The organism is Streptomyces sp. BHT-5-2 (genome assembly GCF_019774615.1).
Taxonomy (GTDB): domain Bacteria; phylum Actinomycetota; class Actinomycetes; order Streptomycetales; family Streptomycetaceae; genus Streptomyces.
The window spans coordinates 803,855-859,878 of the sequence record NZ_CP081496.1 but is presented as its reverse complement, the minus strand read 5'-3'; the positions used below and the strand labels follow the sequence as shown (position 1 = coordinate 859,878).

General features: G+C 72.1%; 51 protein-coding genes, 1 tRNA gene and 2 pseudogenes (2 of these 54 running past the window's edge). 28 read left to right on the top strand and 26 right to left on the bottom strand.

Annotation, left to right across the window (positions count from 1 at the left end):
- Positions 1–388 carry the 5' portion of a GNAT family N-acetyltransferase gene (locus K2224_RS03590; RefSeq protein ID WP_221905215.1) on the bottom strand. Its footprint begins 104 nt before the window's first position, so the window shows 388 of its 492 coding nt (coding positions 1–388); its start codon is at positions 386–388; its stop codon lies beyond the left edge, outside the window.
- 88 nt (positions 389–476) lie between these two features.
- Complete coding sequence (locus tag K2224_RS03585; RefSeq protein ID WP_221905214.1) at positions 477–707, bottom strand: hypothetical protein; 231 nt, start codon at positions 705–707, stop codon at positions 477–479.
- A 179-nt stretch (positions 708–886) separates the two neighbouring features.
- On the opposite strand from K2224_RS03585, the gene K2224_RS03580 reads away from it, so the two are divergent.
- Positions 887–1,690 (top strand): exodeoxyribonuclease III, encoded by an 804-nt coding sequence (locus K2224_RS03580; RefSeq protein WP_221905213.1) that lies wholly within the window; start codon positions 887–889, stop codon positions 1,688–1,690.
- Positions 1,691–1,715: 25 nt separating this feature from the next.
- Here the strand turns inward: K2224_RS03580 and K2224_RS03575 are convergent, their stop codons facing one another.
- Positions 1,716–2,444, bottom strand: coding sequence for a MerR family transcriptional regulator (locus tag K2224_RS03575; RefSeq protein ID WP_221909409.1), 729 nt, complete (start codon positions 2,442–2,444; stop codon positions 1,716–1,718).
- Between the two features lie 290 nt (positions 2,445–2,734).
- Between K2224_RS03575 and K2224_RS03570 the strand changes: the two genes are divergently transcribed.
- From K2224_RS03570 to K2224_RS03555, 4 genes are all read left to right on the top strand, one after another.
- Positions 2,735–4,300, top strand: coding sequence for an NAD(P)/FAD-dependent oxidoreductase (locus tag K2224_RS03570; RefSeq protein WP_221905212.1), 1,566 nt, complete (start codon positions 2,735–2,737; stop codon positions 4,298–4,300).
- Positions 4,297–5,385, top strand: coding sequence for an alpha/beta fold hydrolase (locus K2224_RS03565; RefSeq protein WP_260692323.1), 1,089 nt, complete (start codon positions 4,297–4,299; stop codon positions 5,383–5,385). The genes K2224_RS03570 and K2224_RS03565 overlap by 4 nt, the downstream gene beginning before the upstream one ends.
- Positions 5,382–6,260 carry an SDR family oxidoreductase gene (locus tag K2224_RS03560; protein WP_221905211.1) on the top strand — a complete coding sequence of 293 codons (879 nt, stop codon included), beginning with the start codon at positions 5,382–5,384 and terminating at the stop codon, positions 6,258–6,260. The genes K2224_RS03565 and K2224_RS03560 overlap by 4 nt, the downstream gene beginning before the upstream one ends.
- Before the next feature lie 147 nt (positions 6,261–6,407).
- Complete coding sequence (locus K2224_RS03555) at positions 6,408–6,602, top strand: hypothetical protein (RefSeq protein WP_221905210.1); 195 nt, start codon at positions 6,408–6,410, stop codon at positions 6,600–6,602.
- Between the two features lie 165 nt (positions 6,603–6,767).
- On the opposite strand, the gene K2224_RS03550 is transcribed toward K2224_RS03555, so the two are convergent.
- On the bottom strand, positions 6,768–10,121 hold the full coding sequence (locus K2224_RS03550) for a S41 family peptidase (protein WP_221905209.1): 3,354 nt from the start codon (positions 10,119–10,121) through the stop codon (positions 6,768–6,770).
- Between the two features lie 321 nt (positions 10,122–10,442).
- On the opposite strand from K2224_RS03550, the gene K2224_RS03545 reads away from it, so the two are divergent.
- The 3 genes and pseudogenes from K2224_RS03545 to K2224_RS03535 form a co-directional block, all read left to right on the top strand.
- A complete protein-coding gene (locus tag K2224_RS03545) occupies positions 10,443–11,630 on the top strand; it encodes a serine hydrolase domain-containing protein (protein WP_221909408.1) in 1,188 nt (395 codons plus the stop codon).
- A gap of 279 nt (positions 11,631–11,909) precedes the next feature.
- Positions 11,910–12,140: a hypothetical protein gene (locus K2224_RS03540; RefSeq protein ID WP_221905208.1), complete on the top strand. Its 231-nt coding sequence runs from the start codon at positions 11,910–11,912 to the stop codon at positions 12,138–12,140.
- Positions 12,141–12,146: 6 nt separating this feature from the next.
- Positions 12,147–12,457: pseudogene (locus K2224_RS03535) on the top strand (SDR family NAD(P)-dependent oxidoreductase); the annotation flags it as partial.
- Positions 12,458–12,717: 260 nt separating this feature from the next.
- Here K2224_RS03535 and K2224_RS03530 read toward each other — a convergent pair.
- From K2224_RS03530 to K2224_RS03515, 4 genes are all read right to left on the bottom strand, one after another.
- A complete protein-coding gene (locus tag K2224_RS03530) occupies positions 12,718–13,599 on the bottom strand; it encodes a DMT family transporter (RefSeq protein WP_221905207.1) in 882 nt (293 codons plus the stop codon).
- Positions 13,596–14,111, bottom strand: coding sequence for a YbaK/EbsC family protein (locus K2224_RS03525; protein ID WP_221905206.1), 516 nt, complete (start codon positions 14,109–14,111; stop codon positions 13,596–13,598). The genes K2224_RS03530 and K2224_RS03525 overlap by 4 nt, the downstream gene beginning before the upstream one ends.
- Positions 14,112–14,207: 96 nt before the next feature.
- Entirely contained in the window at positions 14,208–15,863 is a 1,656-nt protein-coding gene (locus tag K2224_RS03520) for a penicillin-binding transpeptidase domain-containing protein (protein ID WP_221905205.1), read from the bottom strand.
- 180 nt (positions 15,864–16,043) lie between these two features.
- Entirely contained in the window at positions 16,044–17,783 is a 1,740-nt protein-coding gene (locus K2224_RS03515) for a dolichyl-phosphate-mannose--protein mannosyltransferase (protein WP_221905204.1), read from the bottom strand.
- A 107-nt stretch (positions 17,784–17,890) separates the two neighbouring features.
- Here K2224_RS03515 and rsmI point away from each other — a divergent pair, with 107 nt between their 5' ends.
- The 6 genes from rsmI (at position 17,891) to K2224_RS03485 (ending at position 23,578) form a co-directional block, all read left to right on the top strand.
- Positions 17,891–18,781 carry a 16S rRNA (cytidine(1402)-2'-O)-methyltransferase gene (gene rsmI / locus K2224_RS03510; protein WP_221905203.1) on the top strand — a complete coding sequence of 297 codons (891 nt, stop codon included), beginning with the start codon at positions 17,891–17,893 and terminating at the stop codon, positions 18,779–18,781.
- A gap of 258 nt (positions 18,782–19,039) precedes the next feature.
- Positions 19,040–19,483 carry a hypothetical protein gene (locus K2224_RS03505; RefSeq protein ID WP_221905202.1) on the top strand — a complete coding sequence of 148 codons (444 nt, stop codon included), beginning with the start codon at positions 19,040–19,042 and terminating at the stop codon, positions 19,481–19,483.
- Between the two features lie 33 nt (positions 19,484–19,516).
- A complete protein-coding gene (locus tag K2224_RS03500) occupies positions 19,517–20,392 on the top strand; it encodes a TatD family hydrolase (RefSeq protein ID WP_221905201.1) in 876 nt (291 codons plus the stop codon).
- Between the two features lie 120 nt (positions 20,393–20,512).
- Positions 20,513–21,673: a resuscitation-promoting factor gene (locus K2224_RS03495; protein ID WP_221905200.1), complete on the top strand. Its 1,161-nt coding sequence runs from the start codon at positions 20,513–20,515 to the stop codon at positions 21,671–21,673.
- Positions 21,674–21,752: 79 nt separating this feature from the next.
- Positions 21,753–22,646 (top strand): 16S rRNA (adenine(1518)-N(6)/adenine(1519)-N(6))-dimethyltransferase RsmA, encoded by an 894-nt coding sequence (gene rsmA, locus K2224_RS03490; protein WP_221905199.1) that lies wholly within the window; start codon positions 21,753–21,755, stop codon positions 22,644–22,646.
- Positions 22,643–23,578 carry a 4-(cytidine 5'-diphospho)-2-C-methyl-D-erythritol kinase gene (locus tag K2224_RS03485; protein WP_221905198.1) on the top strand — a complete coding sequence of 312 codons (936 nt, stop codon included), beginning with the start codon at positions 22,643–22,645 and terminating at the stop codon, positions 23,576–23,578. The genes rsmA and K2224_RS03485 overlap by 4 nt, the downstream gene beginning before the upstream one ends.
- Positions 23,579–23,596: 18 nt before the next feature.
- On the opposite strand, the gene K2224_RS03480 is transcribed toward K2224_RS03485, so the two are convergent.
- The 3 genes from K2224_RS03480 to K2224_RS03470 are packed head-to-tail and all read right to left on the bottom strand — an operon-like array spanning position 23,597 to position 25,188.
- Positions 23,597–24,013, bottom strand: coding sequence for a PIN domain-containing protein (locus K2224_RS03480; protein ID WP_221909407.1), 417 nt, complete (start codon positions 24,011–24,013; stop codon positions 23,597–23,599).
- Positions 24,014–24,015: 2 nt separating this feature from the next.
- Positions 24,016–24,267 carry a type II toxin-antitoxin system VapB family antitoxin gene (locus K2224_RS03475; protein WP_221905197.1) on the bottom strand — a complete coding sequence of 84 codons (252 nt, stop codon included), beginning with the start codon at positions 24,265–24,267 and terminating at the stop codon, positions 24,016–24,018.
- A gap of 33 nt (positions 24,268–24,300) precedes the next feature.
- Entirely contained in the window at positions 24,301–25,188 is an 888-nt protein-coding gene (locus tag K2224_RS03470; protein WP_221905196.1) for a helix-turn-helix domain-containing protein, read from the bottom strand.
- Positions 25,189–25,539: 351 nt separating this feature from the next.
- Between K2224_RS03470 and K2224_RS03465 the strand changes: the two genes are divergently transcribed.
- From K2224_RS03465 to K2224_RS03435, 7 genes and pseudogenes are all read left to right on the top strand, one after another.
- The gene (locus tag K2224_RS03465; RefSeq protein ID WP_221905195.1) at positions 25,540–25,851 is read left to right on the top strand and encodes a type VII secretion target; all 312 of its coding nucleotides are present in this window, start codon (positions 25,540–25,542) and stop codon (positions 25,849–25,851) included.
- A 3-nt stretch (positions 25,852–25,854) separates the two neighbouring features.
- On the top strand, positions 25,855–27,009 hold the full coding sequence (locus K2224_RS03460; RefSeq protein ID WP_221905194.1) for a WXG100 family type VII secretion target: 1,155 nt from the start codon (positions 25,855–25,857) through the stop codon (positions 27,007–27,009).
- 32 nt (positions 27,010–27,041) lie between these two features.
- On the top strand, positions 27,042–27,836 hold the full coding sequence (locus tag K2224_RS03455) for a hypothetical protein (protein ID WP_221905193.1): 795 nt from the start codon (positions 27,042–27,044) through the stop codon (positions 27,834–27,836).
- A 188-nt stretch (positions 27,837–28,024) separates the two neighbouring features.
- A pseudogene (locus tag K2224_RS03450) lies at positions 28,025–28,680 on the top strand (Scr1 family TA system antitoxin-like transcriptional regulator).
- Positions 28,652–28,858 (top strand): DUF397 domain-containing protein, encoded by a 207-nt coding sequence (locus K2224_RS03445; protein ID WP_221905192.1) that lies wholly within the window; start codon positions 28,652–28,654, stop codon positions 28,856–28,858. The pseudogene K2224_RS03450 and the gene K2224_RS03445 overlap by 29 nt, the downstream one beginning before the upstream one ends.
- 415 nt (positions 28,859–29,273) lie before the next feature.
- Positions 29,274–31,076 (top strand): ABC-F family ATP-binding cassette domain-containing protein, encoded by a 1,803-nt coding sequence (locus K2224_RS03440; RefSeq protein ID WP_221905191.1) that lies wholly within the window; start codon positions 29,274–29,276, stop codon positions 31,074–31,076.
- A gap of 151 nt (positions 31,077–31,227) precedes the next feature.
- Entirely contained in the window at positions 31,228–31,896 is a 669-nt protein-coding gene (locus tag K2224_RS03435) for a LuxR C-terminal-related transcriptional regulator (protein WP_221905190.1), read from the top strand.
- On the opposite strand, the gene K2224_RS03430 is transcribed toward K2224_RS03435, so the two are convergent.
- Both K2224_RS03430 and K2224_RS03425 read right to left on the bottom strand, forming a co-directional pair.
- The gene (locus K2224_RS03430; protein WP_221905189.1) at positions 31,893–32,222 is read right to left on the bottom strand and encodes a hypothetical protein; all 330 of its coding nucleotides are present in this window, start codon (positions 32,220–32,222) and stop codon (positions 31,893–31,895) included. The genes K2224_RS03435 and K2224_RS03430 overlap by 4 nt on opposite strands.
- Before the next feature lie 14 nt (positions 32,223–32,236).
- A complete protein-coding gene (locus tag K2224_RS03425) occupies positions 32,237–33,937 on the bottom strand; it encodes a sodium:solute symporter family protein (RefSeq protein ID WP_221905188.1) in 1,701 nt (566 codons plus the stop codon).
- Between the two features lie 266 nt (positions 33,938–34,203).
- Between K2224_RS03425 and galT the strand changes: the two genes are divergently transcribed.
- The 4 genes from galT (at position 34,204) to K2224_RS03405 (ending at position 38,515) form a co-directional block, all read left to right on the top strand.
- Positions 34,204–35,250, top strand: coding sequence for a galactose-1-phosphate uridylyltransferase (galT, locus tag K2224_RS03420; protein ID WP_221905187.1), 1,047 nt, complete (start codon positions 34,204–34,206; stop codon positions 35,248–35,250).
- Positions 35,247–36,203, top strand: coding sequence for a UDP-glucose 4-epimerase GalE (gene galE, locus K2224_RS03415; protein WP_221905186.1), 957 nt, complete (start codon positions 35,247–35,249; stop codon positions 36,201–36,203). Before galT ends, galE begins: the two co-directional genes overlap by 4 nt.
- A 119-nt stretch (positions 36,204–36,322) precedes the next feature.
- Positions 36,323–37,501 carry a galactokinase gene (gene galK / locus K2224_RS03410; protein WP_221905185.1) on the top strand — a complete coding sequence of 393 codons (1,179 nt, stop codon included), beginning with the start codon at positions 36,323–36,325 and terminating at the stop codon, positions 37,499–37,501.
- 201 nt (positions 37,502–37,702) lie between these two features.
- Positions 37,703–38,515, top strand: coding sequence for a LuxR C-terminal-related transcriptional regulator (locus tag K2224_RS03405; protein ID WP_398194378.1), 813 nt, complete (start codon positions 37,703–37,705; stop codon positions 38,513–38,515).
- Between the two features lie 30 nt (positions 38,516–38,545).
- Here the strand turns inward: K2224_RS03405 and K2224_RS03400 are convergent, their stop codons facing one another.
- The 3 genes from K2224_RS03400 to K2224_RS03390 all read right to left on the bottom strand — a co-directional run bounded on the left by K2224_RS03400 (position 38,546) and on the right by K2224_RS03390 (position 42,062).
- Positions 38,546–40,561, bottom strand: a complete 2,016-nt coding sequence (locus tag K2224_RS03400; protein WP_221905183.1) for a beta-galactosidase — start codon at positions 40,559–40,561, stop codon at positions 38,546–38,548.
- Positions 40,562–40,685: 124 nt separating this feature from the next.
- The gene (locus K2224_RS03395) at positions 40,686–41,498 is read right to left on the bottom strand and encodes an SDR family NAD(P)-dependent oxidoreductase (protein WP_260692322.1); all 813 of its coding nucleotides are present in this window, start codon (positions 41,496–41,498) and stop codon (positions 40,686–40,688) included.
- A 66-nt stretch (positions 41,499–41,564) separates the two neighbouring features.
- Entirely contained in the window at positions 41,565–42,062 is a 498-nt protein-coding gene (locus K2224_RS03390; RefSeq protein WP_016573281.1) for a MarR family winged helix-turn-helix transcriptional regulator, read from the bottom strand.
- 201 nt (positions 42,063–42,263) lie between these two features.
- Here K2224_RS03390 and K2224_RS03385 point away from each other — a divergent pair, with 201 nt between their 5' ends.
- Complete coding sequence (locus K2224_RS03385; protein ID WP_221905182.1) at positions 42,264–43,097, top strand: trans-aconitate 2-methyltransferase; 834 nt, start codon at positions 42,264–42,266, stop codon at positions 43,095–43,097.
- 236 nt (positions 43,098–43,333) lie between these two features.
- Here the strand turns inward: K2224_RS03385 and K2224_RS03380 are convergent, their stop codons facing one another.
- Both K2224_RS03380 and K2224_RS03375 read right to left on the bottom strand, forming a co-directional pair.
- Positions 43,334–44,065, bottom strand: a complete 732-nt coding sequence (locus K2224_RS03380) for a TetR/AcrR family transcriptional regulator (protein ID WP_221905181.1) — start codon at positions 44,063–44,065, stop codon at positions 43,334–43,336.
- A gap of 7 nt (positions 44,066–44,072) precedes the next feature.
- The gene (locus K2224_RS03375) at positions 44,073–45,095 is read right to left on the bottom strand and encodes a fatty acid desaturase (protein WP_221905180.1); all 1,023 of its coding nucleotides are present in this window, start codon (positions 45,093–45,095) and stop codon (positions 44,073–44,075) included.
- 274 nt (positions 45,096–45,369) lie between these two features.
- On the opposite strand from K2224_RS03375, the gene ppc reads away from it, so the two are divergent.
- The gene (gene ppc / locus K2224_RS03370) at positions 45,370–48,132 is read left to right on the top strand and encodes a phosphoenolpyruvate carboxylase (RefSeq protein ID WP_221905179.1); all 2,763 of its coding nucleotides are present in this window, start codon (positions 45,370–45,372) and stop codon (positions 48,130–48,132) included.
- A 73-nt stretch (positions 48,133–48,205) separates the two neighbouring features.
- On the opposite strand, the gene pth is transcribed toward ppc, so the two are convergent.
- From pth to K2224_RS03340, 6 genes are all read right to left on the bottom strand, one after another.
- The gene (gene pth, locus K2224_RS03365; protein ID WP_221905178.1) at positions 48,206–48,796 is read right to left on the bottom strand and encodes an aminoacyl-tRNA hydrolase; all 591 of its coding nucleotides are present in this window, start codon (positions 48,794–48,796) and stop codon (positions 48,206–48,208) included.
- Positions 48,797–48,897: 101 nt separating this feature from the next.
- Positions 48,898–49,482, bottom strand: a complete 585-nt coding sequence (locus K2224_RS03360) for a 50S ribosomal protein L25/general stress protein Ctc (RefSeq protein ID WP_221905177.1) — start codon at positions 49,480–49,482, stop codon at positions 48,898–48,900.
- Between the two features lie 185 nt (positions 49,483–49,667).
- Entirely contained in the window at positions 49,668–50,642 is a 975-nt protein-coding gene (locus tag K2224_RS03355; protein ID WP_221905176.1) for a ribose-phosphate diphosphokinase, read from the bottom strand.
- A 73-nt stretch (positions 50,643–50,715) separates the two neighbouring features.
- Positions 50,716–52,200, bottom strand: a complete 1,485-nt coding sequence (gene glmU, locus K2224_RS03350) for a bifunctional UDP-N-acetylglucosamine diphosphorylase/glucosamine-1-phosphate N-acetyltransferase GlmU (RefSeq protein ID WP_221905175.1) — start codon at positions 52,198–52,200, stop codon at positions 50,716–50,718.
- Between the two features lie 120 nt (positions 52,201–52,320).
- Positions 52,321–52,393, bottom strand: a tRNA-Gln gene (locus K2224_RS03345).
- 45 nt (positions 52,394–52,438) lie between these two features.
- Positions 52,439–53,290, bottom strand: coding sequence for a hypothetical protein (locus K2224_RS03340; protein WP_221905174.1), 852 nt, complete (start codon positions 53,288–53,290; stop codon positions 52,439–52,441).
- Between the two features lie 155 nt (positions 53,291–53,445).
- On the opposite strand from K2224_RS03340, the gene K2224_RS03335 reads away from it, so the two are divergent.
- Positions 53,446–54,882, top strand: coding sequence for a sensor histidine kinase (locus K2224_RS03335; RefSeq protein ID WP_260692321.1), 1,437 nt, complete (start codon positions 53,446–53,448; stop codon positions 54,880–54,882).
- A gap of 63 nt (positions 54,883–54,945) precedes the next feature.
- On the opposite strand, the gene K2224_RS03330 is transcribed toward K2224_RS03335, so the two are convergent.
- A complete protein-coding gene (locus K2224_RS03330) occupies positions 54,946–55,491 on the bottom strand; it encodes an SUKH-3 domain-containing protein (protein ID WP_221905172.1) in 546 nt (181 codons plus the stop codon).
- A gap of 8 nt (positions 55,492–55,499) precedes the next feature.
- A protein-coding gene (locus K2224_RS03325; RefSeq protein WP_221905171.1) for a YwqJ-related putative deaminase crosses the window boundary here: on the bottom strand, positions 55,500–56,024 show its 3' portion. 6 nt of this gene lie beyond the right edge of the window; only the last 525 of its 531 coding nucleotides appear in the window; its start codon lies beyond the right edge, outside the window; the stop codon is at positions 55,500–55,502.

Genomic DNA, 56,024 nt, shown 5'->3' with positions numbered 1-56,024 from the left:
CGTACAGGGAGAGCGCCTCGGGCTGCTCGGTGCCGGTCTCCAGCACCATCCGGGTGCGGCCCGCCGCCAGGGCGTCCGTCTCCAGCGCGGCCAGGATCCGCCGGGCCAGCCCGCGGCCGCGGGCCTGCGGCACCACGAACATCCGCTTGATCTCGGCGTCCCCGGTGGCGTACCCCTCCGCGAGGTCCTCCTGCACCCGCCAGCCGCCGGTGGCCAGCGGCACGCCGTCCTCGTACGCGATCAGGTACAGGCCGCACGGCGGCACGAACATCTCCGGCGCCAGCGGCGTCAGGTCGCCGTCGCCGTACCGCCGGACGTACTCCTGCTGCACCTGCTCGTCGAGCAGGGCCGCGTCGGGGTGGTCGTAGCGGACGGGACGTATCTCCATGACGCGAAGGGTACGGAAGGGCCGCCCGCGACCGAAGGGCAGGGCGGGCCCGGCGGGGGTGAGGTGGACCACCCCCGGATGGACCGCCTCACTTGCTGATGGAGTTGGAGCAGCCGATGATCGGGAGCAGGTTGGTGGACTGGAGGCCGCTGCCGACCCCGACGGCGCCGACGGCGTCGACGGGGAGGACCGTTCTGAGGCACGAACTGGACTGCCGGATGCCGAGCAGGTCGCTGTCGGCCTGGGCGGTGCCGGTGCCCAGGAGGGCGGCGCCGCACAGGAGGGCGGCGGCGGTGGTGGTCCTGCCGAGGTTGCGCATGTCGTCTCCAAGGGGTGCTTTGGTGCGCTCTGATGCCGGTTGACTCCGTAGAGTGACGAAAGGGTAATCGGAGGAGTGGCGGCTCGGCTGGTGACGCGCCGTGGGGCCGCCGCACGCCCGCCCGTCTCGTCGTATGCGGGGGTGGGCCCGGCCGACGGGTGCCGGGTTAGGGTGCCGGGATGCTGACCGTGACCTCTGTGAACGTGAACGGGCTGCGGGCCGCGGCCAAGAAGGGCTTCGTGCCGTGGCTGGCCGGGACCGACGCCGATGTGCTCTGCCTCCAGGAAGTGCGGGCCGAGACCGCCCAGCTGCCGGACGAGGTGCGGGAGCCGGCCGGCTGGCACACCGTGCACGCGCCGGCCGCCGCCAAGGGCCGGGCCGGGGTCGCGCTCTACACGCGGCGGGAGCCGGACCGGGTGCGGGTCGGCTTCGGGTCGGCGGAGTTCGACGACAGCGGGCGCTACGTCGAGGCGGACCTGCCCGGGGTGACGGTGGCCAGCCTCTACCTGCCGTCCGGCGAGGTCGGCACCGAGCGGCAGGACGAGAAGGAACGCTTCATGGCGGAGTTCCTGCCGTATCTGGTCGGGCTGCGCGAGCGCGCCGCGGCGGACGGCCGCGAGGTGGTGGTCTGCGGTGACTGGAACATCGCCCACCGGGAGGCCGACCTGAAGAACTGGAAGGCCAACCAGAAGAAGTCCGGCTTCCTGCCGGAGGAGCGGGCCTGGCTGTCCGGGGTGCTGGACGAGGAGCGGGGCGGCTATGTGGACGCCGTCCGCGCGCTGCACCCGGACGCCGAGGGGCCGTACTCGTGGTGGTCCTACCGCGGGCGGGCCTTCGACAACGACGCCGGGTGGCGCATCGACTACCACATGTGCACGCCCGGACTGGCGGCCCGGGCCGTCAAGGCGTACGTGGAGCGGGCGGCCTCCTACGACCAGCGGTGGAGCGACCATGCGCCGGTGACGGTGGTGTACGAGGCGTAGGCGTCCGCCGGTCCGCCGGGCCCGGTCAGTCGTCGGCTTCCGCTGCGCCGTCGGTGTCCTGGGGCGGTGCGGTCCGGCCGCCCAGCAGGCTCTCCAGTTCTGTGCGGATGCGGCGGTCCATCGCCATGGAGAGTTCGGCCTCGACGACGCCCTTGGCCAGGGGGCGGAGGTTCTCCACCGCCTCGGTGGCCCGGGGGAGGTCGTCGAGCGTGGTGACGAGGTGGCGGCGGACGAGGGTGGTGAAGAGGTCGGCGAGGGCGTCGGCGTGCGCGCGGACCCGGCCGCCGGCCTCCAGTACGGCGGCGAGCGGGACGCCTTGGGCGACCAGGCTGGTGGAGGCGTCCAGCAGGCGCCGGCTGATGTGCACGAACTCGTCGCCGTCCACGGCCAGATAGCCGAGCGCGAGCGAGGCGGTGAGGTTCGCCGGGGTGACCTCGCCGCTGAAGTGGTCGGCCAGTTCCTCGGGGGTGAGGCGGACCGGGGTCTCCTCGGACCAGGGGGTCAGCAGCGGGCTGGGGAGGCCGAGGAGTTCGCCGACGTCGCGGCCGGTCTCGAAGGCGGTGAGGAGTTCGGCTATCCCGCCGAGGGTGTGGCCGCGCTCCAGGAGGGCGGCGATGGTGCGCAGGCGGGCGAGGTGGTGCTCGTTGTACCAGGCGATCCGGCCCTCGCGGCGGGGCGGCGGGATGAGCTTGCGCTCGCGGTAGAAGCGCAGCGTGCGGACGGTGATGCCGGCTTCCCGGGCCAGGTCGGCCATCCTGAACTCGCGCTCCTTCGGGGCGCTTTGGGGGTGCGTGTCCCCTTGGGGGGTGCGGGTGTCCGCGTCCCGGGGGCCCTGGGGGGTCGGTGCTGCCGCCTGGTCTGCCACGGGGCCAGCCTATGCGGGGCGGTGCCGGAGGGCCTCGGGTGTGACCGGAAGTAACTTCCCCCCGTTCGACCCCTACCGCTCGGTACGGGACTGTCCTACGCTCCAACCGTGCCAATCGTGCCAGTGATTGCTGGCGCGATTGGGGACGGTGAAGCGTCGACTCGGGAGGTGGCGGCGGCATGGCCGACGACGGGCAGCGGCATGTGCGGGTGGCGGTGATCGGATCGGGGTTCGGCGGACTGGGGGCCGCCGTACGGCTGCGGCGCGCGGGGATCACCGACTTCGTGGTCCTGGAGCGGGCGGACGCGGTGGGCGGCACCTGGCGGGACAACAGCTATCCGGGGTGCGCCTGCGACGTGCCCTCGCACCTGTACTCGTTCTCGTTCGCGCCCAATCCGGAGTGGCCGCGCAACTTCAGCGGGCAGCCGCACATCCGGGCGTACCTGGAGCGGGTGACGGACACCTTCGGGCTGCGGCCGCACCTGCGCCTCGGCGCCGAGGTGCGCGCCATGCGCTGGAACGGCCGGGAGCTGTGGTGGGAGATCGACACCGCCCAGGGGCCGTACACCGCCGATGTGGTGGTGTCGGCCACCGGGCCGCTCTCCGACCCGCAGATCCCCGACATCCCGGGGCTGGCGGACTTCCCCGGCAGGGTCTTCCACTCGGCGCGCTGGGACCACGACTACGACTTGCGGGGCAAACGGGTCGCCGTGGTCGGCACCGGCGCCTCGGCGATCCAGATCGTGCCGGAGATCCAGCCCGAGGTCGGCCGGCTGACGGTGTTCCAGCGGACCCCGCCGTGGGTGATGCCGCGGGCCGACCGGCGGATCAGCGGGCCCGAGCGGTGGCTGCACACCAAGGTGCCGGCCACCCGCCGACTGCGCCGCCAACTCCTGTGGGCCATCCGGGAGATGCAGGTCGGCGCGTTCACCAAGCGGCCCGGCGAGCTGGGACTCCTGGAAAACCTCGCCAAGTCGCACATGCGCAAGGCGATCAAGGACCCGGCGCTGCGCGCCCGGCTGACCCCCGACTACCGCATCGGCTGCAAGCGGATCCTGCTGTCCAACACCTGGTACCCGGCGCTGACCCGGCCCAACGTGGACGTGGTGACCTCCGGGCTGCGCGAGATCCGGGGCAACGTCCTGGTCGCGGCGGACGGCACCGAGGCCGAGGCGGACGCGATCGTCTTCGGCACCGGCTTCCACGTCACGGACATGCCGATCGCCCAGCGGGTCACCGGGGCCCGCGGTACCACCCTCGCCGAGGAGTGGACGGACGGCATGGCGGCGCTGCGCGGCACCAGCGCGGCCGGCTTCCCCAACTTCCTCACCATCATCGGGCCCAACACCGGCCTGGGGAACAGCTCGATGATCCTGATGATCGAGTCGCAGCTGAACTACCTCGTCGACTTCCTGCGCCAACTGGACCTCCTCGGCGGCCGGATCGCGCTGGACGCCCGGCGGTCCGCGGTCGACGAGTGGACCCGCACCGTCCAGCAGCGGATGCGGCGCACGGTGTGGAACACCGGCGGCTGCGACAGCTGGTACCTGGACGCCAACGGGCGCAACACCACCGCCTGGCCGGGCACCACCGCCGAGTTCCGCCGGGCGACCCGGCAGGTGGACCTGGCCGAGTACGAGGTGATCCGGCCGTCGAAGGGGCGACCGGAGGACGAACCGCCGCCGGCCGCCGAGGGCCGGGCGGTCACCGTGGGCCGCCAGGCCGCCGAGGGGGTGGCGGCATGAGGCGGCCGGCACACCTCACCCGGGGCCGCCACGCCCCGCCGGTGCCCCGCAGGACGCTGGAGGTCACCTCCGCCGACGGGTCCCGGCTGCACGCCGAGGTCCACGGCCCCGAGGACGCCCCGGCGGTGGTCCTGGCGCACGGCTGGACCTGCTCGACCGCGTTCTGGGCGGCGGTCGTCCGGGAACTGGCCGGCGACCACAAGGTGATCCTCTACGACCAGCGGGGCCACGGGCGCAGCCCGGCCGTGCCACCCGCCGGGTACAGCACCCGCGCGCTCGCCGACGACCTCGTCGCCGTCCTGGAGCAGAGTCTCGCTCCTGGTGAACGGGCGGTCGTCGGCGGGCACTCCATGGGCGGGATGACGATCATGGCCGCCGCCGAGCGGCCGGAGCTGCGCGCACGGGCCGCGGCCGTCCTGCTGTGCAGCACCGGCTGCGCCGACCTGGCCGCCGAGTCGCGGGTGTTCCCGCTGCCGACCCCCGGCGGCCGCCGGCGGGCGCACCGGCTCCTGCTCGGCTCGCGCGCCCCGCTCGGCCCGGTCTCCCCGGTCGCCGGGCACGCCCTGCGGTACGCCACGATGGGCCCCGGGTCGAGCGCCGAGCAGATCGAGGCGTGCGCGCGCATCGTGCACGCCTGCCCGACCGGCGTCCGGGCCCGCTGGGGCATGGTGCTCTACCACCTCCAACTGACCCGTGGCGTCAGCCGGTTGGAGGTGCCGACCGCGGTCCTCGCGGGCACCGCGGACCGGCTCACCCCCTTCGTGCACGCCCGGCGGCTGGCCTCGGTCCTGCCGCAGTGCGTGGGGCTCACCGAGCTGCCCGGGCTCGGCCATATGACCCCCGTCGAGGACCCGGACGCGGTCGCCGGACGGTTGCGGGAGCTCGTCCGCGACCACCTGGCCGACGTCGCCGCCCCGCACGACGAGCGCCCGGCCGCAGAGCAGAAGACGGAGCAGCAGCAGGCGGAGCGGCAGAAGGCAGAGCAGCAGAAGGCAGGGCGGCAGCAGACGGAGCAGCAGAAGAACGATCGGCAGAAGAACGATCCGCAGAAGAACGATCCGCAGAAGAAGGAGAAGGCGGCGTGAACGGAAGCAGGCTCGACGGGCAGGTCGTGGTCGTCACCGGCGCGGCGCGCGGGGTCGGGGCGCTGCTGGCGCGCAAGCTGTCGGCGCGCGGCGCGACCCTGGCGCTGGTCGGCCTGGAACCCGACGAACTGCGCGCGGTCGCCGCCTCGTTGCACGGCCCGGCCCACCACTGGCACGCCGACGTCACCGACCACGAGGCGATGTCCCGGGTCGCCGAGGAGGTGCGGCTCCGCTTCGGGAAGATCGACGTGGTCGTGGCCAACGCCGGGGTGGCGACCGGCGGTCCGTTCGCGGACTCCGACCCGGTGGCCTGGCGGCGCGTCATCGAGGTCAACCTGATCGGGAGCGCGGTCACCGGCCGGGCGTTCCTGCCGGCGCTGGCCGCCTCCCGCGGCTACTTCCTCCAGATCGCCTCGCTCGCCGCGATCACGCCGGCGCCGATGCTGAGTGCGTACTGCGCCTCCAAGTCGGGCGTGGAGGCGTTCGCGCACAGCCTGCGGGCCGAGGTCGGCCACAGGGGCGTCCGGGTCGGGGTCGGCTATCTGAGCTGGACCGACACCGACATGGTGCGCGGCGCCGACCGCGAGGACCTGATGCGGGAGTTGCGCGCCCGGCTGCCCTGGCCGTCCAACAAGACCTATCCGCTGGGCCCGGCCGTGGACCGCCTGGTGGCCGGAATCGAGCGCCGCTCCGCGCACGTCTACGGGCAGTGGTGGCTGCGCGGGATGCAGTCGGTGCGCGGGTATCTGCCCGCCGTCATAGGCACGGTGGGGCAGCGCGAGATGCGGCGGTTCGGGGGCCGGCTCGACGGGTTCCGGCCCGGGCTCGTCGGCGCGGGCGGCGAGGCGGACGAGAAGGCCCGGACGAGCGGCTAGGAACGGCCGGGGGAGGCGGGTTCAGGGCCGGCGCAGGCCCGGGACCGGCCACGGAGAGTGCCCGATTGTGATCGAAATGCGACGGATGTCTGTTCGTGTCACGCTTGTCGAGCCCGATCCCCAACACCCCCTACAGGAGTGAACAGCATGGGCATCGAAGACCAGTTCAAGGACAAGGCGCAGCAGCTCAAGGACGAGGCCAAGCGACGGGCCCAGCAGGGCAGTGAGCGGGGCCGGCAGCAGGAGCAGGAGCGCGGCCGGCAGGCCCAGGAGCGCGGCCAGCAGTCCCGGGAGCGCGGTCAGCAGTCGCTGGACGACGTCGAGGACCGCTACGAGAGCTGACGCCTGGACGTCCGGAGTGACGGGCGTCTGACGTCCTGAACGAGGGTCGTTCGTCTCATGAAGGGGCGCATCCGTGATCCGGGTGCGCCCCTTCAGCGTGCCGCGTCGAGGCCGGAGGCGATCGGCCCGGTCAACTGGTCAACGTCAACGGGGCCTGGTCGACGGTCAGTCGTCGGCGCGCGGCGGGAGCGGGGGCCGGCGCCGGTCCGGGACGTCCGAGAGGTCCGGCGGGGTCGCCGAGGGGTGGCGCTCCAGCAGTTCCAGCGCGGTGCGCACCGCGACGCCGAGCTGCGGGTGCCGGCCCTCCGCCCAGTGCAGCGGCGAGCGCAGCGCCTCGATGTCCACCTCGACGCCGTGGTTCTCCACGCCCCAGCCGTAGAGGCGGAACCACGCGGCGTTCATCGGGACGGTGATCTCGGTGCCGTCCGCGAGCCGGTGCCGGCCGGTCATGCCGACCACCCCGCCCCAGGTCCGGGTCCCCACCACCGGCCCGATGCCCTGGAGTTTGAACGCCGCGGTGATCATGTCGCCGTCGGACGAGGTCATCTCGTCGGCGACCGCGACCACCGGACCGCGCGGCGCGTTGCTGGTGTACGACACCGGCTCGGCGTCCCGGGTCAGGTCCCAGCCCATGATGGCCCGGGTCAGCTTCTCGATGACCAGCTCGGAGATGTTGCCGCCGGCGTTGCCGCGGACGTCCACGATCAGCGCGGGCATCGCGACCTCCCGCCGCAGGTCCCGGTTGAACTGCGCCCAGCCGGAGCCGCCCATGTCGGGGATGTGCAGATAGCCGCACCGGCCGCCGCTCAACTCCCGTACCACGGCCCGGCGTTTGGCCACCCAGTCCTGGTAGCGCAGCGGGCGCTCGTCGATCAGCGGGACCACCGCGACCCGGCGGGCGTGGCCGTTGCCGTTGGCGTCCCCCTCCGGCGGCGAGAACGTCAGCTCCACGGTCGTGCCGCCGGCCGCGGCCAGCAGCGGGTACGGGCCGGTCACCGGGTCCACCGGCCGCCCGTCGACATGGGTGAGCGCGCTGCCCGCGCGGACACCCGTACCGGCCAGCGGCGAGCGGGCCTTGGAGTCGGAGGACTCGCCGGGCAGGATCCGCTTGAGCACCCACCGGCCGTCCCGGCACACGAAGTTGGCGCCGAGCAGGCCGATCGGGCGCTGGTAGTGCGGCGGCCCCTCGTTGCGCCGGGCACCGGCGACATAGGCGTGCGAGGTGCCCAGCTCGCCCAGCACCTCGCGCAGCAGATCGGCGAACTCGTCGGGGGCGGCGACCCGTTCCAGCAGCGGCCGGTACTGCGCCAGCACGCCCTCCCAGTCGATCCCGCACAGCTTCGGGTCCCAGAAGTACGCCCGGACGATCCGGCCCGCCTCGTCGAACGCCTGCCGCCACTCCGCGCCGGGATCGACGTCGTGCAGGATGCGCCGCAGGTCCAGGTAGACCGTGGTGTCGCCGTCCGCGGGCTCGGCCGCGGGCACCGCGCGCAGCTCGCCCTCGTCGTTGACGACCAGCCGGGTGCCGTCGCCGCTGAGCGCGAACCCGTCCAGGGAACTGGTGAGTTCGGTGCGCCGCGCCTTGGCCAGGTCGAAGTGCTCCAGGGTGGGCCGGCCCGAGGTGTCGGCCGGGTTGGCGAAGGTCTCGCCCAGCGCGCCGGAGATCGGCCAGCGCAGCCACACCAGCCCGCCGCCGCCGACCGGCCGCAGTGAGGAGTACTTGGACGCCGCGACCGGGAACGGTGTGACGCGGTTGGCCAGCCCCTCCACCTCCACCAGCACCGGGCCCTCGCCGCTCGGCGGAGGGTTCTCGTCCGGATCCAGCCCGCCGGCGGCCGGCCGCCCCTCCGGTGACAGTGCGAACGGGGACGGCGTCGCCGACGACAGCGGGACCAGGTAGGGGCGGCAGCCCAACGGGAACGACAGGTCGCCGGTGTGCACGTCGTAGACCGGGTCGAAGCCGCGCCAGGACAGGAACGCCAGATAGCGGCCGTCCCGGGTGAACACCGGCTGCTCGTCCTCGAAGCGGCCGTTGGTGACGTCGACGATGTGGCCGTCGGACAGCCGGGCCATGCTGATCCTGCGCAGCGAGCGGCCGATGCCCGGGTGCGACCAGGTCAGCCAGCGGGAGTCGGGGGAGAAGGCCAGATCGCGGACCGGGCCGTTGGCGGACCGGGTCAGCTCGGTGACCACCTGGCCGGGGCCACCGTCCGGCACGACGTCGGGCCCGCCGCCGGGGCCGCCCGCACCGCCCTCTTCCGCCTCCGCCGCCCCGGTCTCCACCAGCAGCAGCCGCCCGTCGTGGGAGGCCACCGCCAGCCGCTCGCCGTCCGGCGCCGGGACCAGCTCGTGCACCCGGCCCAGCGCCCCGGCCGCCAGCCGGCGCGGGGTGCCCGGACCGCTGGCCCGCGGCAGATCGGCGATCTCGACGGCGTCGTCGCCCTCGGCGTCCGTGACGTACGCGATCCGCCCGGTGGCGCCCAGCATCACCGGCAGCCGGACCCGGACGCCCGGGACGTCGTGGATCGTCCGGGCCGGGCCGTCGCGGTGGGTGAGCCAGTACAGGCTGCCGCGCACCCCGACCGCGCTGGCCCGCCCGGTGGCGTCCACCGCCAGGCCGGTGACGTGCGAGGCGGCCGGGACCTGGTAGACCCGGCGGCCGGCCCGCGGACCGCCCAGCCGCACCGCGAGCCGTCGCGGTGCCGCGTCCGGGGCCAGGTCGTCGACCAGCCACAGGTCGCCGGCGCACTGGTAGACGATCCGGGAACCGTCCGTCGAGGCGTGCCGGGCGTAGAAGTCCGCGTGGTCGCTGTGCCGGCGCAGATCGGTGCCGTCCGGCAGACAGGAGTAGACGTTGCCGACGCCCTCGTGGTCGGAGAGGAAGGCGATCCGCCCGCCGGTGAACATCACCGAGTCCAGGTGCCCGTGCAGATCCGGCAGTAGCCGGGTCCCGTGCAGCCACATCCGGCCCATCGCCCCGCCCCGGTAGCGCTTCCAGGACGCCGGCTCGTGCGGCGGTTTGCCGCTGAGCAGCAGGGTGCGGCGCTCCCCGCCGAGGTCGGCCATGGCGATGTCGGCGACCGGCCCCCACGGCAGCTGCCCGCCGGGGCTGCCGTCGGTGGCCAGGCAGTACGCCCAGGAGTAGTACGAGAACGGCTGGCCGTGCGAGGACACCGCCAGGATCTGCGTCCGGCCCTCGTGGTCCGGCGGCGTCCAGCCGCAGACCCGGGCGTCGGTACTGCCCCAGTACGTCAGCCGCCGGGCCGGGCCGCCCGCCACCGGCGCCAGGTGGATCTCCGGGTCGAGGCTGCGCCAGCTGGTGAACGCGATCAGGGTGCCGTCGGGGGAGAAGCGCGGCGGGCCCACCCGGGTGCGGTCCACGGTCAGCCGCCAGGCCCGGTCCGGCTCCGCGCCGGCCGGCGCGAGCGGCGCCAGCCACAGGTCGTCCTCGGCGGCGAAGCAGAGCAGATCGCCGTGGAGGTGCGGAAACCGCAGATACGCCTCGGGTGCATCGCTCACGCACCCATGGTTTCGGCGCCGCGGACGGGCGGCAACTCGGCCTGTCCGGACGGCGTGCGCCCCGCGCACCCCCGCCCCGGCCCCCTGCGGACCCCGTCCCGGTCGCCGCTCAGCCGCCGCTCAGCCGCGTCGGACGCGGTCACCGCCGGCCGCAGGAGGACAAGAGAGACCGCCGCCGGCGGCCCCGACGGGGCGGGCCGGACCCGATGTGAGGAACGCCACGCCCCCGGCCCCTGGCGGTCCCCCTGGTCATGAGCATGGATTCCGGCGTTGCACCATTGATGGGTCATCTAACGCGACGGAAGAGTGGGAAGCGAGTCAGTGGTGGACGTCCAGGGCACGGTGGAGGACGGCTTCGAGCCGGTCCGGGACGCCTTCGCAGCCAACTTCGCCCGCCGCGGCGACCGCGGCGCGGCGGTCGCCGTCTACAAGGACGGCCGCAAGGTCGTGGACCTCTGGGGCGGCACCAAGGACGGCGACGCCGCACCCGACGACGCCGCGGCCGCCCCCTGGGAGCCCGGCACCGCCCAGATCGTCCGCTCCGCCACCAAGGGCATCGCCGCCACCGTCCTGCTCCTGCTGCACCAGCGCAGCCTGCTCGACCTGGACGCCCCGGTCGGCACGTACTGGCCCGAGTTCAAGGCCGCCGGCAAGGACCGCGTCCTGGTCCGCCACCTCCTCGCGCACCGCGCCGGCCTGCCGGTGCTGGACACCCCACTCACCCCCGCCCAGGCCGTCGACGGCGTCAGCGGCCCGGCCGCGGTCGCCGCCCAGGCCCCCGCCTGGACTCCGGGCACCGACCACGGCTACCACGCCCAGACCTACAGCTGGCTGCTGGGCGAACTGGTGCTGCGGGTCACCGGCCGCACCCTCGGCGCCTGGGTCGCCGAGGAGATATCCGGGCCGCTCGGCCTCGACCTGTGGATCGGCCTCCCCGCCGAGGCCCGCCCCCGCGTCGGCCGCCTCGCCCCCGTCGAGGCCCCGGCCCGCCCCGCCTCCGCCGGCCTGCGGATCCGCCCCAAGCAGTCGGTCGCCGACGCGTACGCCGACCCGTCCTCCCTCACCAGCCGCGCCTTCGCCGCGATCTCCCCGGCCCCCGACGAGAACGACGACGCCTACCGCGCCGGCGAACTCCCCGCCTCCGCCGGCATCGCCACCGCCCCCGCGCTGGCCCGCGCCTACGCCGCGCTGATCGGCCCGGTCGACGGCCACCCCCGGCTCTTCGCCCCGGCCACCCTGACCCTCGCCCGCACCGAGGAGTCCGCCGGCCCCGACCGCACCCTCCTCGTCAACACCCGCTTCGGCCTGGGCTTCATGCTCCACGGCCCGGCGTCGCCGCTCCTCGGCCCCGGCTCGTTCGGCCACCCCGGCCGCGGCGGCGCGCTCGCCTTCGCCGACCCGGAGAGCGGGGTCGCCTTCGGCTACGTCACGAACGGCATGCAGCGGAACGTGACCGCGGATCCGCGGGCGCAGGCGTTGGTCCGAGCCGTAGCCGCCGTGGGCGGCTGAGCTTCCCCCGTTGTCGGGTGACCCGCCGTGGCCTGTTTTTCCGCCTTCGGCGGGAGGGGGTTGTGGGGCGGGGGCCCCGCGTCGTTTGTGGTGGCGGGGCCGGGAGCTCCGGGGCGGGTTGTCGGACTGCTGCGCTTTACGTCCGACAACCCGCCCCTCCGCCCCCGTCCCCTCCCGTAGGGGTCGGGCCCCCGCCCCGGTGGGGGTGAGCAAAAACCCGGACGGTGGCGGGTGTTGGGGCGGCAGCCGGCCGAATCGGCGCTCTGACACGATCTCCCCATGGCAAGTTCTTCGAACGCGCAATCGATGGCGTATGCGCATGTCGGCTCGGTCCTGAGCGGCCTCGGCATGGTTCCGGAGGAGAAGGTGCGCAGCGTCCTCGACGACTTCGCGGACTGCGCGTACGAGGAGTCGGACCCGTACGGGGCGGCCAGGGCGCTGGAGTCGTTCGGGGTGGCGACCACGAGGCGGCCTGCAACGCCATCGCCGAGACCGCCCTGGAGCGGCTGACGCCGCGCGTCCTGTGCGGCCCTGGCCAACCTGACCCGCACGCTCTCCGGCCACGCCGCCCCCCCCGCGGCGTCCGGGTCAACCTCGTCGCCCCGGGCACCGTCCACACCCCCAACTGGACCGGCCGCGAGGAGAACCTCCAACGCGCCGCATCCATCTACCCGTTGGGCCGAGTAGGCCGCCCCGAGGACATCGCCGCCGCCGTCGCCTACCTGGCCTCCCCCGACGCCTCCTGGGTCACCGGCATCACCCTCCCCGTGGACGGCGGCGTCCTCGTGGCCGACACCGCCCTCCACCAAGCCCTGCACGGCGTCTGAGCAGAGGCGCCGGGGCCACCTCTGCCCCCACCCGGCTCCTCTCCACCCCCACCGGGGCGGGGGCCCGACCCGTACGGGAGGGGACGGGGGCGGAGGGGCGGGTTGTCGGACGTAAAGCGCAGCAGTCCGACAACCCGCCCCGGAGCTCCCGGCCCCGCCACCACAAACGACGCGGGGCCCCCGCCCCACAACCCCCTCCCGCCGAAGGCGGAAAAACAGGCCACGGCGGGGCACCCGACAACGTGGGGAAAGCCCCGGCGTCAGCCGGCCAGCATGAGACCGATCCCCACCACCATCACCCCCGCCGCCGCCACCCGCGGAAACCCGAACCGTTCCTTGAAGAACAGTGCCCCGATCGCGGCCCCGACGATGATCGACGACTCGCGCAGTGCGGCGATGGGCGCCAGTGGGGCGCGGGTCTGGGCCCACAGCACCAGGCCGTAGGCGAACACCGACAGCACCCCGCCGGCCAGCCCGCGCAGCGCCAGCGGACGGAGTTCGGCAGCGAGTCGGCCGCGCCGGGTGGCCAGCGCGTAGACGGGGATCGCGAGCCCTTCGAGGATCATCAGCCAGGCGATGTAGCCGAGGGCGGTCCCGGAGGCGCGGACGCCCAGGCCGTCGACGGTGGTGTACGAGGCGATGGACAGGCCGGTGGCGACCGCCGCCGCTATCGCCGGCCAGTGCGGGCGGGAGCCCTCCCCCCTTGCCCTGACGGCATGGGAGGTGCCGCCGTCCCGGATGCCCCACAGGGCCATCCCCACCAGGCCGGCCGAGGCGAGCGTCACGCCGGCCAGCACCCAGCGGTCCGGCACCTCGTGCACGAAGACCGCGGCGAGGACGGTGACGACCAGCGGCGCGGTGCCGCGGGCGATCGGATACATCTGCCCGAAGTCGCCCAGCCGGAACGACTGCATCAGCAGGATCTGGTAGACGACGTGCAGCACCGCGGAGACCAGCAGATACGGCCAGGCGCCGGCCGCGGGCAGCGGGGTGAGGCCGGCCAGGGCGGCGCCGCAGAGCGCGCCGCCCCCGCCGACGAGGGTGAAGGCCAGCAGCTGGTCGCGTATGCCGTGGGCGAGGGCGTTCCAGCTGGCGTGGGTGACCGCGGCCAGCAGGACGGCCGCGACGACCAGCGGCGTCACGAGGTCTGCTCGCGGACGTCCACCAGCCGGGCCCCGGCGTGGGCGACCAGGGACTGCGGGTCGAGGGGGAAGACGGTGTGCGGGGTGCCCGCGGCGGCCCAGACGGTGGGGTGGGCGAGGATGCCGCGGTCGGCGAGGACGGGGGTGCGGGTGCGGTGGCCGAAGGGTGGGACGCCGCCGATGGCGTAGCCGGTGGTCTCCCGGACGAGATCGGCGTCGGCCCGCCGGACCCTGGTCGCGCCCAGCTCGGCCCGGACCCGCTCCACGTCGACCCGGGAGGCGCCGTCCATGAGCACCAGCACCGGCGCGCCATCGGCGGTGAAGATCAGCGACTTGACGATCTGGGCGAGGTCGCAGCCGACCGCGGCGGCGGCCTCCGCGGCGGTCCGGGTGGCCTCGGGGAACCGGCGGACCTCGACGCTCAGGCCGAGGCCGACGAGCGCCTCGGCGAAGCGCGGATGGGGCTGGGCGGTGGTGGCGGCAAGGGAGTTGTCGGTCACGGAATCGCTCATGGCCCGCACGCTAGCGAAAGCTGTACGGGCCATGCGAACGGCTTCCGGCCGGTGGACACCCCACGTCGACGGGGTGCCCGCGGGCGGCCGGGGCGGCTACTCGGCGGTGAGGATGGCGCGGACCAACGGGCCGGCGTTGGTGCCGCCGTGACCGCTGGCGGGCACGACCGCGGCGGCCGCCAGGTCGTTGCGGTAGGCGGCGAACCAGGCGTTGGGCTTGTCCTGGTTGTCGACCTCGGCGGAACCGGTCTTGGCGCCGACGTCCCCGCTGATCCCCTGCATCGCCTCGGCGCCCGTGCCGGACGTCGCGGTCAGCTTCATCAGCGCCTTGAGGTTGGCGGCGGTGTCCGGCTTCATGCTGCCGGCGGCCTTGGCGAACGTCCGGTTGTCCAGCGACGCGGCGACGATGTACGGCTGGCGGAAGGAGCCGGACTGGGCGGTGGCGGCGATCGAGGCGACGTTCAGCGGGTTCATCCGGACCCCGCCCTGACCGATCAGCGAGGCCGCCATCTGGGCGTCGTGCTGCACGGGGACGGCGCCGTCGAAGGTGGGGATGCCGGTCGCCCAGTTCAGCCCGATGCCGAAGACGTCCCGGGCCTCCTTCGTCAGGTCGTCGTCGGCGAGGTCCTTGGCGTGCCCGATGAAGGCGTTGTTGCAGGACGCCGCGAAGCTCTGCGCGAAGGTGCCGTCCGGGATCTCGGACTTGTTGAGGTTCTGGAACTTCCAGCCGCCGACGGTGACGAACTTCGGGCACGGGTTCTTCTTGTCCGGCGCCGTCAGGCCCTTGTCCATCAGCAGCGCGGAGGTGACGATCTTCATCGTCGAACCGGGCGCCAGCGACCCCTGGGTGGCGAGGTTGAAGCCGCCCGCGGGGGCGTAGGCGAGCGCCAGGATCTCCCCGGTGCTGGGCTTGACGGCGGCCGCGGCCGCGGTCTTCTTGCCCTTGACCGCGTTCTCGGCGGCCGCCTGCAGCTTGGCGTCCAGCGTCGTGTGCAGCGTGCCGGGGGTGCCCTTGGAGAGCACCTTCAGGGTCTTGTCGGGCTGCTGCTGGTTGCTGTCGGCGGACTTGGCGCGGTGGATGTACAGCTCCGCGCCCGGCTTGCCGTCGGTCTTGTTGCCGTACTTGGTGCGCAGGCTGTCCAGCACCCCGGCGAGCGACGGGTAGTCCTTGGCGGTCAGCTCGGTGCCGTTGCGGTCCACCGCCTTGATCGGGGGCGCCTCGGCCTCGCCGGTGCGCAGCTCGTCGCCCTTGGCCAGGCCCGGGTAGAGCGCCGACGGCTGCCAGGCGACCTGCGGCTTCCCGGTGGTCCTGTCGCGCTTGAGGGTCACCGCGCCGCCGTACGAGAACGGGGCCTTCACGGACTTGTAGGCGATCTCGGTGGTGGCCGTGTACGGCACCTTGTCGCCGGCCGGGGTGCCCGGCTTCAGCGCCACCTTGGTGAACTTCGCCTGCTGGGCGAAGGAGGTGAGCCCGGTGCGGGCGGCGTCCGGGTCGTCGGTCACCGAGGCGGCCTTCTGGATGTCGCCGGACTGCCAGGCGGTCAGGAAGGTCTGCGCGGTGGTGTCGATCTCCTTGGCCGTCAGCGGGCCGGTGGGCACCGAGGGACCGCCGTCGCCCGGTTTGGCGTCGGCCGCCCTGACGGCCTGGGGCGACGACCCGTCGGAGCCGCCGAACAGCGTGAAGCCGCCGACGACCCCGGCCACCAGGGCCGCCGAACCGCCGATCAGTCCGTATTTCACCTCGCGGCGCATGCCACCGATCCCCTCCCAGGAGCCCGAGTCCTTGAGTACGCACCCAAGAACGCCCATCGCACTCTAAGGGACACGGGCAGGCGCTGAGTCTCGATCGGGGCACGGTCCGGTGACACGCTGTCGCACCGTCGTGACGCTTGCGTCGCATCCCGCAGTTCGGGGCCCGTACGCGCAAGTGCCCTAGACCCAGCTGTCGAACCACATCCGGTTCTGCCATGCGCTCCGGGGAATCGGCAGGCCGGTGTAGAGCGGATAGAAGTAGACGAAATTCCACACGATCAGCAGAACGAGGACACCCGCGCCGACCGCTCCGACGGTGCGCCGCCGCTCGTCCGCCCGCGGCGGCCCGACGATCGCGCCGATCATCATCGCCAGCGCCAGGCACAGGAACGGCACGAAGACCACCGCGTAGAAGAGGAAGATGGTCCGCTCCTGGTAGAGGAACCACGGCAGATAGCCGGCCGCGACGCCGCAGGCGATCGCCCCGGCCCGCCAGTCCCGCCGGAACAGCCACCGCCACAGCACGTACAGCAGCGCGAAGCAGGCCGCCCACCACAGCAGCGGGGTGCCCAGCGCCAGCACCTCGCGGGCGCAGCCCTCGGCGGCCGTGCAGCCGTCCTGCCCGGCCTTGGGGTCCTCGTAGAAATACGAGACCGGGCGGCCCAGCACCAGCCAGCTCCACGGGTTGGACTGGTAGGTGTGCGGTGTGGTCAGGCCGGTGTGGAAGGCGTAGACCTCGGTCTGGTAGTGCCACAGGCTGCGCAGCCAGTCCGGCAGCCATGTGAAGGAGCTGTGCTGCCCCTCGGGGGAGGTGGCCCAGTCGCGGTAGTAGCCGCCCTTGGTGACGATCCAGCCCGTCCACGACGCCAGGTACGTGGCGAGCGCGACGACGACGGTGGAGACGAACGCGGGCAGCGCGTCGCGCCGCAGCACCGACCGGAACGGGCGCCGGGCGCCGGCCGTGCGCCGCGCCCCCATGTCCCACAGCACCGACATCAGCGCGAACGCCGCCAGGAAGTACAGGCCGTTCCACTTCGTCGCCGCCGACAGGCCCAGGCACAGCCCGGCCGCCAGCCGCCACGGGCGCCAGCCCAGCCGCAGCCGGTCGCCGACCTCGCCGTCCGGCCGGACCGTGCCCTCGGGGCCGGTGGGCAGCGCCGCCGCAAGCCGGGCCCGGGTGCGGTCCCGGTCCACCAGCAGGCAGCCGAAGCCGGCCAGCACCCAGAACATCACGATCAGGTCGAGCAGCGCGGTGCGGCTCATCACGAAGTGCAGCCCGTCCACCGCCAGCAGCGCGCCGGCCAGGCAGCCCAGCGCCGTCGAGCGCAGCAGCCGCCGCCCGATCCGGCAGACCAGCAGCACCGACAGGGTGCCCAGCAGCGCGGTCATGAACCGCCAGCCGAAGGGGTTCATCCCGAACGCCCACTCGCCCAGCGCGATCAACCACTTGCCCATCGGCGGATGGACGACGTACGAGTGCTCCGGCGAGAGCAGGATCTGCGGCGGGTGGGCCAGCAGCGCGTCGTTGGCGTTCTTCGCCCAGGTGCCCTCGTAGCCGTACTGAAGCAGCGACCAGGCGTCCTTGGGGTAGTACGTCTCGTCGAATATGACCTTGCGCGGGCTGCCGAGGTTCCAGAACGTCAGCACGCCCGCGCACAGCGTCACCAGCAGCGGGCCGAGCCAGCCCGCCCAGCGGGCCAGCCGCTGCGTCAGGCGCGGGCCGGCACCGAGCAGCGCCCACACCCGCCCGTCCGGTTCGGGGAACGGCGCCACCAGCCGCGTCCGGACGTCGGCCGTGGGCCGCCCGGCGTACCCGAAGCGGCGCAGCCGCCGCTGCCACACGGGCGGCCGGTCGGTCGGCTCCGGGGTGCGCGGGGCGGCCGCGTGCGTCGCGGTGGTGTCACTCGTCACCCGGCCCATCGTAGGGAAGCGGTCTGTGCGGCGGCGGCCCGCGCCGCCGGGCGGTGCCGCGCGTCACCGGCACGGTCCCGGCCCGGGGCGCGGCGCGGGGCTGGGAGGATGGGAGGGTGACTGGAACGCTGGTACTTGCAGGGACGCCCATCGGCGAGGTCGCGGACGCCCCGCCGCGGCTCGCCGCCGAACTGGCCGCCGCCGACGTGATCGCCGCCGAGGACACCCGCCGGCTGCGCCGGCTCACCCAGGCGCTGGACGTGACGCCCGCCGGCCGGATCGTGTCGTACTTCGAGGGCAACGAGGCGGCCCGGACACCGGAGTTGGCGGACGCGCTGGCCGGCGGGGCGCGGGTGCTGCTGGTCACCGACGCCGGCATGCCGTCGGTCTCCGACCCCGGCTACCGCCTGGTCGCGGCGGCCGTCGAGCGCGGCGTCAAGGTCACCGCCGTGCCCGGCCCGAGCGCGGTGCTCACCGCGCTCGCGGTCTCCGGGCTGCCGGTGGACCGCTTCTGCTTCGAGGGCTTCCTGCCCCGCAAGGCGGGGGAGCGGCTCTCCCGGCTCCGCGAGGTCGAGGGCGAGCGCCGCACCCTGGTCTACTTCGAGGCGCCGCACCGCCTGGACGACACCCTCGCCGCGATGACCGAGGTCTTCGGCGCGGACCGCCGCGCCGCGGTCTGCCGGGAGCTGACCAAGACCTACGAGGAGGTCCGGCGCGGCGGGCTGGCCGAGCTGGCGGAGTGGGCCGCCGAGGGCGTCCGCGGGGAGATCACGATCGTGGTCGAGGGGGCCCCGGAGAGCGGTCCGGCGGAACTGGACGCCGACGAGCTGGTGCGCCGGGTGCGGATCCGCGAGGAGGCCGGGGAGCGGCGCAAGGAGGCGATCGCGGCGGTGGCGGCGGACGCCGGGCTGCCCAAGCGGGAGGTCTTCGACGCGGTCGTGGCGGCCAAGAACGCCGAACCGGCCGCCGCGCGGGAGGCCGGGCGGGGTGCGGCCGGCCCGCGGTAAAGGCCCGCCCCGCTGAGCGTGGGCGCGCTCGGTAGAGCGTAAAAGCCCAGGCCACAGGCCCGAACCGACCCACAGGGAGGTAAATGGCGGGCATCGAAGGTAAAGCGATCGACCGCCTAGTGGTGCGTTTTTCCTACGACCTGCCAAATCTGGGCCAACAGGTAGCAGCATGGCTGCGCTCGGGCCGCGAAAGGCGTTCCCTGGGAACCGGGACGTCCGGTCCCCGGAGAGCTTGTCCTGCGGACAAGAGGAGCGCACATGAGCGACATCACGAAGACCACCGCCGGCATCACCGGTGCGGCCCCCGCCAGCCCCCTCCCGCCCCGCCCCCGACCGTCCGAGCCCGCCGCCCGGGAGGCGTACGCGTTCTGCTGCATGAGCTGCGGCCACGGCTGGGAGCAGGCGTACGAGATCGAGCACCAGGTCGATGCCAAGGGCGTCACGCACGCCGTCTACTACGCGGACGGCGAGCGCGTCCCGTCTCCGCTGACCCATCCCACGTGCCGCAGCTGCGGCGGCAACGTCGTCCGCATCATGCGCTCCGGACAGGTCTCGATGGTCTCCGACGCGATCGCGAACATGCACCAGCCGCACCACCGCAAGAACTCCCGCCACGCGGACGGCGGCAGCACCGCCGAACCGCGGCGGCACCACTGGCACCTCTCCGACCTGCTGCACCCCTTCCAGCACCACCGCAAGTGAGCCGCCGGCCGCGGTCCTCGTAGGATCGCGGCCATGGCCAAGCAGGACAAGGACACCCCGCCGCCGCTGCCCGAACCGCTCCGGGTACCGGTCGCGGACTCGCACACCCACCTGGACATGCAGGGTGCCACCGTCGAAGAGGCGCTGGCCACGGCCGCCTCGGTCGGCGTCACCACCCTCGTCCAAGTGGGCTGCGACCTCAGCGGCTCCCGCTGGGCCGCGGACACCGCCGCCGCCCACGACGCCGTGCACGCCACCGTCGCCCTCCACCCCAACGAGGCCCCGCGGATCGTCCTCGGCGATCCTGACGGCTGGTCCCGGCAAGGTGCCCGCCGGGCCGGCGGCGACGCCGCGCTGGACGAGGCGCTCGCCGAGATCGACCGGCTCGCCGCCCTGCCCCAGGTCCGCGGCGTCGGCGAGACCGGCCTGGACTACTTCCGCACCGGCCCCGACGGCGTCGCCGCCCAGGAACGGTCCTTCCGCGCCCACATCGAGATCGCCAAACGGCACGGCAAGGCCCTGGTCATCCACGACCGCGAGGCCCACGACGACGTGCTGCGCATCCTGCGCGAGGAGGGCGCGCCCGACCGCGTCGTCTTCCACTGCTACTCCGGCGACGCCGCGATGGCCGAGGTCTGCGCCGCCGCCGGCTACTTCATGTCCTTCGCCGGCAACGTCACCTTCAAGAACGCCCGGCCGCTGCGCGAGGCCCTCGCCGTCGCCCCGCCCGAACTCCTCCTCGTCGAGACCGACGCCCCCTTCCTCACCCCCGCGCCGTACCGCGGACGGGCCAACGCCCCCTACCTCATCCCGCTCACGCTGCGTGCCATGGCCGATGTCAAGGACATGGCCGAGGACGCCCTGGCCTCGGCCGTCGCCGCCAACACCGCCCGCGCGTTCGACTACTGACGGTCATCCGGGCCCGCCCGGCGTACCCGCCCCGCCGTAAGGCGAGTTGGGTCCGCCGCCCACCCTCCGCTACATTCCGCGGTTGACCGGTTACCGGACGACACCCGTGGCAGGTGCAGTGTGAGTCCTCCAACCAGTGGCCGCCGAGCGGGCCGCGGCCGCGGCCGCCGCCGGCGCGCCCCCGAGACCCCCGCACAGCTGCGCCGGCTGCTGCCCCGCGCCCTGGTCGTCGCCTTCCTCGCCGGCGGCACCACCGCCTTCGTCGCACACGACAAGGCCGTCAAGCTCAGCGTCGACGGCGACCCCCGCACGCTGCACACCTTCGCCGACGACGTCGACGGGCTGCTGGCCGACCAGGACCTCGCCGTCGGCGACCACGACATCGTCGCCCCCGCCCCCGGCACCGGCCTCACCAGCGGCGACGAGGTGGTGGTCCGGCACGGCCGGCCGGTCATGCTCACCCTGGACGGGCAGCGCCGCCAGGTGTGGACCACCGCCGACACCGTCGCCGGTGCCCTGCACCAGCTCGGCGTCCGCGCCGAGGGCGCCTACCTCTCCACCGCCCGCTCCCAGCCCATCGGCCGGCACGGCCTGGAGCTGGCGGTCCGCACCGAACGCGCGCTGGTCTTCGTCGCCGACGGCCGCGAGTACCACGTCCGCACCAACGCCGCCACGGTCCGCGAGGCCCTCGCCGAGGCCGGCCTGGCGCTGCGCGACCACGACACCACCTCGGTGCCGCCGGACAGCTTCCCCCGCGAGGGCCAGACCGTCTCCGTACTGCGGATCAGCGGCACCACCGAGGTCCGCGAGGAGACCGTCCCGTTCCGCACCGTCAAGCGGCCCGACCCGCAACTGACGGTCGGCACCGAGGCCGTCGTCCGGCCCGGCGTCCCCGGCGTACGGCGCGTCACCTACCGCCTGGAGACCGTCAACGGCGTCCGCCGCAAACCACGCAAGATCGCCGTCGAGACCGTCCGCCGCCCCCGCCCGCAGATCGTCCACGTCGGCACCCGGGCCCTGCCCACCTCCGTCCGCGGCGCCGACCAGCTCGCCTGGGAGGCGCTCGCCCAGTGCGAGGCCGGCGGCCGGCCGGACGCCGTCGACGCCTCCGGCACCTACGGCGGGCTCTACCAGTTCGACGTCGGCACCTGGCAACACCTCGGCGGCTCAGGCCGCCCCCAGGACGCCCCCGCCGACGAGCAGACCTACCGGGCCAAGAAGCTCTACCTCACCCGGGGCGCGAGCCCCTGGCCCGTATGCGGCCGTAAGCTTCACGGGTGAGAGTGAACGAGCGCAGCGAGCGAACCACTAAAAGGTGCGCACCGTGCGCATGCACGGCCGAGCTCTGCGAGGCTTTGGCATGAGCAAGACCACTGACGAAACCGGCCCCCTGCTGGGCCCCGCCGATGTCCGGGAACTGGCCGCAGCGCTGGGCGTACGCCCCACCAAGCAGCGCGGCCAGAACTTCGTCATCGACGCCAACACCGTCCGCCGGATCGTCCGGACCGCCGAGGTCCGCCCCGACGACGTGGTCGTCGAGGTCGGCCCCGGACTGGGCTCGCTGACCCTGGCCCTGCTGGAGGTCGCCGACCGCGTCACCGCCGTCGAGATCGACGACGTGCTCGCCGCGGCACTGCCCGCCACCGTCGCCGCCCGCCTGCCCGAACGCGCCGACCGCTTCGCGCTCGTCCACCGCGACGCCCTGCACGTCACCGAGCTGCCCGGCCCGGCCCCCACCGCCCTGGTCGCCAACCTCCCGTACAACGTCGCCGTCCCCGTGCTCCTGCACATGCTGGAGCGGTTCCCGACCATCGAGCGGACCCTGGTCATGGTCCAGGCCGAGGTCGCCGACCGGCTCGCCGCCCGCCCCGGCAACAAGGTCTACGGCGTCCCCTCCGTCAAGGCCAACTGGTACGCCGAGGTCAAGCGGGCCGGCGCCATCGGCCGCAACGTCTTCTGGCCCGCGCCCAACGTCGAGTCCGGCCTGGTCTCCCTCGTCCGCCGCGCCGAACCGCTCCCCTCCCGGGTCTCCCGCCAGGAGGTCTTCGCCGTCGTCGACGCGGCCTTCGCCCAGCGCCGCAAGACCCTGCGGGCCGCCCTCGCCGGCTGGGCGGGCTCGGCCGCCGCGGCCGAGGCGGCCCTGGTCGCGGCCGGCGTCTCCCCCCAGGCCCGCGGCGAGTCGCTGACCGTCGAGTCCTTCATCGCCATCGCCGAGAACAAGGCCGCGGCCGCGGACCAGGAGGCCACCCGATGACCCGCGCCACCTCCGTCACCGTCCGCGTCCCCGCCAAGGTCAACGTCCAGCTCGCCGTCGGCGGCCGCCGTCCCGACGGCTTCCACGACCTGGCCAACGTCTTCCTCGCCGTCGGCCTGTACGACGAGGTGACGGCGACCCCCGCCGACCGCCTCACCCTCACCTGCACCGGCCCCGACGCCGACCAGGTCCCCCTCGACGACACCAACCTCGCCGCCCGCGCCGCCCGCGCACTGGCCGCCCGCCACGGCCTGGACCCCCACGTCCACCTGCACATCGCCAAGGACATCCCGGTCGCCGGCGGCATGGCCGGCGGCAGCGCGGACGCCGCCGGCGCCCTGCTGGCCTGCGACACCCTCTGGGGCACCGGCGCCACCCAGGACGAACTGCTCGCCATCTGCGCCGAGTTGGGCAGCGACGTACCCTTCAGCCTGGTCGGCGGCGCCGCGCTGGGCCGCGGCCGCGGCGAACTGCTGGAGCCCCTCGCCGTCGGCGGCACCTTCCACTGGGTCTTCGCGGTCGCCGACGGCGGCCTGTCCACCCCCGCCGTCTACAAGGAGTGCGACCGCCTGCGGGACACCACGGGCCGCGGCGCCACCACCGCCGACATCCCCGACCCCGAGCCGTCCCCGGCCCTCCTGGAGGCCCTGCGCACCGGCGACGCCACCGCCCTGGCCGCGTCGATGAGCAACGACCTCCAGGCCGCCGCGGTCTCCCTCCGCCCGTCGCTGGCCGCCACCCTCGCCGCCGGCACCGACGCCGGGGCGCCGGCCGCCCTGGTCTCCGGCTCCGGCCCGACCACGGCGTTCCTGGCAGCGGACGCCGAGGACGCCGAACGGGTCGCGGCAGCGCTACGCGCCTCGGGCACCTGCCGCACGGCCCGTGCCACGGTCGGCCCGGCGCCGGGCGCGACGGTTTTGAGCGACGGGTGACGGTCCGCCCGGCTGCCGTTATCCGGGAAGCGTGTGGACGCTGCGTTCCGCCACATCGGACAGGTGGCGTCCGGCGGTCCGGAAGTCGTTGTCGTCGTGGAGGATGACGAGTCCGTGGTGAACGGCCGTTGCGCACACCAGCCAGTCGACTGCTGACAGGCTCTGGTGCTGTCCTCGCTGGGCCAACCGGTACTGAGCGGTCTCGACCCAGCGCCAGGCGGTCTTCGGTACGGAGACGTCCGGGTACAGGTCGGTGAACATCTCGGTCATCTGGTCGTACTCGTCAAGGCTGCGGGCTGATTGCCGGAACTCCACCCGCTGCACTGCGCACGAGCCGATCACCCCGTCGTCCAGCTCATGTCCCCACGCGTCGTTCAGCTTGCGGTCGCGCTGAAGCCGCCAGACGGCCGTGGAATCGGCGAGGTAGCGAATCACGGTCACGCGGCTCCCGGCTGCTGCATGCCTCGCGCGTGCCGCGCGGCCTTCTCTGCCGCGTGACGCTGCTGGAACCCTTCTTCGTCCCAGCCCTGCGCATTCTCCAGGTGCTTCAGTCGCTGCTCCGTGCGTCGGCGCCGCTCGGCGTACTCACGCAGCGCGATGTTGACCATCTCCTTCTTGGTCCTGGCGCCGGACAGTCTCATGGCTTCCGCCAGTGCGTCGTCGTCGATGTCGATCTGAGTGGCGGACATCGCACACCTCCGTCTCGTATGCCTCATACAAAGCTACCCGATAGTGCATACATGGAGGCAGTCACGGCACAGTCCCGGTTGCGGGGCGCGGAAGGCGCGTTCGCAGCCGTCGCAGTTCTGGAGGGGGTCCGGGCGTGCGGAGGCCGGGGCGGCGGCCGGGAGCGGTGGGGGAAGCGACGCCGTGAGGCGGTGGGCGAGGAAGGCCGCCGGTGTGTGGAGGTCGCTCGGCAGGTTGGCCGTGAGGGTGCGGCGTACGGCGTCGGGCGGTGCGGCGCGTTCGAGCCAGGCGCTCACGGCCGGGGCGAGGCGGGCCACGTCCGCCTCGGAGAGCAGCAGGCGGGGGTCGTCACGCCGCAGCTCCACGAGGATGCGGTGGGCCAGGCGCGCCCCGTCCGGACTGGGGCGACGCGGCGCGGGAAGCGGCGCACGTGCCGGTTTCGGAGCCGGTTTCGGTGCCGGTTCGGGTTTCGGCGTCGACCTCGGTGTCGGCTTCGCCTCGTGTTCCCGTTCGGGCCTCGGGGTCCGTTGGGCGGGACGGGCCACGGGGCAGGGGGCCGCGCCCGGCTGGTTGTACGACACCGTGCGCGTCACCACCCGCCCGCTCGGCAGCCGCTCCCGCGTGCGCTTCAGGTACCCGGCCACCTCCAACTCCCTTAGTGCGGAGGCGATACGGGCCTCGCTCTCGGGGAAACGGGCGGTCAGACACTTGATGCCGATGCGCGCCCCGGCGGGCAGCGACTGGATGTGCAAGGCGAGCCCGATCGCGACGAGCGACAGCTCGCGGTGTTGGGCGAGGTGATTGCCCACCACAGTGAAGTGGCTGGTGTGACGGGAGTTGGCGTGAATGACGCCGGACGAGGGAGTCGGCGCGGGAACGCGGGACACGGGGCGCGCGGGCGCGCTAGGGTTTTGGAGAGCCATAGGGAAGGTGTGTCTTCCTGGTTGGTCAGGCCCTCGTTCGGGATGGCAGTCCCGGCCGGGGGCCGAAGCATGTGTGCGGTCGTGCACTCGTGCACTTGTCGCGGCGAGCATATGCCGCTCAACCCGCCTTAATCACAACGCAGTTGGCATATGTCACCCATGTGGGTGGCCGGGTGGCGGGCTGGTGGGCTGATGGGGGCTTGGGCAGCGTAAGGGTTCCGTCAGAGCCCCGTCATGATCGACAAGGCTCGGCCGCCTCCCCCGAGAGCGCCTCGTAGCGTCTTGCCCGTTGCCTGCACTCCGAACGATTGTGCGGGCGAAGATGATGGCGTATCGATGGGGGAACGGCGCATGGCCGCGCGGCAATTCCAGGCGCATCCGGACGGGTTACGGGAACTGGCAACGGAATTCCAGTCCGCCGCCGATGAACTCGCCGGGGGCATAGAGGGATTCGTGGGAAACGTCTTCGAAATCGGGGAGGCGTTCGGGGTGATAGCCGCGTGCCAAGGGATCACCGATCAGTACGCAGAGATGGTCAACCACACTGCCGAGGGCCTCGCCGAACTCGCCCAATTACTCCGCTCCAACAGTGCGGGACTCAACCAGTCCGCCGCCAACTACGACGGTGTCGACGAGCACGCCAGCCAAACGCTGGGGGCCTGACCGGTGAGCATCAACAGCTACCTGGTCGACAAGGTCGTCCCGGTCCTGGAAATGCTGGAAATCCCCTGGCCGGGCGGCGACCCGACGACCCTGCGGGAAATCGCCCACCGCTGGGGGAGTTTCGGGCAGGACCTCCAGGAAACCGCCGAGCGCCTGAACAAGCGGGTGGACGCCACGGTGGGCGTCACCTGGCACGGCGACGCGGCCGACGGCTTCAAGAAGCACTGGAAGCAGCAGCACGAAGCCTTCCAGGCCACTGCCAAGAACTTCGCCGCCGTACAGAAGCAGCTCGATGACTATGCGGACGAGGCCGAGGCGATCGTCAAGGAGATCGTCGAGATCGCCCTGGAGATCGCCGAGACGGAACTCGCCGGTGTCCTGCTGACGGCGGTCACGGCGGGTATTTCGGACGTGGTGGCGAACGCGGCCGCCGGGGCCCGGGCCATGAAAATCATTGGTCTCGTGGAGCGGTTCGCGAAGCTTGCGGAGAAAGCCAGGAAATCCGTCTACGAATTCCTCAAGGGCTCCAGGACATTGACGCGTCTGGTCAAGGCGCTGTCCAAGCTGGTCCAGGACGGCCTCAAGAACACCGCGATGAACCTCGTGGGAACGGGCGTCAGCAAGGAACTCACCGGTCAGGGCGGCCTCACCGCACAGGACTGGCAGAACGCCGCCATCGCAGGCGGTGTGGCCGCGGCGCCGGGAGCCCTTGGCAAGGGCCTGGGCTCACTGGGGCAACACGGCGCACCCAACGCCTTCGACAAGGTACTGGCCGGCGATGGCCTGGAGGGGCGCGCCAAGACGGCCCAGAGCGTCATCTCCGGTGGGTTGAACAGCGCGGCAGGCACGTTCGTGTCGGAGCAGTTCGACCCGACGGCGACGACCGTCGGCCTCGATACCGCGACCAGCCTCGTCACCGGCGCTGAGGGCGCTCGCCACGCGGGTCGGTTGAAGCAAGGAGATCTACCGGACGCAGTGTGGCCGGCCTTTCGTGACGCCCATGAGATCGGCGCGAACGGGACCATCTACACCGGTGGCGGTGTTGTCGACGACACGATCAAACATCACCACCTGCCGAACGCGGGGTCCGCGGTTACGGACCAGGACGGCGCGGTGCAACTTCCCCGTGAAGAGCACGAGGGGAACCCTTTTGGATAGTGCGGGGTTCACCGGGCCGGCTTGGGGAGGGGATGCTGGCCGTGTGGCCTTTCAGCGGTAAGAAGTGGCAGGGAACGGGTCGCCGGAGGCGGCCAGCCGGGGAGCCCAATCCCCATCCGGTAAAGCCCTGGTGGTTCCAGTGGGACGCATGGGAAGCTGCCCGTCCGGACTGGCGCCTGCTGTTGAAACACAAGGATCGGTTCGCCGCCACGGCGCCTTTTCGCGGCCAGCCGATGGGCGGATACCCCTGGCACGTCTCCGCCGGTGAGCTGCCTGATCCGGCCGGCACCGGCGAGAGCGTCGAGGCGCTGCTCTGGGAGATGAGGCAGACGATCCACCGAGGCACCTCCTCCACCGAACTCGTGTCATCCGGGGTGGCCCTGACCTTTCCCTGGCCACTCCCCCCGTTCGGCTTCTACCCCCAGAGCGATCACTGGCGTGCGACGCGGGGGGATTTCTTCTACACCACCCCCGAGCGTCTTCTGTGCGAGTACGACGCACTTGCGGCGCTCGGTCCGGCGCATGGGCAAACGAGGGTGCTGGTCGCCGACGACCGGGTCTTCTCCGCACTCGTCAGGCCGGAGGTACTCCAACGTCCCCAGCTGTCCGGCAGGCATGTGCGCCTCGACGGTAACCACGCGGTCGCCTGGGCAAAAGGGTATGCCTCTCCCGCAATGCTCGAAGAGTGCGCCACAGAGCTGTACGAGCTGGTCAACCTGCTTCCCCGTTCCTGGGGGAGTGAGCATGTCGACCGCGTTCGCGCCCTCGTCGTGGCGGGTGATCTCAAGGGTTTGGAGAGGTGGAGGTTCCGTTCCTTAAAGCCTTGACGTCGGGCCGGGCCGGGACGCGGCCCACCGGGTCGCGGAAACCCACGACCCGGTGACCACCCTTCCGTGCACATTGGGACGAATCGCGCCCGCGGCGGCGCCGGGCGCGCGTAACGTGCCGAGGAATCGCGTTGTAACGGGCAACCAGCAACCAGCAACCAGCAACCAGCAAGCAGCGGTGGTGAGTTATGCCCCCTCGTAAGGACGCCGATCCCTCGGCCAGTGTCCCGTGCTTCTACGGTGCCGAGCTGCGCTTCCTCCGGGAGCAGGCCGGTCTCACGCTGGAACAGCTGTCGGAGGGCAGCTATCGCGGCATCCCGTTGCTCAGCCGCATCGAACGCGGTGAGTGCGGAATGCCGATGGATCTGGCCATCCACATCGACAAGAGGCTCGACACGAACGGCTTCTTCGAGCGCCGCTGCGAGGCGTTGGCAAAGGCCCGCCGGGCGGGTCATGCGGAGTACTTCGCGGACGTGCTGGAGATGGAGCAGCGGGCGGAGACGATCGACGAGTGGGCGCCGATGCTCGTTCCCGGTCTGCTCCAGACGCCGGCGTATACGCGGGCGGTCGTGCGGGCGGCCATGCCAAGAGCGGCAGACGGTGCCGTCGAGGAGAAGGTCACAGCCCGGATGTCCCGGGCAATGATCTTCGACACGGAGGCGCCGCCGAAGCTCTGGGTGATCCTGGACGAGTCGCTGATCCGCTATCCGCCGCTCGTGAAGCAGTACCGGGAGTCGTACGATCTGCTCAGGCCGCCGCACTGCCGCCCGCGGCGTCTCTGTCCGTGATCGAGACAGCGGCAGGGGACTACCGAAATGGCAAGCAGAGCGCTCGACTTGAGTAATGCATCGTGGCGTAAGAGCAGCTACAGCAACGGCACCGGAGGCAACTGCGTCGAGGTCGCCGACGGCCTCCCCGGCATCGTCCCCGTCCGGGACAGCAAGGTTCCGCAGGGGCCCGCGCTGGTCTTCTCCGCCGCCGGGTGGGCGTCGTTCGTGTCGGCCCTCAAGGGCGACGCCTAGAGCTCGTCGATGGCGGTCAGGTCGATGTCGATGGGGTAGGGCACGCTGAGCTTGACGCGGTCGTGGTAAATGCCGGTCAGTGCATACGTGCCAGTGGCCTTGCCGAGCTCGTGGACCTGGACGACCGGGTGGTCGTCCGGGCCCGCGCCGTGGGAGATCCGGCAGCGTGAACAGGTCGTCCACCGTGTACCCGTCCACCGGGGGCCTTGGCCAGTGTCGTTCCATGGGTGGGATTCTTCGGTCTGTTCGTTTCGTTCATGTAGCGGCCGTATCGGCGCGCGTCCTCACAAAGAGTGACCGAGCCGGCGCGTCCCACGGCAGCCGCCCCCGTCCTCCCCCGAAGCGCCCCACCCCGCGCCGACTACGCTTGGAGACCGACCGAGCCCCGTCCGGGGACGCACAGAGCAGGAGTGAGATGGCCGCCAACCTCGTCAATCTGGAAGCCGTCGACAAGGTGTACGGGACGCGTGCGCTGCTCGACGGTGTGTCCCTCGGCGTCAACGAGGGCGACCGGATCGGCGTCGTGGGTCGTAACGGCGACGGCAAGACCACGCTGATCCGGATCCTCGCCAAGCTGGAGTCCGCCGACGCCGGCCGGGTCACGCACGCCGGTGACCTGCGGCTGGGCGTGCTGACCCAGCACGATTCGCTGGACCCGGCCGCAACCATCCGGCACGAGGTGATCGGTGATCTCGCCGATCACGAGTGGGCCGGGAACGCCAAGATCAGGGACGTGCTGACGGGGCTGTTCGGGGATCTGCACCTCCCCGGCTTCACCGACGGCCTGGACACCGTCATCGGGCCGCTGTCCGGTGGCGAGCGGCGGCGGATCGCGCTGGCCAAGCTGCTGATCGCCGAGCAGGACCTGATCGTGCTGGACGAGCCGACCAACCACCTCGATGTGGAGGGGATCTCCTGGCTGGCACGGCATCTGGCGGCGCGGCGCTCCGCGCTCGTCGTCGTCACCCACGACCGGTGGTTCCTGGACCAGGTGGCGACGCGGATGTGGGACGTGCAGCGCGGCACCGTCCACGAGTACGAGGGCGGGTACAGCGACTATGTCTTCGCCCGGGCGGAGCGGGAGCGGATCGCGGCCTCCGAGGAGGCCAAGCGGCAGAACCTGATGCGCAAGGAGCTGGCGTGGCTGCGGCGCGGGGCGCCGGCGCGCACCAGCAAGCCGCGGTTCCGGATCGAGGCGGCCAACGAGCTGATCGCGGACGTGCCGCCGCCGCGGGACAACGCAGAGCTGATGAAGTTCGCCAGCTCGCGGCTGGGCAAGACCGTCTTCGAGCTGGCGGGCGTGACCGTCCAGGCCGGGCCGAAGGTGCTGCTCAAGCACCTGACGTGGCAGCTGGGCCCGGGCGACCGGATCGGTCTGGTGGGTGTCAACGGCGCGGGCAAGACCTCGCTGCTGCGGACGCTGGAGGCGGCCGCCCGCAGCGGTGGCGAGCAGCAGCCGGCGGCGGGCAAGGTCGTGGTCGGCAAGACCGTCAAGCTGGCCTACCTCTCGCAGGAGGTCGCCGAGCTCAACCCCGCGCTGCGGGTGCTGGAGGCCGTCCAGCAGGTCCGCGACCGGGTCGACCTCGGCAAGGGCCGGGAGATGACGGCGGGGCAGCTGTGCGAGAAGTTCGGGTTCACGAAGGAGAAGCAGTGGACGCCGGTGGGGGACCTCTCCGGCGGTGAGCGGCGGCGGCTGCAGATCCTGCGGCTGCTGATGGACGAGCCGAACGTCCTCTTCCTGGACGAGCCGACCAACGACCTCGACATCGAGACGCTGACCCAGCTGGAGGACCTGCTGGACGGCTGGCCGGGCTCGATGATCGTCATCAGCCACGACCGGTACTTCGTGGAGCGCACGACGGACCGGGTCTTCGCGCTGCTGGGCGACGCGGCACTGCGGATGCTGCCGCGCGGCCTGGACGAGTATCTGGAGCGCCGGCAGAAGGTGATCGAGGCGGCGACGCCGGCGCCCGCCCAGCCGGCCGCCGCGGCCCCGAAGAAGCCGGCCGCCGTGAACCGCGCCGCGCAGAAGGAACTCCAGCGGATCGAGCGCCAGCTGGACAAGATCGGCGAGAAGGAGTCGGCGCTGCACGCGCAGATGGCCGAGCACGCCACCGACTTCGAGAAGATCGCCGGTCTCGACGCGGAGCTGCGCGAACTGGGCTCGCAGCGCGAGGAGTTGGAGCTGCGCTGGCTGGAGCTGGCCGAGGACGCGTAGGTACCGGGCGCGGGGGCGGCAACCGGCCCCGAATGGCCTGGATTCCCGCGTTCCGGTGGTCTTCTCCTGCCTAGGGGGCGCGCATCGGCGGCCGAGCGTGTAGCTTCCCGGGGACACCCAGCGGGGTAGGGGAGTGGAGGGGGTTCGCTCGATGGGCGTGCGGCTCATGGTGGTCGACGATCATCGCCTGCTCGCCGAGGCGCTCGCCTCGGCCCTGAAGCTGCGCGGGCACCGCGTTCTGGCCGCCGCCGCGCCCAGTGCCGGGGCGGCGGAGCTGGTGGTGAGCCGGGCGCCGGAGGTGTGCCTGCTGGGCACGGCGGGCCCGGCCGAGCCGGGGGCGTTCGACCCGGTCGCCCGGATCAAGAAGGAGCGGCCGCAGATCGCCGTGGTGGTGCTCGGGCCGGTGCCCAGCCCGCGCGGGATCGCCGCCGCCTTCGCCGCCGGGGCCTCCGGCTACGTCCGCAACGACGAGCGCATCGAGGGCGTCGAACGGGCGATGTTGAAGGCGCGGGCGGGCGAGGCGGCGGTCGCCCCGCAACTGCTCCAGCAGGCGTTCGGCGAGCTGCTGCACCCCGCCGCCCAGCCCGACGACGAGGGGGCGCGGCTGCTGCAACTGCTCACCCCGCGCGAGGTGGAGGTGCTGATCCGGGTCGCCGACGGCGAGGACACCCGGGTGATCGCGGCGGGCATGGACATCGCCCCGAGCACCGCCCGCACCCACGTCCAGCGGGTGCTGATGAAGCTGGAGGTGGGCTCCCGGCTGGAGGCGGCCGCGCTGGCCGCCCGCACCGGCCTGCTGGAGCGCGTCCAGCGGGCTTAGCGGGTGTCCGCCCTGCCGCGCTCCTCCTGAACGCCTGCCCCGTCCCCGTCCCCGGCGTCCGGCGCGGGCGGTGGGACGGTGGGCCGCAGCTTCAGCCAGACCAGGAAGAACGCGCCGAGCGCGAGCATGCCCAGGCCCGTCCACAGGTTGATGTTGATGCCCTGTGCCTTGCGCAGGTCCGCGTCGGAGGCGGCGAGCCCCGCGATGGTGACGATCACGCCGTAGACGGCGAACAGGCCGCCGATGACGCGCCGGATGTCGAAGAGCCGGGCGGCGGTGGCCGAGGAGCGCTCCAACTCGCTGACTTCTTGTTGCAGTTCGGACATGGCGGGGCCTCCGGTCAGAGCGAGTAGGGCAGGTAGCACAGCGCGGCGAGGACCACGGCGCCCCAGCCGAGCAGCGCGGGCTTGCGGTACCAGGCGTCGTCGCCCTCGGCGGAAGGCTCCGCGGGCTCCGGCGCGGCCGCCCCGTCGCCGCCGGCCCGTCCTGTGCGGCCGGACTCCCAGACCAGCCCGGCGAGTTCGGCCGCCGGCCTGGGCTCGGTGAAGAGCGTGACGACGACCATGACGACCGCGCCGGCGACGAAGCCGACGATCGCGGAGACGAAGTTGGCGCCCTGGTCGGTCGGGATGGAGATCACGTGCTGCTTGTAGATCCAGAAGTAGTTGACCATCGCGGCGGTGGTGCCGGCCAGCAGGCCCCAGACACCGGACTTCATCGAGGCCCGCTTCCAGAACATGCCGATGATGAACACCACGAACATCGGCACGTTGAAGAAGGAGAACAGGGTCTGGAGGTAGCCCATGATGTTGGAGAACGACGAGGCGATGAACGCGGTGCCGATCGAGGCCAGCACCCCGATCGCGGTGATCAGCCGGCCGAACCGCAGGTAGTACCCGTCGGGCCGGTCCCGCTTCACGTACTTGGCCCAGATGTCGTACGTGAAGACGGTGTTGAAGGACGAGACGTTGGCGGCCATGCCGGCCATGAAGGCGGCCAGCAGCCCGGTGACGGCGATGCCCAGCACGCCGTTGGGCAGCAGTTCCTGCATCAGGTAGGGGATCGCGTCGTTGTACGGGAGGCCGCCCGGGGCGCCGATCTTCGGGACGAGGACGGCGGCGACCAGGCCCGGGATCATCACCAGGAAGACGATGAACATCTTCGGGAAGGCGCCGATGAGCGGGGTGCGCCGGGCGGCGGAGAGGTTCTTCGCGGACAGTGCGCGCTGCACCTCGGCGAAGTTGGTGGTCCAGTAGCCGAAGGAGAGCACGAAGCCCAGACCGAGGACGATGGTCAGCCAGTTGGCGCCCAGCGGGTTGGCCTGGCCGATGCCGGTGCCGCCCCAGGCGGTCAGGAAGTCGTGGCCGTGCGAGGCCGTCAGCGAGTGGGACAGCCCGCTCCAGCCGCCGACCCGCTTGAGGCCGAGGACGGCCAGCGGGATCAGCGCGGCGAGGATGACGAAGAACTGGAGCACCTCGTTGTAGATCGCCGAGGAGAGCCCGCCGATGGTGATGTAGGCGAGGACGAACAGCCCGGCGACGACGATGGCGACCCACTGGGGCCAGCCGAGCAGCGCCTCGACGACGATTGACAGGGCGTAGAGGTTCACGCCGGCGATCAGGACGGCGGCGAAGGCGAACAGCACCGAGCTGAGCAGGTGGGCCGACCGGTCGAAGCGCTGGAGCAGGAACTCCGGCACGGAGCGGACCTTGGAGCGGTAGTAGAAGGGCATCATGACCAGGCCGAGGAAGACCATGGCCGGGATGGCGCCGATCCAGTACCAGTGGACGACCGCGACGCCGTACTGCGCGCCGGTCGCCGCCATGCCGAGGATCTCGGTGGCGCCGAGGTTGGCGGCGACGAAGGCGAGCCCGGTGACCCAGGCGGGCAGCGACCGCCCGGAGAGGAAGAAGTCCAGGCTCGTCCGCACGCTGCGCCGGGCGGCGAAGCCGATGCCGAGGACGACGACGAAGTAGAGGGCCAGGATCGTGTAGTCGAGCCCGTTGGTCGGGAGGCGTAGCCCTTCGGCAAGAGTGATCATGGAGGACTCTTTTCGGGGAGCACAGCGGTGTGCGAAGTGAACGCACAAAAACGTACGCAGGCCCGACCGAAAACTGAATAGTTTTGTTTGATTCAGTTGTTGGATCATGAGCGATGGTCGTCGAACGTGCTGGCATTTATCCGCTATGTCCGCTCTGTGAGCCCAACGGGGCGGGTGTGGCCCCGCGTTGACGACTCTGTTCGGTTGTGCTTCATTGTGTTTGTTTGTGTTTGGCTGGCGTGGTCGCCATGGTGAGGAGCTCCCCGGTGAAGAAGACGACGACGCGGCTCGCGGACGGCCGGGAGCTGATCTACTACGACGCGTCCGACACCACCGACCGCACCGCCGCCGACCCCCGGCCCCTCGACCCGGTCGCCACCGCCTCCGAGATCCGCGCCGACCCCCTCCTCGGCGACACCGTCGCCATCGCCTCCCACCGCCAGGGCCGCACCTATCACCCGCCGGCCGACGAGTGCCCGCTGTGCCCCTCCCGCGACGGCCGGCACACCGAGATCCCCGCCGCCGACTACGACGTCGCCGTCTTCGAGAACCGCTTCCCCTCCCTGGCCGGCCCCCACGGCCGCTGCGAAGTGGTCTGCTTCACCCCCGACCACGACGCCTCGTTCGCCGACCTCACCGACGACCAGGCCGCCCTCGTCCTCGACGCCTGGACCGACCGCACCGCCGCCCTGACCCGACTCCCCGGCGTCGCCCAGGTCTTCTGCTTCGAGAACCGCGGCGCCGAGATCGGCGTCACCCTCGGCCACCCGCACGGCCAGATCTACGCCTACCCCTTCGTCACCCCGCGCACCGAGCGGATGCTGGCCTCCCTGGCCGCCCACCACGAGAAGACCGGCCGCAACCTCTTCGACGACGTCGTCGCCCGCGAACGCGCCGACGGCCGCCGCATCGTCCTCGACGGCGAACACTGGACCGCCTTCGTCCCCTACGCCGCCCACTGGCCCTACGAAGTGCATCTCTACCCCAAGCGCCGGGTCCCCGACCTGCTCGCCCTCGACGGCGCCGCCCGCACAGAATTCCCACAGATCTACCTGGAAGTCTTGCGCCGGTTCGACCGGCTCTTCGGCCCGGAAGCACCCCCGACGCCGTACATCTCCGCCTGGCACCAGGCACCCGTACACGCCGCGGAGCGCTCCCGGTTCGCGCTCCACCTAGAGCTCTTCACCGTCCGCAGGACTCCCGGCAAGCTGAAGTTCCTCGCGGGTTCCGAGTCCGGCATGAACGTGTTCATCAACGACGTGCCGCCGGAGACCGCGGCCGACCGACTGCGAGAGGCAGCGAGCAAGCCATGAGCACATACCTGGTGACCGGCGGCGCGGGCTACGTGGGCAGCGTGGTGGCCCGACACCTGCTGGAGGCCGGACACACCGTCACCGTCCTGGACAACCTCTCCACCGGCTTCCGCGCCGCCGTCCCGGCCGGCGCCGACTTCGTCGAGGGCGACATCCACGACGCCCACCGCTGGCTGGACCGTTCCTACGACGCCGTCCTCCACTTCGCCGCCTACTCCCAGGTCGGCGAGTCCGTCGCCAAGCCCGAGAAGTACTGGCACAACAACGTCGGCGGCAGCATGGCACTGCTCGCCGCGATGCGCACCGCCGGCGTGCGCACCCTCGTCTTCTCCTCCACCGCCGCCACCTACGGCGAGCCCGTCGGCACCCCGATCACCGAGACCGACCCGACGGCCCCCACCTCCCCCTACGGCGCGAGCAAGCTCGCCGTCGACCACATGATCACCGGCGAGGCGGCCGCCCACGGCCTGGCCGCGGTCTCCCTGCGCTACTTCAACGTCGCCGGCGCGTACGGCGCCAGCGGCGAACGCCACGACCCCGAATCGCACCTGATCCCGCTCGTCCTCCAGGTCGCCCAGGGCCGCCGCGAGGCCATCTCCGTCTACGGCGACGACTACCCCACCCCCGACGGCACCTGCGTCCGCGACTACATCCACGTCGCCGACCTCGCCGAGGCCCATCTGCTGGCCCTGAAGGCCGCGCGGCCCGGCGAACACCTCATCTGCAACCTCGGCAACGGCAACGGCTTCTCCGTCCGCGAGGTCGTCGAGACCGCCCGCGAGGTCACCGGCCACCCCATCCCCGAGATCGCCGCCCCTCGCCGCCCCGGCGACCCCGCCGTCCTCGTCGCCTCCGCCCACACCGCCACCACCCGGCTCGGCTGGCGCCCCACCCGCCCCGACCTCACCGAAATCATCACCGACGCCTGGAAGTTCGCGAACTCCGGGCAGTAGACCCAGCCCGGCAAAACCCAGCCCGGCAAAACCCAGCGCGGCAAAATCCAGCCGTCTGGCGTTTGAGGACCGGGGTCCGGGGCGGCGCCCCGAGCGAGCCCACCGCACGAAGGAACCACGTGAGAGACACGTCGCACGGCGCACACGAAACGGCGGCGACCTTCCACGCCGTCTACGGCACACAGCCCACCGGACTATGGGCCGCCCCCGGCCGCGTCAATCTCATCGGTGAACACACCGACTACAACGACGGCTTCGTGATGCCACTGGCCCTCCCGCACACCACCCTCGCCGCCGCCGCACCCCGCACCGACGGGGTCCTGCGGCTGCACTCCGCCGGCGCCGACGGCGGCATCGTCGAACTGCGCCTGGACGACCTCCGCCCGCCGGCCGCCGCCGGCGGCGACTGGGCCGCCTACCCCGCTGGCGTGGCCTGGGCGATGCGGGAGGCCGGCCTGCCCGTCGGCGGCGCCGACCTGCACTACACCAGCACCGTCCCGCTCGGCGCCGGCCTCTCCTCCTCCGCCGCCCTGGAGGTCGCCACCGCCCTCGCCCTCGACGACCTGCACGGCCTCGGCCTGCCCCGCGACGAACTGGCCCGGCTCGCCCAGCGCGCCGAGAACGCCTTCGTCGGCGTGCCCTGCGGAATCATGGACCAGACCGCCGCCGCCTGCTGCACCGCCGGCCACGCCCTCTTCCTCGACACCCGCGACCTCACCCGCCGCCACGTCCCGTTCGACCTGGCCGCCGCGGGCCTGCGCCTCCTCGTCGTCGACACCCGCGTCCGGCACCGCCTCGGCGACGGCGCATACGCCGAACGGCGCGCCGGATGCGAACGCGGCGCGCGGGCGCTCGGCGTGCACGCGCTGCGCGACATCCCCCACGCACATCTGCCCGCCGCCCTCGAAGAACTCGCCGGCGACCCCGTCGTCCAGGCCCTGGTGCGCCACATCGTCACCGAGAACCACCGCGTGGAACAGGCCGTCACCCACCTCGAAGCCGGCCGCCCCCGCGCCATCGGCCCCCTGCTCACCGCCGGCCACGCCTCCCTCCGCGACGACTTCAAGATCTCCTGCCCCGAACTCGACCTCGCCGTCGACACCGCCGGCGCCGCCGGAGCCCTCGGCGCCCGGATGACCGGCGGCGGCTTCGGCGGCTCCGCCCTCGTCCTCGTCGAGGAGGCCGCCGCCCCGGACGTCACCGACGCCCTGCACACCGCGTTCGCCACCGCCGGCCACACCGCCCCGCGGATCTTCCCCGCCGTCCCCGGCCCCGGCGCCCACCGCCTGGACACATAGCGCCCGCGGACCCCGCCCCGCCACTTTCGTCAACCGCCCTCCCGCCCCGCCCCCCGTCCGTACGCTGTCACCAGCGCCGGTGGGGGCCGGCGCCGATCAGGGGGCGAGACCGTGCCGGTGCCGCGCCCCGGGCAGGGGGGCCGGCTCCGCGGCGACGTCCGCGCGACGGAGGCGATCTTCAATCCGGGCGCCGTGCCCGCTATGGTCCGTTCACCGAGACAGGGGGTCTCTGTGCAACGAATCCGGGTTCTGGTGGTAGACGACCACCGCATCTTCGCCGAATCCCTGGCGGCCGCACTGGCCGCGGAGGTGGACGTGGACGTCGCAGCGGCGGGCAGCGCCCCGGCGGCGCTGCGCACACTCGACCGGGCCGCATCCGACGGCCGCCGCTTCGATGTCCTGCTCGCCGACGCCGACCTGGCCGCACCACTGCTCGCGGTGCCGCCCCAGGGCTCCGCCCGCGACGGCACCGCCCGCGAGAGCCCGCCCCGCGGCGCCCCACCGGACGGCATCGCACTCGTCTCCGGCCTGCGCACCAGCCACCCGTACCTGCGGACCGTGGTCCTCGCCGACCGCGACGACCCGCGCCGGGCCGCCGCCGCCCTCCAGGCCGGCGCCTCCGGCTGGGTCGCCAAGGACTCCTCGCTCTCCCGGCTCCTCGCCGTCATCCGCGGCGTCCTGCGCGACGAGACGCACCTGCCGCCCGCCCTCCTCACCGGCGTCCTGCGCGAGCTGACCGCGGCCCGCAAGCACCGCACCGAGAGCGAACGGCTGGTGGAGTCCCTGACCCCGCGCGAACGCGAGGTACTGCGCTGCATGGTCGCCGGCCTGGGCCGCAAGGCCGTCGCCGAACGGCTCTTCCTCTCCCCGCACACCGTCCGCACCCACATGCAGAACGTCCTGGGCAAGCTCGGCGTGCACTCCACCCTCGCCGCGGTCGCCCTGGCCCGCCGGGCCGGCGTCGGCCCCGCCGAACTCGAACCGGCCGCGGCGGGCCCCCTCACCGTGCCCTGACCCCGCGCCCGCCCCGACGGCCCGGACGCATCACCCCGCGGCGCCCCCACCGCCCTCCGGTCCCGGACCGGTCAGCACGGCCACACCCCGGGCGGCCAGCCCCACCCGCGTCACCGCCGCCGCCCGGGGCACCAGCGCGTCCACCATCGGCTCCGGAAGCGCCACCTCCACCGCCCGGCTCCCGTGGTTCAGCAGGAACAGGAACCGGCCCCCGGCACCCTCCCGCACGGCCGCCTGCACCCCCGCCGGCAACCCCGGCAGCACCGGCGACACCCCCGCCACCTCCCGCACCTCGTCCAACAGCGCCCGCAGCAGCGCCGGTTCGAGCCGCGTCCCCACATACCAGGCCGTGCCCCGCCCGTAGCCGTGCCGGGTCACCGCGGGCCGCCCCGCCAACTCCCCGTCCAGGAACCGCGCCACCACCTCCGCACCGGCCGGCACGATCTCCTCCGACCACAGATCCGCCCGCCCCGCATGGCGCCCGCCCCCCACCGCCACCGACGCCCCCTCCGCCAGCGGCCAGAACTCCGCCACCCGCAGCCCCAGAAGCTCCCGCAACGGCCCCGGATAGCCCCCCGGATGCACCCGGTCGCACGCGTCGACGATCCCCGAGAAGAACGACACGACCAGATGCCCCCCGCCCCGGACGTACGCCGCCAGCCGCGCCGCGTCCCCGGCCGTCAGCAGATACAGATTCGGCACCACCACCATCCGGTACCCCGACAGCTCCCGCCCCGGCGGCACCACATCGCACACCACCCCCGCCTCGAACAACGGCCGGTAGTGCTCCAGCGCGCCGCGCGAGTGGTCCAGCGCCGCGGACGGCCGCGAATCCAACTCCAGCGCCCACCAGCTCTGCCAGTCCGCCAGCAACGCCACCGACGCCACCGACCGGGCCCCCTCGACCCCCGGCACCGCCGCCAACTCCCGCCCCAAAGCACACACTTCACGGAAGATCCGGGTGTCCGTCCCCCCGTGCGGCACCATCGCCGAGTGGAACTTCTCCGCCCCGCCCGACGACTGCCGCCACTGGAAGAACAACACCGCGTCCGCGCCCTGCGCCACCGCCTGCCAGCTCCACAACCGCATCGCCCCCGGCGGCTTGGGACCGTTGCGGGGCCGCCAGTTGACCGCACCCGGCGCCTGCTCCAGCAACAGCCACGGCTGCCCGCCCCGCGCCGACCGCATCAGGTCGAACACATAGCCCGCCCGCACATGATCGTCCGCCACATGCGGATCCTGGTAGAAGTCCAGCGCCATCACATCCATCGACGGCGCCCAGCCGAACGCGTCCACCGGCTTGTGCTGCGGCATCAGATTGGTCGTCACCGGCACCCCCGGCGTCAACCGCTCCAACACCGCCCGCTCGGCCAGATAACACTCCCGCAGCGCATGGTCACCGAACCGCAGGAAGTCCAACTGCTGCGCCGGATTGGCGAACGTCGGCGCCGTCCGCGGCGGCAGCACCTCCGCGAAGTCCCCGTACGCCTGCGACCAGAACGACGTCGACCAGGCGTCGTTGAGCGCCGCCACGCTCCCGTACCGCTCCCGCAGCCACCGCCGGAAGTCCTCCGCCGACACCTCGCAGAAGCACTGCCGGGTGTGGCACCCGAACTCGTTCCCCACATGCCACATCGCCAGCGCCGGATGGCCCGCGTACCGGGCCGCCAGCCGCTCCACCAGCCGCACCGCGTACGCCCGGAACACCGGACTGGACGGGCAGAAGTGCTGCCGCGCCCCCGGCCAGCGCCGCCGGCCGTCCGGCCCCTCCGGCAGGACCTCCGGGTGCGCATGCGTCAACCACGGCGGCGGCGACGCGGTCATCGTCGCCAGACACACCTCGATCCCCGCACCCGCCAGCCCGTCCAGAACCCGGTCGAACCACCCGAAGTCCCATTCCCCCGGCCGGGGTTCGACCTTCGCCCAGGAGAAGATCCCCGCCGTGACCATGGTGACGCGGGCCGCCCGCATCAGCTCCAGATCCTCGGCCCACACCTCCTCCGGCCACTGCTCGGGGTTGTAGTCGCCGCCGAATCGGATGCCCATCGGACCCCCTGGCTCGCATACCGGATTCCGGCACCGCGCGGCCCCGGGGCCCACCGCGGCACCACGTCACGGGCACCGCCCCCGCACCCGACCGCTCCCGGAGCGCCGCCCCCCAAGGTCTGCCTCACGAGGAGTTCTTGTACACACTCCACCCGCCGTCCACCACCAGGCTCGCCCCCGTCACGAACGACGCCTCACCCGACAGCAGGAACGCGATGGCGGCCGCCACCTCCTCGGGCCGCCCCAGCCGCCGCACCGCGGTCTCCGCCGCGCTGGCCCGCCGCCGCTCCTCGTCGACACCGTCCCACGCGGCGGTCAGCACCGGCCCCGGCAGTACGCAGTTCACCCGCACCTGCGGCCCGTACTCCACCGCCAACTGCCGCCCCAGCCCGGTCAGTCCGGCCTTCGACGCCGCATACGCCGGCCGCCCCGGCAACCCCACCAGCGCGTGCACCGACGACGTCAGCACCACCGAGCCCCCGCGCGTCCGCAGATCCGGCAGGGCCGCCTTCACGCCCAGGAACGCGCCGGTCAGATTCACCGCCAGCTGCCGGTCCCACTCCGCCGGCGACGTCCGGTCGGCCGGCGCCACATGCGGCAGATACGCGTTGCTGACCAGCCCGTCCACCGGCCCGTACCGGCCGTGCGCGGCCGCCACGGCCCGCCGCCAGTCGTCCTCGCCGGCCACGTCGCAGTGCTCGTACGAGGCCCGGCCGCCGGCCGCGCGGATGCGCCGCGCGGTGCGCTCCCCGCGCTCGTCGTCGACGTCCAGCAGCAGCACCGCGGCTCCCTCGGCCGCCAGCCGGTCCGCGGTGGCCGCGCCGATGCCCCCGGCCGCCCCGGTGACCAGCACCGTCCGCCCCGCGAACCGCCGCCTCCGCCTGCCGCCGCCGTAGTACGGACCTCCGGGCGCCGAGCCCGTTCCCTCCTGGCTCATGCAGTGATCCAAGCCCACTGCGGGGCACTCCGGCAAGAGCACCCAAAACGGCGCCGATCCGGGGACCTAGCCCGGCACGTTGTCAAACGGTCCGGTCAATCGACGGAGCAGACCGGCCAATTCGTGGCGCTGCTGCCGCGACAGCTCCGCCAGGATGGCCCGCTCCTGCGTCAGCAGCCCGGCCAGTGACTCGTCGGCCTTGTCGCGGCCCTTGGCGGTCAGCCGGACCAGCACCCCGCGCCGGTCGCTGGGGTCCGGCAGCCGCTCCACCAACTCCTTCTTGGCGAGCCGGTCGATGCGGTTGGTCATCGTGCCGGAGGTGACCAGGGTCTGGGTGAGCAGTGCGCCGGGGGAGAGCTGGTAGGGCGCACCGGCGCGCCGGAGGGCGGTCAGCACATCGAATTCCCAGGGCTCCAGGCCCACCTCGGAGAACGCCAGACGGCGGGCCCGGTCGAGATGTCTGGCCAGCCTGGAGACGCGACTGAGGACCTCAAGCGGCTCCACGTCGAGGTCCGGGCGCTCGCGGCGCCATGCTGCGACCAGTCGATCGACCTCGTCCTCCATGGCGATCAGTGTAAAGGGTCTGTCGACATAAAGTCTCTTGATGACAAGCATCTCGACGTCGAGATATATTTTCCTGTACCACTGGGCATCGTGGCCGCGAGCCCGGAATCCATCCGAGTTGGCCAGAACTCGACCGAGCGGAGTCCGGAGCGACCCTCTACTGAACGTGTCGACCCTGCACCAGCAAAGGGGTTATCGAACATGCACGACGCACCGACCTGGGACCCACAGCAGTACCTCCACCACTCGGCCCACCGCACCCGGCCGTTCCACGACCTCATCGCCCGTATACCGCAACTCCCCCGCCCCGGCCGCCCCGCCCGCATCGCCGACCTCGGCTGCGGCCCCGGCAACGTCACCGTCCTGCTCGCCGACCGCTGGCCGGACGCCCACATCACCGGCTTCGACAACTCCCCCGAGATGCTCAAGGAGGCCGAGACCTACGCCGGCCCCACCCCCGGCGGCGGCCACCTCGACTTCGCCCCCGCCGACGCGGCCACCTGGACCCCCGAAGAACCCTTCGACCTGATCGTCTCCAGCGCCGCCCTGCAATGGGTCCCCAACCACCCCGACTCCTTCGCCCGCTGGATCGACACCCTCACCCCCGGCGGCGTCCTGGCCTTCCAGGTCCCGGGCAACTTCACCTCGCCCAGCCACGCCCTCCTCGGCGAACTGTGCGACGCCCCCCACTGGCGCAAGCGCCTCGACAACCACGGCCGCCGCTTCGTCCACATCCTCGAACCCGCCGGCTACCTGGCCCGCCTCACCGACCTCGGCTGCACCACCGACGCATGGGAGACCACCTACGTGCAACTGCTCCAAGGCGACGACCCCGTCCTCGACTGGGTCAAGGGCACGGCCCTCCGCCCCGTCCTCACCGCCCTCGAAGACGACCCGGACGCCCGCGACGCCTTCCTCGCCGAATACCGCGACGCCCTGCGCCACGCCTACCCGACCGGCCGCCACGGCACCGTCTTCCCGTTCCGCCGCATCTTCGCGGTAGCCCAGAAGCCCACCGGCGACCCCGCCGCCTGACCGGACGCTCCGCGATGAGCACCGGCCTCGACCACATCCAGCTCGCCGCCGGCCTGGGGAGGCAGGAGAAGGCTGCTGGCTCGAGGCCGGCGCGGCCGGGATGCGCCGCCGCCTCCTCCTCTTGATCCGGCAACGAATCACCGTGCGTGAGGAGTTCCCCACTCCGTTACTTGCTGTAGTCGACCGGATGCGCCGGATGCATGGGAAGCGCGGGCCGGCATCGCCCCACGAAAACCTCAGTTCTTGCGATGCCCTATGAGCCTCGGCTTCGGCTCCAGATTCCCCAGCCCATGCCACGCCAGATTCACCAGATGCGCCGCCACCTCCGCCTTCTTCGGCTTGCGGGTGTCGACCCACCACTGGCCCGTCAGCGCCACCATGCCGACCAGCGCCTGGGCATACAGCGGCGCCAGCTTCGGATCGAAGCCGCGCGCCTTGAACTCCAGCCCGAGAATGTCCTCGACCTGCGTGGCGATATCGCTGATCAACGAGGCGAAGGTGCCCGTCGACTGGGCGACGGGGGAGTCCCGGACCAGGATCCGGAAACCGTCCGTGAACGTCTCGATGTAGTCGAGCAGCGCGAACGCCGCCTGCTCCAGGAGCTCCCGCGGATGCCCGGCGGTCAGCGCACCGGTCACCATGTCCAGCAGCTGCCGCATCTCGCGGTCCACGACCACCGCGTAGAGCCCCTCCTTGCCGCCGAAGTGCTCGTAGACCACCGGCTTGGAGACCCCGGCCTTCGCCGCGATCTCCTCCACCGACGTGCCCTCGTACCCCCGCTCGGCGAAGAGCGTGCGGCCGATGTCCAGCAACTGCTCACGGCGCTCCGCGCCGGTCATCCGCACCCGACGGGCCCGCCGTCCCCCCGAGGAAGCGGACCCCGAGGCAGCGGCCCTCGACGCTGCGGTCCTTGAAGACGCGGAGGACTTTCCCTTGCTGCCGTTGTTCGCACTGCTGTCGATCGCCACCCGTCAATCATGCCCCCAGCGGGGACTTCCCCTCCCCACGAGCGCCGCCGCTGCGCCGGGCGTCCAGCCGCGACGCGTCCGGCCACCGCACGTCGCGCGCCCAACCGGCCAGCTCGAACCAGCGGATCAGCCGGGCACTGGAATCCAGCTGCCCCTTCAACACCCCGTGCCGGGCACACGTCGGGTCGGCGTGGTGCAGGTTGTGCCAGGACTCCCCGCAGGACAGGACCGCCAGCCACCAGACGTTCCCGGACCGGTCCCGGGACTTGAACGGGCGCCGGCCCACCGCGTGGCAGATGGAGTTGATCGACCACGTCACGTGATGCAGCAGCGCCACCCGTACCAGGGAACCCCAGAAGAACGCCGTCAGCGCACCCTGCCAGGACCACGTCACCAGCCCGCCGACCAGCGGCGGGACCAACAGCGAGACCACCGTCCACAGCAGGAACTGGCGCGAGACCCGCCGGATCGCCGGGTCCTTGATCAGATCGGGCGCGTACTTGTGCTGCGGCGTCTGCTCCTGATCGAACATCCAGCCGATGTGCGCCCACCACAGGCCCTTCAGCAGCGCCGGAACCGTCTCGCCGTACCGCCACGGCGAATGCGGATCGCCCTCCGCGTCGGAGAACTTGTGATGCTTGCGGTGATCGGCCACCCACCGGACCAGCGGCCCCTCCACCGCCAGCGATCCCATGATCGCCAGCGCCACCCGCAGCGGCCGCTTGGCCTTGAACGCGCCATGCGTGAAGTAACGGTGGAAACCGATCGTGATGCCGTGACAGCCGATGAAGTACATCGCCGTCATCAGCCCCAGGTCCAGCCAGCTCACCCCCCAGCCCCAGGCCAGCGGCACCGCCGCGACCAGAGCCAGAAACGGCACGGCGATGAACAACAGCAGGGTGATCTGCTCCAGAGACCTGCGCTGCTCGCCGCCCAGCGTCGCGGACGGCAGAACGGAAGCGGCAGAAGAACCTGCGGACGCGTCGAGCGGCATCGTCGACTCGTCCACTGCGTTGGGGCCAGGGGTCATGTGGTGTCCCTCGTCGGGGGCTCGGGGGCACGGCTACGGACTTACGAGACCGTAACCTACGGTCTCGTAAGTATGGCAGCGACGCCGCCCCGGGCAAGGCCGTGACAGGCGCCCGCCCACCCCGCCCCGGCCCCTGCTCCCCCCGCCGCCCATCCTGTGGACGGTGTGATCCGCCACAGACGGGGACACCTATCCTGGGGACGTCGGACAGCGCGGTCCGCCACCCGCCCAGACGTGCTCGATGACTGCACCATCCCTGCAAGGAGCCGCACCTGTGAGCAGTGCCGACAACACCCCCGCCGAGCCCGCCACCACCGGAACCCAGGGCCCCACCGGCGACAACGTCGCCCTGCGCGCCGACATCCGCCGCCTCGGCGACCTCCTCGGCGAGACCCTCGTCCGGCAGGAAGGCCAGGACCTCCTCGACCTCGTCGAACAGGTCCGCGCCCTGACCCGCAGCGACGGCGAGGCCGCAGCCCGGCTCCTCGGCGAGACCGACCTCGCCACCGCCGCCAAGCTCGTCCGCGCCTTCTCCACCTACTTCCACCTGGCCAACGTCACCGAGCAGGTCCACCGCGGCCGCGAGCTGCGCACCCGCCGCGCCGCCGAGGGCGGCATCCTCGCCCGCACCGCCGACATGCTCAAGGACGCCGACCCCGAGCACCTGCGGGAAACCGCCCGCAACCTCGGCGTCCGCCCCGTCTTCACCGCCCACCCCACCGAGGCCGCCCGCCGCTCCGTCCTCACCAAGCTCCGCAAGATCGCCGAGCTGCTGGACCGCCTCGACCCCGCCGAACGCCGCCGCGTCGACCTCCGCCTCGCCGAGAACATCGACCTCATCTGGCAGACCGACGAACTCCGCGTGGCCCGCCCCGAGCCCACCGACGAGGCCCGCAACGCCATCTACTACCTCGACGAACTCGGCCGCGGCGCCGTCGGCGACGTCCTGGAGGACCTCGCCGCCGAACTCGAACGCGCCGGCACCAAGCTCCCCGCCGGCACCCGCCCCCTCACCTTCGGCACCTGGATCGGCGGCGACCGCGACGGCAACCCCAACGTCACCCCCCAGGTCACCTGGGACGTCCTGATCCTCCAGCACGAACACGGCATCACCGACGCCCTCGAACACGTCGACGAACTCCGCGGCGCCCTCTCCAACTCCATCCGCAACTGCGGCGCCACCGACGAACTCCTCACCTCCCTCCAGCGGGACCTCGACCTCCTCCCCGAGATCAGCCCCCGCTACAAGCGCCTCAACAGCGAAGAGCCCTACCGCCTCAAGGCCACCTGCATCCGCCAGAAGCTCCTCAACACCCGCGACCGCCTGGCCAACGACACCCCCCACGTCCCCGGCCGCGACTACCTCGGCACCAGCGAACTCCTCGACGACCTCACCCTCGTCCAGACCTCGCTGCGCGCCCACCGCGGCGGCCTCGTCGCCGACGGCCGGCTCGAACGCACCCTCCGCACCATCGGCGCCTTCGGCCTCCAGCTCGCCACCATGGACGTCCGCGAACACGCCGACGCCCACCATCACGCCCTCGGCCAGCTCTTCGACCGCCTCGGCGAGGAATCCTGGCGCTACGCCGACATGCCGCGCGACTACCGCCGCAAGCTCCTCGCCAAGGAACTCCGCTCCCGCCGCCCCCTCGCCCCCAGCCCCGCACCCCTGGACGAGGCCGGCGCCAAGACCCTCGGCGTCTTCCGCACCATCCGCAAGGCCAAGCAGACCTTCGGCCCCGAAGTCATCGAGTCCTACATCATCTCCATGTGCCAGGGCTCCGACGACGTCTTCGCCGCCGCCGTCCTCGCCCGCGAAGCCGGCCTCATCGACCTCCACGCCGGCTGGGCCAAGGTCGGCATCGTCCCCCTCCTGGAGACCACCGACGAGCTGAAGATCGCCGACCAGCTCCTCGACGACATGCTCTCCGACCCCTCCTACCGCCGCCTCGTCGCCCTCCGCGGCGACGTCCAGGAGGTCATGCTCGGCTACTCCGACTCCTCCAAGTTCGGCGGCATCACCACCAGCCAGTGGGAGATCCACCGCGCCCAGCGCCTGCTGCGCGACGTCGCCCACCGCCACGGCGTCCGCCTCCGCCTCTTCCACGGCCGCGGCGGCACCGTCGGCCGCGGCGGCGGCCCCTCCCACGACGCCATCCTCGCCCAGCCCTACGGCACCCTCGAAGGCGAGATCAAGGTCACCGAACAGGGCGAGGTCATCTCCGACAAGTACCTCGTACCGTCACTGGCCCGCGAAAACCTCGAACTCACCGTCGCCGCCACCCTCCAGGCGTCCGCCCTGCACACCGCCCCCCGCCAGTCCGACGAGGCCCTCGCCCGCTGGGACGCCGCCATGGAGACCGTCTCCGAGGCCGCCCACGGCGCCTACCGCCGCCTCGTCGAGGACCCCGACCTCCCCGCCTACTTCTTCGCCTCCACCCCCGTCGACCAGCTCGCCGAACTCCACCTCGGCTCCCGCCCCTCCCGCCGCCCCGACTCCGGCGCCGGACTCGACGGCCTCCGCGCCATCCCCTGGGTCTTCGGCTGGACCCAGTCCCGCCAGATCGTCCCCGGCTGGTTCGGCGTCGGCACCGGCCTCAAGGCCGCCCGCGAAGCCGGACTCGACACCGTCCTCGACGAGATGCACGAGCACTGGCACTTCTTCCGCAACTTCCTCTCCAACGTCGAGATGACCCTGGCCAAGACCGACCTGCGGATCGCCCAGCACTACGTCGACACCCTCGTCCCCGACGACCTCAAGCACGTCTTCGACACCATCAAGGCCGAACACGCCCTCACCGTCGACGAAGTCCTCCGCGTCACCGGCGAAACCGAACTCCTCGACGCAAGCCCCGTCCTCAAGCAGACCTTCCACGTCCGCGACGCCTACCTCGACCCCATCTCCTACCTCCAGGTCTCCCTCCTCAAGCGCCAGCGCGACGCCGCCGACGCCGGCCAGGAACCCGACCCGCTGCTCTCCCGCGCCCTCCTCCTCACCGTCAACGGCGTCGCCGCCGGCCTCCGCAACACCGGCTGACCGGCCCCGCACACAGACGGCGGGCCCGCCCGGAGCAACCTCCGGACGGGCCCGCCGTGCGCGCACCGCAACCTCACGAGTTGTACGTCGACTGCGCCCGCTCCAGACCCTCGATCACCAGGGCCTCCACCGCATCCGCCGCCCGGTCCACGAAGTAGTCCAGCTCCTTGCGCTCCGCCGACGAGAAATCCCTGAGCACAAAGTCCGCCACCGGCATCCGCCCCGGCGGCCGCCCGATCCCGAACCGCACCCGGTGATACTCCGCACCCAGCGACTTCGTGATCGACTTCAGCCCGTTGTGCCCGTTGTCACCGCCCCCCAGCTTCAACCGCAACGCACCGAAATCGATGTCCAACTCGTCATGCACCGCAACGACGTTGGCCACCGGCACCTTGAAGAAATCCCGCAACGCCGTCGTCGGCCCACCCGACAGGTTCATGAACGACGACGGCTTCGCCACCACCACCCGGCGGCTCGACGGACCCGGCGGACCGATCCGCCCCTCCACCACCTGCGCCCGCGCCTTGTGCGCCTTGAAACGGCCACCCATCCGCGCCGCCAGCAGGTCCGCCACCATGAACCCCACGTTGTGGCGGTTGCCCGCATACTCCGGGCCCGGATTGCCCAGCCCCACGATGAGCCAGGGGCTCGCCGCATCCGTCATGTCCACGTCTCCTCGAAAACGACCCAACCGCCGCCCCGGCGCCGCCCGGCGCCGCGACAGCGGTTGGGAAGAAAACTACCGCGGAACTACCGCGAGAAGGCTCAGGCCCCCTCGCCCTCGCCCTCGGCACCCTCGGCCGGAGCCTCGGCCTGCGCGGCGACGACCTGCAGCACCGCAGTGTCCTCGTCGACCGCCAGCGTCGTGCCGGCCGGCAGCGCGATGTCCTTGGCCAGCACGGTGTGACCGGCGTCCAGGCCCGCGATCGACACGGTCACCGACTCCGGGATGTGGGTCGCCTCGGCCTCGACCGGCAGGGTGTTGAGCAGGTGCTCCAGCAGGTTGCCGCCCGGCGCCAGCTCGCCCTCGGTCTGGATCGGCAGCTCGACGGAGACCTTCTCGCCCTTCTTCACGGCCAGGAAGTCCACGTGCACCAGGAAGCGACGGATCGCCTCACGCTGGACGGCCTTCGGGATCACCAGCTCGTCGGTGCCCTCGCCCTCCAGGCGGATCAGCGCGTTCGGCGTCTTCAGAGCCATCATCAGCGCGTGGCTGTCGACCGCCACGTGCTTCGGCTCCGCACCGTGGCCGTAGACGACCGCCGGAACCTTCTCCTCGCGGCGCAGACGGCGCGCGGCGCCCTTACCGAAGTCGTTCCGGGCTTCGACGGCGAGCTTGATCTCGGCCATGTCGCACTCCTCGTATCTGGAAGAAACTCTGCGGGGCGTCACCCGGCCCACGACAGACCTGCTACGAAGAGCGCGTCGATAACGGACCGCCGCACCACATGAGTGCGGCCTCCCTCGCCGAGCAACTCGCAGAGTCTACCCGGCGGGGAGGCCGCCCCGAAAATCGATCTAGAGAGAGCCGAAACTCACTGCTCGTCGAAGAGGCTCGTCACCGAACCGTCCTCGAACACCTCACGGATCGCCCGCGCGATCGTCGGCGCCATCGACAGCACCGTGATCTTGTCCAACTCCAGCTCCGAAGGCGTCGGCAGCGTGTTCGTGAACACGAACTCACTCACCTTCGAGTTCTTCAGCCGATCCGCCGCCGGACCCGACAGCACACCGTGCGTCGCCGTCACGATCACATCCGCCGCACCGTTCGCATACAGCGCCTCGGCCGCCGCACAGATCGTGCCACCGGTGTCGATCATGTCGTCCACCAGGACACACACCCGGCCCTTGACGTCACCCACGACCTCATGGACCGTGACCTGGTTCGCCACGTCCTTGTCACGACGCTTGTGCACGATCGCCAGCGGCGCACCCAGCCGGTCGCACCAACGGTCCGCCACCCGCACCCGACCCGCATCCGGCGAGACCACCGTCAGCTTGTCGCGGTCCACCTTGGCGCCCACGTAGTCCGCCAGCACCGGCAGCGCGAAGAGATGATCCACCGGACCGTCGAAGAAGCCCATGATCTGGTCCGTGTGCAGATCCACCGTGACGATACGGTCCGCACCCGCCGTCTTCATCAGATCCGCGATCAGCCGCGCCGAGATCGGCTCCCGCCCACGGTGCTTCTTGTCCTGACGCGCATACCCGTAGAACGGCACGATCACGGTGATGCTCCGGGCCGAAGCCCGCTTCAGCGCATCGATCATGATCAGCTGCTCCATGATCCACTTGTTGATCGGAGCCGTGTGGCTCTGGATCAAAAAGCAGTCCGCACCACGCGCCGACTCCTGATAGCGGACATAGATCTCGCCGTTCGCGAAGTCGAAAGCCTTCGTCGGGACCAGGCCCACACCCAGCTGGTGCGCGACCTCCTCGGCAAGCTCGGGGTGGGCGCGGCCGGAGAAGAACATCAGCTTCTTCTCGCCGGTCGTCTTGATCCCGGTCACAGCAAATCTCCTTGCATCACTGTTTGCGTGCGCTCATCACGGTACGCCCCGCACGGCATACCCCTCGGCACAGTCACCGCTCACCCTCGGACGCCGGGCCAGACCCCTGACCCGACTCCGACTCACGAGCGGACGAAGCGGCCTGCGCGGCGGCGCTCCCGGGCCGCTTGCGCGCGACCCAACCCTCGATGTTCCGCTGCTGGCCACGCGCGACCGCCAGCGAACCCGGGGGCACATCCTTGGTAATGACCGAACCGGCCGCGGTGTACGCGCCGTCCCCGATCGTGACCGGCGCCACGAACATGTTGTCCGAGCCCGTCTTGCAGTGCGACCCGACCGTCGTGTGGTGCTTCGCCTCACCGTCGTAGTTCACGAACACACTCGCCGCACCGATGTTGGTGTACTCGCCGATCGTCGCATCCCCCACATACGACAGATGCGGCACCTTCGTGCCCTCACCGATCCGCGAGTTCTTCATCTCGACGAACGTCCCGGCCTTCGACTTCAGCCCCAGGACCGCCCCCGGACGCAGATACGCGTACGGACCCACCGAAGCCTCCGGCCCGACCTCCGCACCGTCCGCCACCGTGAACGACACCGACGCCCCGGCACCCACCACGGTGTCCTTGAGCCGCGACTGCGGGCCGACCTCCGAGCCCGACGCCACATGCGTCGACCCCAGCAACTGCGTCCCCGGGTGCACCGTCGCGTCCTGCTCGAACGTCACCGACACATCCACCCACGTCGACGCCGGATCGACCACCGTGACGCCGGCGAGCATCGCCCGCTCCAGCAGCCGCCCGTTCAGCAGCCGACGCGCCTCCGCCAACTGCACCCGGTTGTTGATCCCCAGGATCTCCCGGTGGTCGTCCGCCACCGCGGCCCCCACCCGGTGACCGGCCTCCCGCACGATGCCCAGCACATCCGTCAGGTACTCCTCACCCTGACTGTTGTCCGTGCGCACCTTGCCCAGCGCGTCCACCAGCAGCCGCGCATCGAACGCGAACACCCCGGAGTTGATCTCCCGGATCGCCCGCTGCGCCTCGCTCGCGTCCTTGTGCTCGACGATCTCGGTCACCGCACCGGTCGCGGAGTCCCGCACGATCCGCCCGTAACCCGTCGCGTCCGGCACCTCGGCCGACAGCACGGTCACGGCGTTCTTGTCCACGGAATGCGTCTCGCTCAGCTTCCGCAGCGTCTCGCCGGTCAGCAGCGGGGTGTCACCGCACACCACGACGACCGTGCCGTCCAGCGTCACGCCCTCGCCGCTCAGCTCCTCCAGGGCGGTGCGGACGGCATGGCCGGTGCCGTTCTGCTCGTACTGCACGGCGGTGCGCACGGCGGGATCGATCGCGGCGAGGTGCTCCCGCACCTGCTCGCGGGCGTGGCCGACGACCACGACGAGGTGTTCGGGGTCCAGCTCACGGGACGCGGCGACGACGTGGCCGACGAGGGAGCGGCCGCAGATCGCGTGCAGGACCTTGGGGGTCGTCGACTTCATGCGGGTTCCCTCACCCGCTGCGAGAACGACGACGGCGGCCGGGCGGTTGGCGCTCACGGGATGCCCTTCGGCTTCTTGGCTACTTCGGGTGGTGGTCATCCGAAGGATACCGGGGCGTTTGGTGGAGGAAACGAGCGCGGGTCCTGACCTTGCGGTCAGGACCCGAACTTTGCTCTGCTCCCCCGCAAGGATTCGAACCTTGTCCTGCTGGTACCAAAAACCAGTGTGCTGCCAGTTACACCACGGGGGACAGTGCGTCAGACCATACCTGACTCACTGATCGCTGTGGGAGCTGTTACCAACTACACATGCCGGCCCACCATCCCTCGATGCGGCGGTACAGCTCTGCGCTTTGCAGGACTCGGACCACCAGACAGCCGTGATAGCTCTCACCGGTGTTCTTGCGGGTGGTCTTGGGGTTGTGTTTCTTGAGGGTGGTCCGCTCAAGCGTGGCGACGTCCACCCCCACGAGATCGGCCCAGTAGCGCTCGGCAGCTTCCACGTCCGCGCTCTCATGGATCATGACTCGATAACGCACCCGCTCCGGCTCGATCTTCAGCAGTCGCAGCCAAGCCAAGTAGAGGCGGATCATGTCCGGGTCACTATTGACGAACTGGAGGTGCTCCCGCCTGGCATAGGGCTTGCTCTTCGCGCCCTCAGCCCAGTACAGCCCGACGCCGACCAGGAACAACTCCCGCTCCGTAAGTACGCCGATCTGCTTCTTGGCCTCCGCTTTGGTCTCTGCGATCTGGCGATCCCGCGCCTCTCGGTACGGCGCCCACCGGGCCTCGCGCATCTGGTGCATGGCCTCCGGCGACTTCGTCGGCCTGGGCAGGTCGCGGACCCAGAGGGAAACCGAGCTCTTGGAGACGCCGAGCTCCGCGACGATCTCGTCGTACGTCCGGCCTGCGCGGCGCAGTGTGCGGGCCTGCTCTCGGAGGTCGTCCTTGGCGTTGGGGCGCTTCGTCCACCCGGGAGGGGGTTCGCCTTCCAGGAGGTCGGTCAGGGCGCCGTCGCTGAGCGGGCCGAGCCGGTCGCAGATCTGGCGTCTGCTGAGGCCGGCGCGGCGGAGGGCGACGGCCTGGGGGCGTAAGGCTTCGTAGTCGGGGTGGGGGTGGTCGGCGTGGGGCCGATGGGTGTGCGTCATGGGTGCAGGCTGGCTCGGGCCGGGTGCGTCGCGGGGCGAAAGTGCGAGCGATTCAACAGTTCGAGGGATATCCGGTCGTAACGGTTGGTAACGGGCTGGAAGCGTGCTGGGAGCGGGCCCGGGGGCGGCGGGCCGGCGCCCGTACGCTGGGCGGTATGACCGCAACGGGGGCAAGTGAGAACGTGGCTGCGCGAGGGAGGCCGGGGGGCGGTCCCTGGTGGTGGGCGCGGCGGCGCAGTGCCGTGCTGGATGTGCTGTTGGCGGTGGTGTCGACGGTGGAGTGCATGGCGGAGGGGGTTCCGTTCGCGCACTCGTCGGGGATGCCGGTGGCGTTGGGGGTGCTGCTGGGTGTGGTGGTCGGGCCGGTGCTGCTGGTGCGTCGGCGGTGGCCGGTGGCGGTGGTGCTGACGTCGATCGCGGTGATTCCGGCGGAGATGGGCGGGCTGCTGAGTGTGGTGGGGCTGTATTCGTTGGCGGCGTCGCATGTGCCGCGGCGGATCATCGGGCTGTTGGCGGGGATGACGGCGGTCGGCACGGTGGTGTCGACGTTCTTCAGCATGCGGCAGGACGTGGCGGGGCAGCCGGACTTCAATCCGCCGGTGTGGTTCCTGGCGTTGATGGCGTTGGCGGTGGGGTTGGTGCTGACGGCTCCGCCGGTGTTGTGGGGGTTGTACGTCGGTGCGCGGCGGCGGTTGGTGGAGAGTCTGCGGGAGCGTGCGGACGGTCTGGAGCGGGAGTTGTCGCTGCTGGCGGACCGGGCGGAGGAGCGTGCGGAGTGGGCGCGTAACGAGGAGCGGACGCGGATCGCGCGGGAGATGCACGACGTGGTGGCGCATCGGGTGAGTCTGATGGTGGTGCATGCGGCGGCGTTGCAGGCGGTGGCGTTGAAGGATCCGGAGAAGGCGTCGCGGAATGCGGCGTTGGTGGGGGACATGGGTCGGCAGGCGCTGACGGAGTTGCGGGAGATGTTGGGGGTGCTGCGGACGGCCGAGGGGGCGGGGGGTTCGGACGAGCCGGAGCGGTTGGCGGCGGTGGCGTCGCGGGTGTCGCGGCAGGCCGCGGAGGGTGCCGGGGGTGCCGGGGAGGGTGTGGTGGAGGTGCCGGGGGGTGCGGTCGTGGGGGTGGCCGTGGGGCCGGTGGGCGGTGCGGAGCCGGAGGGGGACGGGCCGTGGTTGGGGGAGTTGGGGGAGTTGGTGGAGCAGTCCCGGGCGGCCGGTATGGCGGTGGAGTTCTCGGTGCTGGACGGCGAGGGGGAGCCGGTGTCGGTGGACGGCGGTGGGCCGCGGTATGTGGCGCGGGTGGAGCAGACGGTGTTCCGGGTGGTGCAGGAGGCGTTGACGAACGTGCACAAGCATGCGCCGGGGGCGGGTGCGCGGGTGCGGTTGGCGCATCGGGCCGGTGAGGTGGCGGTGCAGGTGGAGAACGGTCCGTCGGTGCGGGGGGCGGCGGATGCCGGGTTGCCGAGTGGGGGGAACGGTCTGGTGGGGATGCGGGAGCGGGTGGTGGCGCTGGGTGGGGTGTTCGTGTCCGGTCCGACGGAGGCGGGGGGTTTCCGGGTGTCGGCGGTGGTGCCGGTGGGTGCGGCGGGCTGAGGCCGGTGGTGGGTGTGCCGGGGCGGGCTGTGGTGGGGCCCGTTCGTCCGGTGGGGTGCGGGGTCAGTCGCCGGAGAGGGTGAGGCGGCTGGGGCGGGTGCCGAGGACGAGGGTGCCGAGGGCCTGGTCGAGGTCGGGGCCGAGGTACCAATCGCCGGTGTGGTCGAGGCTGTAGACGCGGCCCTGGGTGTCGATGGCGAGGGTGGCCTGGGGGTGGGTGGTGCCGCGGGTGGCCTTGGTGTCGGGGAGTTGTTCCTGGCCGAGGGGGGCGACGTCGGTGTCGAGGGCGCGGCCGAGGTCGCCGAGGGTGCGGGCGAGGTGGAGGCCGAGGAGGGGGTCGATGGCGAAGGGGGTGGGGGCGATGTGGCGGCCGGGGCCGGGTCCGGTGATGCGCAGGCCGCCGAATTCGGCCCAGGCTTCGACGGCGGCGGGGAAGACGGCGTGGCGGTGGCCGGCGGGGGAGGTGTGGTTGCGGAGGGTGTCGGCCCAGTGTTCGGCCTGCTGTATGTCCCAGCGGCCGGGCTGCCAGCCGGCTTGCTGGAGGGCGGTGTCGACGGCGGTGGGGAAGCGGGCGGGTGCGGGGCCGTCGGCGGCGGGGGTGGTCGGCATGGTGGCGGTCAGCTCCCTTGGGGCGTCGTGGCCCCGATGGGCATGACGCCGAAGTGGGCGAGGAGGGCGTCGCAGGAGCGGCAGGGTGGTGCGTAGCTGCCGTGCTGGGGGTCGCCGTCCTCGCGGATGTGACGTGCGGTGATCTTGGAGTGTTTCAGGGAGCGGCGGGCTTCGCCCTTGGTGAGGGGTTTGCGGGAGGCGCGTTTGCCGCGGTTGGTCTCGACGGCGGTGAGGTGGCGGGAGAGGAGGACAGCTTCGGGGCATCGGCCGGTGAAGCGGTCGCGTTGTGCGGTGGTGAGGGTGTCGAGGAAGTCCTGGACGAGGGGGTGGTGGGTGGGGGGCTGTTCGGCTTTGCTCGCCGTACAGGTGAGGGTTTGTCCGCGTACGGACAACGCGGCGCCGATGGTGGGGAGGATGCCGTCGCGGCGGTGGCGGAGGGCGGGGGCGCGGTCGGTGTCCGCGGTGCCGCTCCAGCCGATGCGGGGGTCGCCGCCGGCTCGTGGGTCGGCGGTGGTCGTGTGGTGTGCGGTGGT

Bases quoted from the DNA above. Each gene is read 5' to 3' on its own strand.
- K2224_RS03585 (WP_221905214.1), bottom strand. From the start codon at position 707: ATGCGCAACCTCGGCAGGACCACCACCGCCGCCGCCCTCCTGTGCGGC.
- K2224_RS03580 (WP_221905213.1), top strand. From the start codon at position 887: ATGCTGACCGTGACCTCTGTGAACGTGAACGGGCTGCGGGCCGCGGCC.
- K2224_RS03575 (WP_221909409.1), bottom strand. From the start codon at position 2,444: ATGGCCGACCTGGCCCGGGAAGCCGGCATCACCGTCCGCACGCTGCGC.
- K2224_RS03570 (WP_221905212.1), top strand. From the start codon at position 2,735: ATGGCCGACGACGGGCAGCGGCATGTGCGGGTGGCGGTGATCGGATCG.
- K2224_RS03565 (WP_260692323.1), top strand. From the start codon at position 4,297: ATGAGGCGGCCGGCACACCTCACCCGGGGCCGCCACGCCCCGCCGGTG.
- K2224_RS03555 (WP_221905210.1), top strand. From the start codon at position 6,408: ATGGGCATCGAAGACCAGTTCAAGGACAAGGCGCAGCAGCTCAAGGAC.
- K2224_RS03540 (WP_221905208.1), top strand. From the start codon at position 11,910: ATGGCAAGTTCTTCGAACGCGCAATCGATGGCGTATGCGCATGTCGGC.
- K2224_RS03525 (WP_221905206.1), bottom strand. From the start codon at position 14,111: ATGAGCGATTCCGTGACCGACAACTCCCTTGCCGCCACCACCGCCCAG.
- K2224_RS03520 (WP_221905205.1), bottom strand. From the start codon at position 15,863: ATGCGCCGCGAGGTGAAATACGGACTGATCGGCGGTTCGGCGGCCCTG.
- K2224_RS03515 (WP_221905204.1), bottom strand. From the start codon at position 17,783: ATGGGCCGGGTGACGAGTGACACCACCGCGACGCACGCGGCCGCCCCG.
- K2224_RS03505 (WP_221905202.1), top strand. From the start codon at position 19,040: ATGAGCGACATCACGAAGACCACCGCCGGCATCACCGGTGCGGCCCCC.
- K2224_RS03500 (WP_221905201.1), top strand. From the start codon at position 19,517: ATGGCCAAGCAGGACAAGGACACCCCGCCGCCGCTGCCCGAACCGCTC.
- rsmA (WP_221905199.1), top strand. From the start codon at position 21,753: ATGAGCAAGACCACTGACGAAACCGGCCCCCTGCTGGGCCCCGCCGAT.
- K2224_RS03485 (WP_221905198.1), top strand. From the start codon at position 22,643: ATGACCCGCGCCACCTCCGTCACCGTCCGCGTCCCCGCCAAGGTCAAC.
- K2224_RS03475 (WP_221905197.1), bottom strand. From the start codon at position 24,267: ATGTCCGCCACTCAGATCGACATCGACGACGACGCACTGGCGGAAGCC.
- K2224_RS03470 (WP_221905196.1), bottom strand. From the start codon at position 25,188: ATGGCTCTCCAAAACCCTAGCGCGCCCGCGCGCCCCGTGTCCCGCGTT.
- K2224_RS03465 (WP_221905195.1), top strand. From the start codon at position 25,540: ATGGCCGCGCGGCAATTCCAGGCGCATCCGGACGGGTTACGGGAACTG.
- K2224_RS03455 (WP_221905193.1), top strand. From the start codon at position 27,042: ATGCTGGCCGTGTGGCCTTTCAGCGGTAAGAAGTGGCAGGGAACGGGT.
- K2224_RS03445 (WP_221905192.1), top strand. From the start codon at position 28,652: ATGGCAAGCAGAGCGCTCGACTTGAGTAATGCATCGTGGCGTAAGAGC.
- K2224_RS03440 (WP_221905191.1), top strand. From the start codon at position 29,274: ATGGCCGCCAACCTCGTCAATCTGGAAGCCGTCGACAAGGTGTACGGG.
- K2224_RS03435 (WP_221905190.1), top strand. From the start codon at position 31,228: ATGGGCGTGCGGCTCATGGTGGTCGACGATCATCGCCTGCTCGCCGAG.
- K2224_RS03430 (WP_221905189.1), bottom strand. From the start codon at position 32,222: ATGTCCGAACTGCAACAAGAAGTCAGCGAGTTGGAGCGCTCCTCGGCC.
- K2224_RS03425 (WP_221905188.1), bottom strand. From the start codon at position 33,937: ATGATCACTCTTGCCGAAGGGCTACGCCTCCCGACCAACGGGCTCGAC.
- galE (WP_221905186.1), top strand. From the start codon at position 35,247: ATGAGCACATACCTGGTGACCGGCGGCGCGGGCTACGTGGGCAGCGTG.
- K2224_RS03405 (WP_398194378.1), top strand. From the start codon at position 37,703: ATGGTCCGTTCACCGAGACAGGGGGTCTCTGTGCAACGAATCCGGGTT.
- K2224_RS03400 (WP_221905183.1), bottom strand. From the start codon at position 40,561: ATGGGCATCCGATTCGGCGGCGACTACAACCCCGAGCAGTGGCCGGAG.
- K2224_RS03395 (WP_260692322.1), bottom strand. From the start codon at position 41,498: ATGAGCCAGGAGGGAACGGGCTCGGCGCCCGGAGGTCCGTACTACGGC.
- K2224_RS03390 (WP_016573281.1), bottom strand. From the start codon at position 42,062: ATGGAGGACGAGGTCGATCGACTGGTCGCAGCATGGCGCCGCGAGCGC.
- K2224_RS03385 (WP_221905182.1), top strand. From the start codon at position 42,264: ATGCACGACGCACCGACCTGGGACCCACAGCAGTACCTCCACCACTCG.
- K2224_RS03375 (WP_221905180.1), bottom strand. From the start codon at position 45,095: ATGACCCCTGGCCCCAACGCAGTGGACGAGTCGACGATGCCGCTCGAC.
- pth (WP_221905178.1), bottom strand. From the start codon at position 48,796: ATGACGGATGCGGCGAGCCCCTGGCTCATCGTGGGGCTGGGCAATCCG.
- K2224_RS03360 (WP_221905177.1), bottom strand. From the start codon at position 49,482: ATGGCCGAGATCAAGCTCGCCGTCGAAGCCCGGAACGACTTCGGTAAG.
- K2224_RS03340 (WP_221905174.1), bottom strand. From the start codon at position 53,290: ATGACGCACACCCATCGGCCCCACGCCGACCACCCCCACCCCGACTAC.
- K2224_RS03335 (WP_260692321.1), top strand. From the start codon at position 53,446: ATGACCGCAACGGGGGCAAGTGAGAACGTGGCTGCGCGAGGGAGGCCG.
- K2224_RS03330 (WP_221905172.1), bottom strand. From the start codon at position 55,491: ATGCCGACCACCCCCGCCGCCGACGGCCCCGCACCCGCCCGCTTCCCC.